Raw genomic sequence first — 46,202 nt, 5'->3', positions numbered from 1 at the left:
TGCGCGAGTGGTAGGGTTGGCATCTTTAATATCACGACCGCTGTGCTGACTGAAACCCCTGCGTTGAGCAATTCCGTGAGTTTCAAATGTCAATACAGCGCCAGACACTTCTATGCGGATTGAATAGACAGGAACGTGCGTAGAAGACAGTATCTCGGCACAGTTAGTGCTATTATCGGGAGTGTATCAATTGCGGGCTGTACAGGACGTCTCCCGTTCGGAACTGAGAGCGAGAGCCCGGAGTATCCGGGTGGAACGCTGATTATCAAGAACACGGGCAGGACGACAGTGAACGTTTCAGTGACTGTCAGCCCGGATAAGCACGATCCCTCGCTTGATGCCCCCGTTTCCAGCGGAGAGACGCTCGTCCGGCGTGAATTCGTCATCGCTGAGGCGGGCGATATCGTTACCGTAACGGCCCTCCTTGGGAGCGAAGGAGACCCAATTGACTTCCAGTTTCTTCCTGCTGGCGGGGAAGGCGGGGACGCCCCACCAGAAGTCGCTCGCCTCACATTCGAGAGTGCTGTCGAAGCAAATGCGACATGGAGCGCAATAGCCGGAAAATGAGCTCCTGTAGCACCAACCGATTTCAGTATTGGTCGAGATGGCTCTGTTGAAATCCTCTTCTTTAGAGAATTGTTTACGTGAATCCACTGAACACTACACGTGCGAACTGAGTGCTGAAGAAACTAAACAGATATAAATAATACTCGTACTGGTATGCAAGACTCAGAGGGTGGAATGCAGCAGCCGAACACTGTTCGTTTCAGACACTCAACGACGAAGCAACCGTTATCTATGCGTGCGTATCGATCGCTGAGGGTTCCGCCAGTTCTGATAGTTGTTCAAGTAGTCGTGCAAGCCCAAAGCGCGCATTCAGCAGCAAATCGATTACAGGACCAGGTTACTCGTCATGGTCGTCATCGATCTGTTCAAGAAACCGACGTACCTCGTCGAATTTCATTCCTTGCCGTACCTTGTCTTCGAACCTGTCGAACTCGATGAACCCCTGATCCGATAATTCGGGAAGTAGGACGTGATGGAGTTCGTAACAAATCGTGAGGTACTCCCCGGAGTTGAGAGTCTCTCCCTTACGAAGAATCGAGTCAGCAGACATCGAACTCTCGTCGAGGAGCGCACGTAGTACTCGCCGCTGTTGCGCTGAGAGTACCCGTTTGATGCGATCTTGGTTACAGCGTTCGTCACTCACAGGTCAAGTAGTTGCTACCGATTCGGCCACACTCGAATCGAAGTCGATCACTCCGAATGCTCGTTCTTTTCCACTTCGGTGACGATCACGTCCCAGTCAGGATGTTCGACCCCATTCCGACATTCGAATCCTCCTTCTACATCGATTCCACTCTCGTAGGCCCTGCGAAGGAGGTCTTTCAGCTCCGCGTTTAATTCTTCCTTCGACGCAAGCGAGGTCTCCTCAGGCGTCATCTTCCCGCCCCCCTTTCGTGTTTCTCCACTGTGAGCTCGTTTTCTGGTGTGATAGTGATCACACCGTAGCTGTGTACGGTTATTGCGTGCCCCTCGTGCGTGAATGCAGCGTGGGTATCCCCGTTTGTCCCGTTGCGAACGCGGACGAGCGCATCTAATTCGTCGGCGTCAACAGGGGAATGGAGCGGGTCGAGTTCTACAGGATCAGTATCCATTACGTCCGCCAGCGTTGCGACAACAGCCATGCTCGCTGGTGTCTTCTCCTGATCGAACCGGGTGCGAACAGTCCCAGATTCCTGAGCGTACTCAACCGCTTCTACTCCAACCCCAGATATCGTTGTACCCATCTAGCCTGATTCTAGCCGTCTGAGTCGGTTCAACAGGGATACTGATAATACAGCAGATTTAAAAGGCAGACTACCCGAACGGTCACGACGAACTGACGAGTGTTGCTCCAATGAGGCGTCGATGTCCCCGACGGAGTCGTGACGATAGTGACTGCTGGGTGATACCGAGCTCGTCGGCAATCTCTTCGAGCGACGCCTCGCGTGGGGAGTCGAAGTAGCCCAGTTCGTAGGCTAGTACCAGCGCCTCGCGTTGGGTCTCGGTCAACTCGTAGCCCTCGCCCTGGATCGGAAGCATTGCGTGGACGGCGGTGATTGTTATCAGAATGTCGTTTTCCTGGCAGTATTCTCGAAACTCGGCGATTGTCTCCTGACTCTCACCGCGTACCTCGAACCGCCATTCCTCTTTCGTTCCAATCCCGGAAAGCACGACGACGTTGGCCTTGGCAAGCGCACTCAGGATGCCGAAGTACTCTGACTCCCACTCGGCACGCATGAGATACTCGTCTTCGACGCTATCGACCACTCGAATGTTGCTCACGCCAGAATGTGCCTCGAACGCAGCTTCGATATCCTTCGTTTCTACATCGCGCACCCAGAAGTACGGGATAATCAGCGTCTCGTGTGGAATCAATCGCTCCAGTTCAACGGTCACACCCGGCAGGTTCTCGAACACACTTCCCAGCGGAAACTCCGCTACCGGACTCGTAAACTCCATCACAGTTGCCATGCGAAAGCCTTCGTCTGGCAGACGAATAACCGGCATGGGTGGTGTACCATGGCTTCGAGACGAGTCAACGCACCGTTGCTGGCTGAGATGGTGTGCGCTGCGAGCGGGGTATACCTCTGGCACCCGGATGGCCATGGTGCACCATGTCCTCTCCTTTTGTGCAACCGGACAATCTAGTCTTACAAGCGAGTATGAGTGTGATAACGGAGGTTCGCATCCCATCCGATGATTTTGAACTCGGGCAAATCCTCGGTCTAGAGCAAGCCTCGGCCATCGAACTGGAAACGCTCGTCCCGAGCGGGGACGTGACCGTGCCGCTCTTTTGGGTCTACGAACCGGTCGAAAACGGCTTTCTCGAGGCCGTCGAACACTATCCAACTGTCAACAGCGTCACAGAGGTGGACGTGTTCGACGACAGGACGCTAATCAGGCTCGACTGGGATGCGAGCCAGGACCACCTGTTTCAGTGCATCTTGGAACACGACGGGCAGATACTGGGTGCGACTGGATCGTCGGAAGGGTGGAATTTCGAGATGCGGTTCTCAGACCGCGAGGCATTGAGTCAGTGCCAGGACTGCTGTGAGGCCGCGCACATCTCTCTGGAGCTAACCCGCATATATAATCCGACGGACCCGGAGGCCGGTCCGTGGTACGGCCTGAGTGAGCCCCAACGAGAAGCGTTGACGCTTGCCATTCGAAGGAGATACTACGACATTCCACGAGGGTGTACGACCGCAGAGTTAGCTGACGAGCTCGAGATTTCCGATCAAGCAGTGACGGAGCGACTGCGTCGTGCCATTGGGACGTTCGGGAGGTACGCACTTCTCACGCCCGAGTCAGCAGCGGAAATGGACTGACTGTTTCCATTATGCACCATGGGACAGAGCCAGGCAGATGGGACTACGCTATGTGAGTATGGATGAGAGTCGAGAGCTGGGGACACGTAATATACAGTCAATTGATGAGGGTACCAGTTCTTCGGAGCGTGAGAGATCGATCTCCCCCGATACGATTCTGTCGGCAGTAGCGAACGAACACCGACGCGCCGCCCTCAACGCGTTGGACAACGCTTCTGAGAAGACACTGGAATACGATGTGCTCGTAGATCGCGTTGCAGACCAGGTTCGGGACGAAGATGAGAACCTGGAGTCAGACGAACACCAACAACGCGTCCGAATCGCACTTCACCATACTCATCTTCCAAAACTGGAGGAGGCTCGGATAATCGACTTCGAGGCTGAAACGGGGCACGTCCGGTTTGTTGGCGGTGAACTGGAACAAGATCTCCTGACGTTGGTCGAGCCGTACGAGGCCTACGAGTGACAGAATATCGGATCGACTTCTCCTCCGTTCGACCTAAATCAGCCGTATTGTACGAATATGTATTGTTCGTCGTCTTCATTCTCTGTACTGACCGATTTGACTGACCCGAATTGAAATTTGGTCCGATACTGTATTGGCGCATTGTATCTTGCACGGCACTTCTGACGAACATCTGGCAAGAGGCACACTTACCGATCATTACTTGCCCTTTAATGGTCGTTAGATTGCTTGGTCAAGATTGTGGACGATACACGCAAGAGTGAGTTCACGGAACTGCTTCCACCAACGTCGTGAACGGACGAACGCGCCGTACTTCCGCTTGAGCGTTGAGTTGACTGTCTCTGATTGACTCCGTTGGCCGTAGAGATCGGCGTCTAAGCGTGCATTCCATGCCTTGTGAAGCGATGTGAACTCACGATGCTTAATTAGTGGACGAATCTCGTTTTGACGGGCAAGCTGTCTGATTTTCTGGTCGTCGTAGCCTTTGTCCCCGAGCAGGATGTCGATAGTCTTGGGGTTGCGTTTGATCAACGACGGAGCGATCTGGCTATCGTGTTTTCGTGTCGTCGTCACGTGTAAATCAAGGACTGCATTCACTTTGGAATCGACTAGCAGTGTTACTTTGAGTTGCTGAATCGTGAGTTTGGCTCGTTTCGTGTAGTGTTTTGAGGCGTGACTGCGGTCGAATCCCAAAGCATCAATCCCCGCAACGCCGTTAGTCGGGAGCAGTGAAACAGAGAGACTGAGCAGCACTCGCCAGACAGCCATATCGAGTCTATCGAACGCTTTGCACAGTGTTGATGGGGCAGGCAGTTCAGTGAGATTAATGATGCTCCGAATACGGGGCATTTCGATGAGTTCGTCGAGGAATGCTCGATACGTTGTATCCTTTCGAACTTTGAGACAGAGGAGAACGAGGTGCTGATGGAGTGTATAGCGTTGTTTCGAGAACTTCGAGGAGTATCGAGCGACGGCACGTTGTGCTAATTGAAATGCTTCCTCGACAAATCGGAGCAACCGAGACTTTTGGAGGGTCTGCATCTACTCAAACTACCGACTGAACCTGTAACTCACTAAGGATTTCAACAGAGCCGGTGAATTATGCGTTAGAATGAGTATGCGCAATTATCATACATCTCGTCTCTTTTGAAACAGTATGAACCGAACAGAACTGTTCCTCGCTTTAATCGTTTTCCTGTTAGCCGCACAGGTATACGAGACGGGAGATGGGCATACGCCTGAATTCATCGTAATCCCCGTTCTGATGATTCTTTTCTTATTTCCGTTTTACGTCGTTGGTACCGCTATCATCGAACACGTTGCTGAGTAATGAATTACTTGTACTGAACGATTTACCCCTGTGACGACTTGGGGGTAGGCGAACTGTTCTATGACACCCTTCTATAATTCCAATACCTCTCTAAATTCGATTAAACTTCAATAATATCGAATCGGCGCTTATCTTCATATATCAAACAGAGGCAGAACGTAGAGGCGAGTAACAGCTGATAGCAAGCGGAATGGTGTTTCGGCTAAGAAAAATGTACAACCGCTAACTGGGTGCGTGGAAAACGCGGTTCAAATCTCCGAAAATACTCGTTTCTATTCAGCTATTGAATGAATGAAAGTTGGGCGCCCAAGGGAGTTCAGCCCACGTACCGCGACGGCAAGGAACCGCTCGCGGTGGGAGTGGGCCAACTCGGATTTGAACCGAGGACCTCCCGGTTATCAGCCGAGCGCTCATACCTAGCTGAGCTATTGGCCCGTTCGTTGGGCGCGTTTCACCGTAGCCCCGTGGGTCGTTTAAACGTTTCTTTTCGGGCGTCCTTTATGAGGCCGTGGCACGATTATCGGCCGAAGGAATCGTCGCCGCCGTCGGAAGACGTTCCGTCGAAATCGCCGCTCTCGGCGCTTTCATCCGTGGAGACGTCCTCGAACTCGTAGTCGTCGGCGCCCACGTCGACCGTCTCCGTACCGTCGCCTGGGCGACCGGGGTCGGAACCGGGACCCGAAGCACCGCCGAACCCGCCCCGAAAACCACCGTTTTCGCCGTCGCCGCTCGGAAAGCCGCCGATGTAGACGTTCCCGGTCGCGAAGCCGCCTGTTTCGCTATCGAGATACGGCGTCACGACGTAGCGTTTGACTGCGACCCGGATCGGGTAGCGCGTCGGCGGAAGCACCAACAGGAGACCGATCAGATCGGTGATGAGCCCGGGCGTGAGCATCAACGCGCCGGCGACCAGGAGGAACGCGCCGTCGAGCAGCGCGTTCGTCGGCGGCTCCCCCCGGGCGAGTTGGCGCTGAATCTTTCGGACCGTGTGTCGACCCTCCGCGCGAACCAAGAGCAGCCCCAAAAGCGCCGTCAGAACGACGATCGCGACCGTCGCCGCGGGACCGAGGGTGATCGGGCCGATCCCCGTCGCGAGGACGACCAACAACAGGACGTCCACGAGCGGGACGAGCAGGAGGAGTCCGATGAACCGCAGGTACATACATCGGGCTACCGGCCGCCCCGGGAAAACGTTTCCGAGACCGGTGGACACTCCGGCACGAACGCGCGGAAACGATATCGCCTTACCCCCGCCGCCGCTTTGCCTACCCGATGAAAGCCGCGCTTGTGATCCTCGACGGCTGGGGCCTCGGCGATGGCGGCGAGAGCGACGCCGTCTCGGCGGCCGAGACGCCGGTGTTCGATCGCTTCCGCGAATCGGGTGCGTTCGGAACGCTCGAAACGCACGGCAGACGCGTCGGGCTTCCCGACGGACAGATGGGTAACAGCGAGGTCGGCCACCTCAACATCGGCGCGGGACGCGTCGTCAAGCAGGACTCGACGCGGGTGACGGACGACATCGCCGACGGCGTCTTCGCGGACAACGAGTCGATCGATGGAGCATTCTGGTACGCGGACGCTCACGACGGCCGAGTTCACCTCATGGGGCTCGTGAGCGACGGCGGGGTCCACTCCTATCAGGCACACCTTCACGCCTTGATCGAACTCGCCGCGGATCGGGGCATCGATGCGGTGACGCACGCCTTCACCGATGGCCGCGATACGGCACCGAAAAGCGGAGCAACGTTCCTCTCCGAGCTCGAAGCGACGGTCGCCGAACACGGAGCCGGAAACCCCGCGACGGTCTGTGGGCGGTACTACGCGATGGATCGCGATCAAAACTGGAATCGGACGAAGCGCGCGTACGACGCGATCGTCGACCGGGAGGCACCGTACCGAGCCGGATCCGCGGTCGAGGCAATCGAGGCGGCCTACGAACGGGGAGAAACCGATGAGTACGTCGAACCGACCGTGATCGGAGCCGACGACCGGGCGCTTTCGGACGGCGATGCGGTCGTGTTCTTCAATTTCCGAGCGGATCGAGCCCGACAACTCACGCGTTTGCTCGCTGATATCGATCCCGAGTGGCCCTTCGAGACTGATCCACCGGCGATCGAACTCGTCACTATGACCGAATACGACGAGACGTTCGACCTTCCGGTCGCGTATCCGCCGATCGAACCCGAGCGAACGCTCGGCGAAGCGATCGCCGAGGCCGGATTGACGCAGCTGCGAGCCGCCGAATCGGAGAAGTACGCCCACGTGACGTACTTTTTGAACGGCGGCCGAGAGACAGTCTTCGAGGGCGAGCGTCGCGAGATCGTCGACAGTCCCGACGTGCCGACCTACGACCGGAAACCGGAGATGTCCGCCGCCGAACTGACGGACGTCGTGATCGACGCGATCGAACGCGAAGGCCCGGACGTGCTCGTGTTGAACTACGCCAATCCCGATATGGTCGGTCACACTGGGGATTTCGACGCCGCCGTCGCGGCCGTCGAGGCGGTCGACACACAGCTCGGTCGGCTCGGTCACGCCGTTCGCGAGGCGAGCGGACACCTCTTCGTCACTGCCGATCACGGCAACGCCGACGACATGGGAACGCCCGATCACCCCCACACCGCACACACGACGAATCCGGTCCCGTTCATTTACCTCGCGAACGATGGCACGGACGGCGGTCCAACGGTCAGACCGGGCGGGACGCTCGCCGACATCGCTCCGACGCTCCTGTCGGTTATCGGCGTCGAAATACCCGACGCGATGACAGGAGAACCCCTCCTGCGATGAGCGAACAGATCGTCGTTCCGTCGGACCGCGACGTGCGAGGGACGCTCGATTCACCCGAAAGCGATCGATGCGTCGTCGCCTGTCCGCCACATCCACAGATGGGCGGCAGTCGAACCGATCCGCGACTGCGAGCAGTTAGCGACGCGCTCGATTGTGCCTGTCTACGATTCGACTACGGACCGTGGGACGAGGGGCGAGGCGAACTAGAGGACGTTCGAGACGCGTACGCGTGGGCGACGGACAACTACGACCGGGTACGTCTGTTCGGCTACAGCTTCGGCGGCTGCCTCGCGTTGGTCGCCGCCGCCCGCGAATCGGCCGCCGGAACGCCACCCGAACGGGTCGTTGCGCTGTCGCCAGCCGCACGACTCACCGAGGAGATCGACGCGGTCGCCGCGATCGAAGAGATCGACTGCCCCGTCGGCATCGTCTACGGCGAGCGCGATACGACCGTCGACGCCGAGGCGGTCACAGAGCGGGTTCGAGAGCGCGGCGGCCGCGTCGAAGTGGTGAGCGCGGACCACCACTTCGTTGGGCAGGAAAAAAAGGTCGGCGAACTGGTCGCAGAACTGCTGAGTATATAGAGAGGGGCCGGGTTCAAAAACGGGGTAATAAACGACGGGGTGGGTTATTAAAAACACCTATGAATAAACCAGGTGCGATATAGCTATGAGACAGCGAACTGTTGCCGGCGTCGATTGGGCGGGAGGGATGTGGTTAGCGGTCATATTTGAGCAAGGTTCGTACTCGAACTGTGTTCTCGAAGGCGACTTCCGAGCGTTTTGGGACGAGCATCGATCGCTCGAGGACGTGTTTATCGATGTACCGATCGGCCTTCCGGATGACGGTGAAACGGTAGTGCAGCGCGAGACGGTCGATTCGCTAGCCCGTTCGATGACTGGTCGACCGTCCAGCGTCTTCCCGGTTCCGTCGCGAAACGTCGCCGCTGACGTATATTCACACGGAGCTCACTACGACGAGGTTGCGAGGCGAAACGAAACAGACATCGGGAAGGGATTGTCGACCCAGTCGTATCATATCGCAGAAGGGATCGGGGAAGTCGATTCAGTGCTACGTGGAGATGAACGGGCCAAAGAAGTGGTAATTGAATCACACCCCGAAGTGTGTTTCCGCGGCCTTTTGGGTCGCCGACTTCGACATTCGAAAAAGACGGCTGCTGGCGTCGGCGAGCGTCTGGAAGCACTCGAGACGGTGGTGGATGAACCGGGAACGTTACTCCGAGACATTACAACTGATTTAGCGGATACGCCGGGCGCGGACGGCGTCGAAATCGACGACGTCCTCGATGCGCTCGTGCTCGGGGTCGTTGCGCGGGAGGCGGCTGGGGATCCCCGGACCCTCCCGGAAGACCCCGAAACGGATCGTGAGGATTTACCGATGCAGATGGCCTACTGGGCTCGCGAGCCGATTCGCAAGGGGATCGATGAGTGAGCCGAAATACGAGCCTCCGTCGAAGGGCGTCCGAAGGTCGCTCGAAGGCGGTTCGCTCGGGAGCGTGCGGCGCGCTCTCTTGGCGGGGGAAAGACGCCCAATGACGGCTCGAACCACTCCGAGTGCGGCCGAAGAACGTACGCGCTATCTTTCAGCGACGTTCCTCAGAGCAAAGCTCTGACCCGGTTACCCGAAAGGGTACGCGCTTTTCGGGACGACGAGAGACGTGGGCGTCTCTCGAATCACGCATCAGAATCCGTTGGATTCTGGGCGGGTTTTGGTCGCGGGGGCGATCGCGCTCAGACGGCCCGCGATCGCTAGTGCGTACAAAAAGGTCGTTCGAAATTGTTTTGTCCGACGCTTGCGCACCGTCGGTATGCCGACGGAACTTACTGACTACGATCCCACTCTCGGGAGAAAATTCATTTTCGTCACCGGCGGTGTGATGTCCGGATTGGGCAAAGGCATCACCGCGGCGAGCACCGGACGCCTGCTCGCCAACGCCGGATTCGACGTGACGGCCGTGAAGATCGATCCGTACCTCAACGTGGATGCGGGAACGATGAACCCCTACCAACACGGCGAGGTGTACGTCCTGAAAGACGGCGGGGAGGTCGACCTCGACCTCGGAAACTACGAGCGATTCCTCGACATCGACATGACGTTCGATCACAACGTCACGACGGGTAAGACATACCGCCACGTGATCGAAAAGGAACGCGCCGGCGACTATCTCGGCAAGACCGTTCAGATCATCCCCCACATCACGGACGATATAAAACGTCGGATCCGAGAGGCCGCGGCGGGACACGACGTCTGTATAATCGAAGTCGGCGGTACCGTCGGCGATATCGAGGGGATGCCCTACCTCGAAGCGCTCAGACAGTTCGCCCACGAGGAGGACGACGAGGACATCCTGTTCACGCACGTCACGCTCGTTCCGTACTCGAAAAACGGCGAGCAGAAGACGAAACCGACCCAACACTCCGTCAAGGAACTCCGCTCGATCGGACTCCAGCCCGACGTCCTCGTCGGCCGCTGTGACGACCGACTCGAGTTGAAAACGAAGGAGAAGATCGCACTCTTTTGTGACGTGCCGGTCGACGCCGTCTTCTCGAACCCCGACGTCGAGGACATCTATCACGTCCCGCTGATGGTCGAAGACGAGGGACTCGACGAGTACGTCATGTCGAGACTCGGCCTCGAGGACGAGGCGATTCCGAAGGCGGATCGACAAAACGAGTGGCGCGAGATCGTCACCCGGGAGGCGACCGGCCAGATCGATATCGCACTCGTCGGCAAGTACGCCCTCGAGGACGCCTACCTCTCCATTCACGAGTCGTTGAAACACGCCGGCTTCGAGGCGAACACCGAGGTCAACGTGCTGTGGGTCGACGCCGACGAGATGGACGACGCCCACGCGGATCGGCTCGAACGCGCAGACGGGATCATCGTTCCCGGCGGGTTCGGAGCCCGCGGGATGGGCGGCAAGATCAAGGCAGTCCGATACGCTCGCGAGAACGATGTACCGTTCCTCGGTCTCTGTCTCGGCTTCCAGATGGCCGTCGTCGAGTTCGCGCGGAACGTCTGTGGGTACGAAGACGCCCACTCCGCAGAGATGGACGATACGACTGCTCACCCCGTGATCGACATCCTGCCCGAACAGTACGAAGTCGAAGATATGGGCGGAACGATGCGACTCGGTGCCCACGAGACGGACATCGAACCGGGAACGTTGGCTCACGAGGTGTACGATTCGACCTCGTGTACCGAACGCCACCGCCACCGCTACGAGGTCAATCCGGAGTACATCGAGGAGCTCGAAGCCGCCGGACTGGTCTTTTCGGGCCGGGCGGAGAATCGAATGGAGATCCTCGAGTTACCGGACAACGAGTTCTTTTTCGGAACGCAGTTCCACCCCGAGTTTCGTTCGCGGCCCGGGCGGGCCTCGCCGCCGTTCGTCAGTCTCGTCGAGACGATCCTCGAATCCGAGGAGACGGAGCACGAGGAGGTGACGGTCTGATGGTCGACACCGAGTCGTTCATCGAGCAGAAGGTCACCGAGATCAGCGAGGCGATCGGCGATTCGAACGCGATCATCGCCCTCTCGGGCGGCGTCGATTCCTCGACGGCCGCGGCGCTCGCCTACGAGGCCGTCGGCGATCAACTGACGCCGGTCTACGTCGACACGGGTCTGATGCGTAAGGGCGAAACCGAGGAGATCCGCGAGACGTTCTCCTACATGGAGAACCTCCGGGTCGTCGACGCGCGCGAACGGTTCCTCGACGCCCTCTCGGGCGTCGTCGACCCCGAGAAGAAACGGCACGTGATCGGCGAGGGGTTCATCCGCGAGTTCGAGACGGTCGCCCGCGAAGTCGATGCCGACTACTTGGTGCAGGGGACGATCTATCCCGATCGGATCGAGAGCGAAGGGACGATCAAATCGCACCACAACGTCGGTGGTTTGCCCGACGTCATCGATTTCGAGGGGATCGTCGAGCCGATGCGTGACCTGTACAAAGACGAGGTCAGAGAGGTCGCGCGCGCGCTCGACCTCGAGGAGATCGTCTCGGAGCGAATGCCGTTCCCCGGCCCCGGACTCGCCGTCCGCGTTCTCGGCGAAGTGACGGAAGGAAAACTCGAGGTGGCCCGAGAGGCGAACCACGTCGTCGAGGAGGAACTAGCGGAACACGAGCCGTGGCAGGCGCTCGCGGCCGTTCTCGGCAAGGCGACCGGGGTGAAGGGCGACAACCGCGTGCACGGCTGGGTCGTCGCGGTTCGATCCGTCGAATCGCGCGACGGAATGACCGCCCGGGCACAGGAGGTCGACTGGGCGACACTGCAGCGAATCCAATCGCGAATAACCGGCGAAAACGAGAACGTCTCCCGCGTCGTCTACGACGTGACGCACAAACCTCCGGCAACGATCGAGTATGAGTAAAGTCATCGTGGCAGGCGGCGACCCGGACGGGATCGGTGCCGCCCTCGAGACCCAGGGTGCGACGGTCAGCTACGCCGAGGGAACGGCGGACCGGCCCTCGCTCGAAGCCGCCGGTGTCGAGGACGCCGACATTCTCGTGGTGACCGACGCCGGATTGGCGACGTCGGTGACCGTCGCCCTCGAGTGTAACCCTGCGCTTCGGATCGTCATCTACGCCCACGACTCTGTACCCGAGTTTATCAGGGGACAAGCCGGCCATATCGTCGACCCTGCGTTGCTCGACCCGGAGACGATCGCGGACGAACTGCTTCGGTGAAATCAGCGGCTACGGTCGCGGTGCGGCGTTTTGGAGCGCCGTTTCGGCGACGTTCCCCCCGTAGTCGGCGCTTCTGGACAGCGAGTCGACGATCAATCCGAGCAGTTGCGCCTGTTGGGGTTCGAGCTCCCGGATGGTATCGTCGACGGCCCGCGCGAGTTCGTCGATGCGAGTCACACGCTGTCGGGCGTCGTTCGCGAGTTTCGTCGCGCGTTCTGATTCGTCCTCCAAGAGCGCCTCGATGGCCATCTCTACGATCTCGGTCGCCTCTGCGTGGAGTTCAGTAATCGCCTCGGCGGCGGCGTCCGGCGGAGAACCGAGCGTCCCGGCGTGCGTGGCAATCTTGGTGGCGTGATCGCCGATCCGTTCGAGTTGGCGAGCGCTCGAGTGGTAGTCGAAGCAGGTCTCTCGGTCGAGTCCAATGCTGGCCACCGCCGAGGGATCGCGCAGTACGGATCGGAACACCCGTGAGACCATAGACCAGAGTCGGTCGACGTCGTCGTCGCGCTGGACGACATCGGCCGCGAGTTCGTCGTCGTCCTCGACGAGTGCCGTTACGGCGTCTGCGAGCATCGTCGTCGAAACGAGTTGCATTCGCGTGATCGCGTTGTGCATCGACAGCTCCGAGGAGTCGAGAAGGTCCTGCAACCGAACGCGACTCGACGTTTCGCCGATGACTTCGAGGCCGACGAGTCCCTGGGTGGCCTCGCGGATCGTCCGGCGTTGTGCGGCGGTCACCTGAGTGGTTTCGAGCGTGATGATGTCGAAGCCACTGACGTACATCGTGACGACCGCACGCATCAGTTCGTCACCCTCCAAACCGGTGATATCGAGTGTCCCTTCTGTTTTCTCTTCATTCCGCTGGGGCGTCAAAAGAAGCGTATCGTCTTCCGGGTGGAACTCGACCACGCTTCCGCCGCGAACCCCGTTCTCCGTCGCCCATCCCTTCGGCAATGAAACGGTATACGTAGATCCGCCCGTCACCTGGACTTTCCTCGTCTCCATACGTCCCGGACAGAGCTATATCATAAACATCTGTCGAAATATATAGCCGTTTAATCGGCAACAAGACCGTTTTTGAGGTATTTCAAGCTCGTTTCACATATAACGCCAGTTCGTAAAAGAGGATTCACCGAGTTAATACATAGGAATATATATTACACATAGTGGAGTACTTATCGCTCCGTGCATCCGGTAAGAACACTGATGGGACGGCATCGGAATCTCCGCTCGGGAACGAATCGTTCAGTACGGCCCAGAAAGCAGTGCCCGACCGTCCGGAAAATATCAGTTAACTGTCACACTCTCGCCATCAACGATATCAGATATAAGGCCACACAACAATGAGCTCCGACGAAACCGCTGATCCGACTGCCGAAACCGAATCGCTCGCAAGGTCCGCTGCCGCGGGGCTACAGGAGGGGACTCGGAAGCGAGGAACGGGAAAAACCGTCCTCAACGTACGGGATATAAACGTCTGGTACGGGGAAACGAAGGCCCTCTCGGATATCACGATGGAGATCCCTGAGCGGGAAGTGACGGCGCTGATCGGCCCCTCTGGATGCGGAAAATCGACGTTTCTGCGGTGTATCAACCGGATGAACGACCTGATCGACTCCTGTCGCGTCGAGGGAGAAATCAGGATGTACGGGAAAAACGTGTACGACGAAGACGTCGATCCGGTCGCATTACGGCGGAAGGTCGGGATGGTGTTTCAAAAACCCAACCCGTTTCCCAAGAGCATCTACGATAACGTCGCTTACGGGCTGAAGATTCAAGGATACGACGGAGACATCGACGCACGCGTCGAAGAATCGCTCCGTGGGGCAGCGCTGTGGGACGAAGTAAAAGATCAGCTCGATTCCTCCGGACTCGATCTCTCCGGCGGGCAACAACAGCGACTCTGTATCGCCCGCGCGATCGCCCCCGACCCCGACCTCGTTCTCATGGACGAACCGGCCTCTGCGCTCGATCCCGTGGCGACTTCGAAAATCGAGGACCTCATCGACGACCTCGCCGAGGAGTACACCGTCGTCATAGTCACTCACAACATGCAACAGGCCGCCCGCATCTCGGATAAAACCGCAGTCTTTCTCACCGGCGGCGAACTCGTCGAGTTCGGCGAGACGGGTTCGATATTCGAGAACCCCGACAGCGACCGCGTCGAGGCCTATATCACGGGCAAGTTCGGATAGGTTCGAGACCGGTGTTCGGAATCGAGAGCCGATAGCGCGTGGATGACGATCGTCAGACGTTCCCGAAAAGTCATACAGGTGAAGCTATAACCGGAAACAATGGCACGCAAAGGGTTTCAACAGCAGTTGACGGAACTACGCGAGAACGTACTCTACATGAGCGAGATCGTGCTCGAACGGATGCGGATGGGGCTTCGAGCACTGGCCGAAAAGAACCAATCCCTCGCGAGGGAGGTCATCGAGGGCGATCACGAGATCAACGAGATCTACCTCGAATTAGAGCAAGACTGCATCGACCTGTTCGCGCTCCAACAGCCCGTCGCCGGCGATCTCCGGTTCATCGCCGCGTCGTTTAAGATCATCACCGACCTCGAACGGGTCGCGGACCTGGCGACGAACCTCGGCGATTACACGCTCCAAGCCTCCCGGGACATGTACCCCGACGTCGACATCCAAGGGATCGGTTCGGAGGTCGTCGAGATGGTCGAGGAAGCGATGGACGCCTACGCGGAGGAGGACTCCGACGCCTGCTTCGATATCAACGAGCGCGACGACGAGGTGGACGCCCTCTGTGAACGCGCATCGAGTATCGTCGTCCGTGACCTCATCGAGACCGAGATGGATAGCGATTCGTCCGACAGCGAGATCGAGATCTTCATGGCCGAGGTATCACGACTGCTTCTCACCATTCGGGATCTCGAACGCGTCGGCGACCACGCCGTCAACATCGCGGCCCGGACGCTCTACATGGTCGAAAACAGCGACGAGTTGATCTACTGATCGCCACCGGACCTCATCGTTCGCGCGCGAACGCTCGAACCGGGGAACCGTCCCCATCCGGCAGCGAGAGCGGAACCGCGAACAGTCGACAGCGGTCCAGCCCAGCCAGGTTGGTCAGATTTTCCACGATCAACAGTCCGTTGCCCAGCAGTGCTCGGTGGGCTGGTACACCGCCACCGTCGTGTGAGCCACTCCGCGTCGGATCGGGATTCAACGTATCGAGACCGACGGACCAGCCGGCATCGACGCAGCGTTCGACGCACGCCCCGCTCAGATACGGATGGTCGACGTATCGTGGACTCCCCCAGTGTTCGTCCCACCCCGTTCGGAAGACGATCATGTCGCGATCGCCGTGGCCATTCGGTAGTACGGACGGACCGATCGCCTCGCGTACACCGAACGCGGTACAATCGACGACGGTCGCATCGAAGACGAACCGGTCGAGATCGAACGCGTCGAGCGAGTCGTCGAATCCGACGTGACTCGGCGCGTCGACGTGCGTTCCGGTGTGAGATCCACAGTGGATCTCCGAGACGCGATAGCCGTCCGCTTCGACGGTCGCAGCCGGTTCGACCGAGACGTCGGGGTCGCTGGGGAAGGTCGTCATTCCGGTCTCGATCGGTTGGGAGAGATCGCGGTACATCTCATGAGGAGAACCGTCGGCGTCTGCCTTACAGGTAGCCTTCGTTCAACAGCAGTTCGCCGTTCAACACGCTCGCGCCGGCCGCACCGCGCATCGTGTTGTGGGCCAGGCAGTTGTACTGGACCCCGTTCGTGGTCGTCTCGATACCGCCGGCCGAGACGGTCATTCCGCCGCCGAGGTTCCGATCGAGCCGGGGCTGGGGACGATCGAACTCCTCGAACACCTCGATCAGCTGTGCCGGCGAGGAGTACAGATCGATACTCGGGTACGAGCGGAACGCCTCGGCGACGGCTTCGGGGTCGGGGTCGTCCGCGAGATCGGCCCAGACGTTTTCGAGGTGACCATCGAGCGTCGGGACGCGGTTACACGACGCGGAGACGTCCGCGCCGTGGAGTTCGATCCCAGCGCCATCGAAGGAGCCGAGGAGCTTGCGCGATTCGGTCTCCATTTTGTCGGCCTCCCCGCCGATGTGGGGAATGACGTTGTCGATGATCTCCATCGACGTGACGCCGGAGTAGCCGGCGCCGGAGACGGCCTGCAGCGTCGAGACGTGGACCCGTTCGAGGCCGAACTCGTCGAGCGCCGCGAGCGTCGGAACCATCGTGATCGTCGAGCAGTTGGGGTTCTTGATCAACGCGCCGTCCCAGCCGCGATTGTCCCGTTGGACCTCGATGAGGTCGAGATGGTCGGCGTTGACCTCGGGGATAGTGAGCGGGATATCCTCGTCCATGCGTCCGTTCGATGAGTTCGAGGAGACGATGTACCCCTCCTCGACGAAGGCGGGTTCAACCGCCGAACCAACGCCAGACGGGAGCGACGAAAAGAGCAACTCGACGTCGTCGGGGACCTCTTCGGGGTCAGTGCCGACGACCGTGGTATCCGCGACATCATCCGGGATGGGTGAGTCGACGCGCCACTTCGCCGCGTCGCGGTAGGTTCGGCCGGCGCTGGACGACGAGGCGGTGAGGGCGACGATCTCGAACTCCGGGTGCGGTGCGAGCAGCTGGATGAGTCTTTGTCCGACGGCGCCGGTCGCGCCGAGGACACCTACGCGGGTGGACATTGCCAGTGGTATGACGAGCCATAGGAAAACGGTTGTGAAAAGCGGCCGCCTCCCGTGGATCAAAAATGAACGACCGTCGAGAATACTGGCCTACGCCGTCTGCGGAACGCGCTGTTTGTGGGTGACGTAGCCCGCGATCCGGTTGCGGACGCCCTTCGATTCGATGTTGGTCAGTTCATCGACGAGGGCTTTGTTGTGCTCGAAGTCGTCACCGAACGCCTTCGGATAGCGTTCCATGAGCAGTGCCGCAGTCTTTTTCACGTAGGCGGGTTTGATGGCCATTTATACTGTGTGATACTGCTGTGGTACCTAAAAAAGATTCGAAAGGGTGCCGCACTGCTGAAGATCCGACGAGATGCGCCCGTGAACGGGACAGCTCAATCCGCCGGGTCGTCGGTCGATGCCGCGTTCGAATCGATCGTAACCGCTCGATCCGCCTGCAGTTTGCCGAAGAGAACGGCGACGACGTAGAGGCCGACAGCGACGAGTACGATCGTCCCGCCGGCGGTCGCTTCGTAGTGAAACGAGAGGGTGATTCCGATCAACACGGCGAGTTCGGCGAGGATCACCGACGCGAGCAGCGCCTCGCGAAAACTCCGGGCGAGCTGTGTCGCGCCCGCGACCGGCACCACGAGCATCGCTGCGACGAGGATAACGCCCATGATCTGCATCGCACCGACGACGACCATCGCGGTGAGCATTGCCACGATGCGGTTGTACCAAGCGACGTTAATTCCGGCGACCCGTGCTGCGGTTTCGTCAAAGGTCACGTAGAGCAGCTGTTTGTACGTGACTCCGACGACGACCGTGATGACGGTGAAGAGCCCGAGGAGCAAGATCGTGTTCTGCTTCGAGACCGTCGAGAGGTTCCCGAAGAGGTACTGGTTGACGCCGACGGCGAGGCCGCCCGAATTGAGACTGATCAACACCGCGCCGAGAGCGAACCCGGTCGACAACACGATCGCCATCGAAACGTCGTTGTACGCGTCGGTCACCTCCGAGATCAACTCGATCGCGAGCGCGGCGATCATCGCGACGACGACTGCCGTGAGATACGGCGAGACGCCCGTTCCGAGGACGGCGTTGACGAACAACCCGACGGCGACGCCGGCGAAGGCCGTGTGGGCGAGCGCGTCGCCGATCAGCGCGAGCTGTCGGTGGACGAGGAAGGTACCGATCAGCGGGGCCATCACCGCGATGAGGATTCCGACGAGAAAGGCCCGGTGCATGAATCCGTATTCGAGCATCGAGATACCGAACTGATCCGCGAGGAACAGCATGAGCCCGCCCCACAGGCTGAGTATCCACAGTACTAGCCCGTAGATGACGTCGAACGCGCCGAGTGCGGCGACCGCGGTCACGCGATCGTCACCTCTTCACCCCGGCGGATGTTCGTCCCGTAGGCCCGATCGAGCGCGTCGCTTTCGGCAAACTCGCCCGGCGGGCCGTCGAAGTACAACTCGCGGTTGAGACAGACCACGCGGTCGGCGTGTTCGAGGACGGCCCCTATGTCGTGTTCGACGAGCAGGATGGTCATGCCGTCGTCGTTGAGCGCGTCCAACAGATCGAAGAACGCATCGACCGATTCGGCGTCGACGCCGACGGTCGGCTCGTCGAGGACGAGGAGATCCGCTTCGCCGGCGAGCGCGCGAGCGATATACGCGCGCTGTCGTTGCCCCCCGGAGAGCTTCGTGATGCGTCTGTCCGCGAGGTGTTCGATGTCGACCGTCCGCAGTGCGTCCCGTGCGAGTTCTCTGTCCTCGGTCGTGATGCGGCCGAAGCCGGCGTGCGGAAACCGCCCCATGAGGACGACTTCGGCGACCGTGATCGGCATCCGCTTGGTGTTCTCCGTAACGTCCTGTGCGACGTAGCCGACGCGGGCGCGATCGACGAACGCACTCGCCGGCCGCCCGAACAGCCGAACGTATCCCCGATCCGGTTCGTGGAGGCCCAGTATGAGCCGCAAGAGCGTGCTCTTTCCGGAGCCGTTTGGGCCGATGAGTCCGACGTATTCGCCGGAGTCGAGCGTGAGGGAGATACCCTGAACGACTGGACTCGCCGTGTAGCCGAACGAGACGTTTTCGAGGTCTATGAGCGTCATGTGTGGTATGGGTGTCGAATCGTGTGCCGCGTGGTCACTCGAAGTTCCGCCACTCCGCGTCGAAGTCGGGGTCCGGTTCGGCGGCGTCGAGGACGATCTCGAACGTCGGCATGTTGATCTCGCGGGCGATCTCGAAATACCCCCAGCCGTGGTCGGCCCACGCTTCCGTGATTCCGGCGTAGGGCGTCACCGGGTAGTACGCCTCGACGTCCGTCTCATCGCGAAGCTGCTGGGCGGGTCGGCGTGGTTCGAACACTGCCGCACCGATGTTCCGGATATCGTGTCCGGCGATCGTATCCTGTGCGCGTCGCATGTCGGCCGGACGGACGTCATCGTTGGCTGCGAGGTTCGTCACGAGCGGCTGAATCGTCGCCCCGTATCGCTGTCCGATGTACTCGAAGGCGTTGTGTGCGGCCAAGAAGACGACATCGCGTTCGGCGGCTTCGAAGATCGCCTCCCACTCGGTGTCGAGGTCGTCCAACTCCGAGTTGACCGAATCGGCGTTCGTTGCGAACGCCGATTCGTGCTCCGGAGCGATCTCCGAGAGGCCGTCGACGATGTTGTCGACCGATCGCTTCGCCAGACCTGGATCGAGCCAAAAGTGGGGATCCTTCCCTGACTCGACCGCCTCCTCGTCTCCGACGGTGTCGACGAGGTCGAGCAGTTCGATCCCCTCGCGGGCGTTGATCATGTGGGTGTTCGCCCCGTCGTCGCGGACCGTCTGAATCGCCCGATCGGCCCACGGCTGGAACTCGGGCCCAACGTTGATGAACGCGTCCGCATCGACGATGTCTCGGGTGATCGAGGGGTCGGGGTCCCAGCCGTGTCCGTGGAGGCCGGTCGGAACGAGGTTTTCGACCGTGACCGGCGTCTCGTCGGCCACCTTCCGCGCGAAATCGTAGAACGTAAAGAAAGACGCGACGGCGACGCGTCCGTCGGAGTCGTTGCTCCCGGTGTCGCCCGAACCGCTGCCGATACACCCGGCCAGTCCGACAGAGAGCCCTCCGGCGCTGGCGAGGGTGAATTCCCGGCGAGAGAGACATCGCGAACCGGGGGTGTTTGCTCCCATTACCGTAGCATTTGATATGGCTATACATTAAGTTTTGGTATCTTATTTTAAAATTAGACTGGTCTAACTTTTGTGGAGCGGTGCCCGTGATACCGACACAGTCGGACACGCAAACCGAGTTCCGAGTCTACTCCACGCCGAGGTCCGCGAGCGCTCGTAGTCGGTCGAACGCCTTCTTTTCGCGGGGACCGCCACAGCGGTCGACGACACCCGCGAAATAGTCGATCCGATCGGACAGCGCCGCCGAATCGTACCCCGACACGTCCAGTCTTGACACGGCGACCGTCGCCTCGACGACTGCGTAGTACCCCCGGTTCGTCGTCGGAACGGTCTCGTGTTCGACCGCCGCGTCGATCGGGTCGATCGCCCACTCGACCCACTCCGTTTCCCCCTCCGTCCCACGATCGACCGTGTGGACCTCGACGCTCGCCCAAGCGTCGGCGCTCGTCAAGATCGGATCGTCCTCCTCGCGGATCGAACAGGCCGCATCGACGAAATCGACGGGGTCGCTCGAAAACTGGACGTAGCCGCCGTCGCGTTCCTCGAAGTTCCGTCGGGTCCGGGTTCGTCCCCACGTCCGAGCCGTCACGGGGTCGCCGGCGAAGAGCCCGAGCGCGGCGACGTTCCAGCGCCCGTTCGGCCCGAGCGTCGCCACGATAGACTCCGTCACACCGCGGAGTTCGACCGGCCACTCGACACCGGTCATCTCACACCACCAATCCACGTTCGAGAGAGATAAAGAGCGCAGCGGCGATTATGTCCGCCGTCGTTCCCGGGTTGATATCGCGAGCGACGAACTCCTCGGCGAGCGCTTCCGGGTCTTCGGTCCCGGCAAGAACGTCCCGTGCGCGAGCGGTCGCCTCGGCTGCCGCTTTTCGGCCGTTTCGCGTGATGATGAACGTATCCGGCTCCGCGGCGAGCAACCGGAGAAACACCCTCGACGTACGCCGATAGATCGGGCCGTCGTCGTCGAGCAGCCATCCCGCCGCCTCGAAGCTCCGCTCGAACCTGGACGTCCACTCGGCTGCGACGCCGTCCCGATCGGCTGACCTATCCATCACGTCGTAGAGCGTTAGCTCCCGTTGCAAAAGCGTTTCGACGGCCGCCCGGCCGCGCCGCACGTCCAACGCGGCGAGATCATCGGGGGGATCGTCCACGGCGACGTCGACGTGGTCGAACGCCCGATAGAACCCGCAGGCGTCCTCTACGGTCGTCTGTTCCACTGTTTTCGCGACGCCCTCGGGGGTGAGCCGCTCGGTTGCGGCCGCCCGAACCAACGGAACCACGCACAAGAGCGCGCCGAACTGCGTGTTTCCACCGGATTGATCGGCCATTCCGTCGACTGCCCGCTCGAAGGCATCTCCGATCGGTGCGCCGTCGGCGGCCGCGCACAATCCGTCGAACGCCCCGACCGAACCGGCCATGAAGTGTTCGAATCTAAGGTCATCGTAGTCGCGGTACCGATCGACGTTTCCGGGTTTCGGCGTCCCGGTCACTTCGAGCAGCAGCGCCAACTGTGCGTTTTCGGCCGGGTTACGCATCCGGCGTCACTCCGGGGTCGGCCGGGTCGGAGATCCCGTCGTCGAACCAGCCGTCGACGGCGTCGCGGACGCGCTTCAGGATGGCGGGATCGTCCGAGGGGCGCCCCACCGAAACCGCATCCGCGCCGTGTTCGAGGTACCGGTGAGCGCTTCGTCGGTCCCGGACGCCGTTGTTGGCGATGACGAACGCCTCGGGCGCGGCCGAGACCACCTCGGCGATGACAGGTTCGCTGTCCATGGCGTCGACGTGGAGTGCGTCCGCGCCCGAGTCGACAAGCGTCCGGGACAGACGGGGCAGATCGACGCCCGGGACCTCGGCACGTACCTTGACGCTGACCGCCGGGCCCGCCTCCGCCGCCGCGGCGACCTGCTCGCAGAGGCGCTCGGTGTCCCGAAGCAACGTTTCGCCCGCGCCCGCGTCGCACATCTCCGACTGCCGGCAGTGGGCGTTCACCTCGAGGATCGCGCCGTGGTCCGCACAGACGGTCGCGGCCTCGGCGATCGCCGTCGGATCGACGCTCCGGACGTTGAACGCCGGTCGGAGATCGGCGGCGTCCAACGACGAGAGCTGTCGATCGAGAAAACGGATCGGCGATTCGGGGAGGAACTCGGTCCGCTCGCGATCGACGAGCGATCGGGCGGCGGCGCGCGCCTGACCGCCGAGTGCCAGCCCGCCGAGAAACGCACAGCCGACGTACGGTTCCGCCGTCAGCGCCCACTCGGCGTCGGACTCACCCGACAGCGAGGCAGCGGCGACGCGCGGTTCGAACATCAGGGAACCTCCACGCCGATCGCCTCGAAGGCCTCGCGGACGGCCCGACAGACGCGTAGCCCGTCCTCGGGATCGCCGAGTCGGGTATCGGTTCGGACGATCGGCCGGTCGAGAGCTGTCCCGTCGTCTTCGTCGAGGACGAACACGTCGGCGAATGGGTACGCGTCCGCGACGCCGGCCGTCGAGGGGTCGTGGCCCGTGGCGGCCATCAATTCGCCGGCCGGGCCAGAGAAGACCCGATCCCCCACGAACGGCGAAACCGCGACGACGGGCGTCGATTCGAGCGCCGACCGAAAGGCGTCCATGGCGAGCATCGGCCCGAGACTCGTCACCGGGTTGGAGGGGCCGATCACGACGGGCGAATCGAGGGCGTCGAGGACGGCGTCGGTCGGCTCGGCGTGCTCGACACCCCGGAACTCGACGCGCTCGACGTCGGGGTCGGCCCGCCGGTGCACCCAGAACTCCTGAAAGTGCATCGCGCCCTCGTCGGTGTGGACGATCGTGGCGACGGGACCGTCGCTCATCGGGAGGACGGGACGGTCGACACCCAGCGCGTCTGCGAGCGTTGCGGTCACCGTCGTGAGGCCTCTTCGCTCGTCCAAGAGCCCGGTGCGGGTGACGTGGATCGCCCGATCGCGGTCGCCCAACTGCATGAACTCGGCGACGCCCGAAAAGCGCCGGAAGCGTGCGATGTCTCGTCCGCTCGTCTGCGCCTCCTCGGGCAGATAGCGCGGTCCAGCCGGTACCCCCGCCGCGTCGGCCAGCCGCTGTATCTCGTCGTGCGTCACGGTGGTGTCCTCGTCGATCCCCCACCACGTCTCGTGATCGAGGAGACCGCCCTCCGAAAAGAGTACCGTATCGATATCGGGACAGACGAGGACGCCGCTCATCTCGATGTCGTCGCCCGTGTTGCAGACGACCGGAGTCTCCTCGGGGGGGAAGATCGTCTCCGACCCCCGGAGGAGTTTGGGCGTCCCCGTACCGCCGGCGAGGAAGGTTACCATACCACCGCTATCGGACCGACGGATTTGAATCTGACCGTCGGTTCGTGGATTCGATCGATCGACACGCACGGGTTCGGCGCGACGGTTTTTAACGGATGACGACGAAGCCCGATCCGGATGGTCACGATCAAGGACAGCGTACACGACCACATACGAGTCGAGGGAGTCGCGGCGGATCTCCTCGATACCCCCGCGGTCCAGCGGCTCAGGCGGCTCCGACAGCTCGGAACCGTAGGGTTAGTCTATCCGAGTGCGAACCACACCCGATTCGAACACTCACTCGGGGTCTATCACCTTGCGAACTCGGCGCTCGACGAGCTCGGGATCGGGGGGGCGCAGGCCGAACGGCTCCGGGCCGCGGCGATCCTTCACGACGTCGGCCACACGCCGTTCAGCCACAACATCGAGTCGATCATCGCACGATGGACGGGACGCATGCACGACGAGGTGGACGATCTCCTCGAGGAGGGGGAGATCGCACGCGTGCTGGCGCTGCACGATATCGATCCCGAGTTGGTCGCGGACCTCATCGCCGGAGACGGCGAGTTCGGCCAGCTCGTGTCGGGTGAGTTGGACGTCGACCGGATGGATTATCTCGTCCGGGACGCTCACCACACGGGCGTCCCGTACGGCACGATAGACACCGGGCGCCTGATTCGGGAGCTTCGGTTCGTCGACGGCGAACTCGTGCTCGGCGAGGGGAACGTCCAGACGGCCGAATCGCTGCTCGTGGCTCGGGCACTGATGAACCCGGTCGTGTACAACCACCACGTCGCCCGGATCTCGAAGGCGATGCTGCGTCGTGCGACCGAACGGCTGTTGGAGGTCGGTGAGGCGACCGCCGAAACGCTCCGGCGGATGGACGACGCGGCGTTGCTCGTCGCGCTCCGCTCGTGCCCGGAGACGGCGGCGTTCGCGAACCGGCTCGACACCCGATCGCTGTACAAACGAGCGATATGGGCGGAGCTTCGGGACGTACCAGAGGCGATCGTCGATGCGGACCACGAGGCGCGTGGCGAGTACGAGCGGGAGGTCGCGACGCGGGCCGGCGTCGACCCCGACGCCGTCATTATCGACGCCCCCAGTCGGCCTCGGATGCGTGAGTCGACGAGTCGGGTCGTCGTCAACGGCGAAGTCCGGACACTCGGCACACAATCGACGCTCGTGGACGCGCTCCGGCGAGTACAACACGAGCAGTGGCGACTCGGCGTGTACGCACCCGAAGACGCGACGGACGCGGTCGGGCGGGCGGCCGAAAAGACACTCGGGTTAGATCTGGACGCGTTCGTCGTCGACGTACGTAAGGGGATCAACACGACGCTCGACGAGTTTTGAGCCGAACGAACGCTCGAGCCGAAGCTACAACCGATTTAACCGGGCCGATCTATGGGCTCGTATGGAGCTTTTGGGGACGATACTCGCCGGGCCCGACTACGAGCCGGTCGAGGGCCGGGTCATCGTCGAGGGAGGCGAGATCACGGCGATCGAAGAAGCGAAGACCCCATCGTCGGCCATCATCTGTCCGGCGTTCGTCAACGCGCACACGCACATCGGCGATTCGATCGCCAAAGAGGCAGGCCGCGGTCTTTCGTTGGACGAACTCGTCGCGCCGCCTGACGGCCTGAAACACCGGTTGCTCGCCGAGGCCTCGCGCGAGGAACTCGTCGAAGCGATGCGCCGATCGCTGCAGGCCATGATCGCGGGCGGGACCGGTGCATGCATCGAGTTCAGAGAGGGGGGCGTCGAAGGAGTCGAGGCGCTCTCGGCGGCAGCCGAGTCGCTCGATATCGACCCGATCGTGATGGGCAGAGATGAGATCGACGTGCTCGACGTCGCGGACGGGTACGGTGCGAGCGGCGCTCGCGACGGTGAGTTCTCCGCCGAGCGAACCGCCACCAGAGAACGGGGGAAGCTGTTCGGCATCCACGCCGGCGAGCGCGACCCCCACGACATCAACCCGGCGCTCGATCTCGATCCGGACTTTCTCGTCCACATGGTCCACGCCGAACAGTTACACTTGGAACGAATCGAGGACAGCGGAACCCCGGTCGTCGTCTGTCCCCGCTCGAATCTGGTGACTGGCGTTGGCGTGGCACCGATCGCGAACCTCATCGAACGAACCACGGTCGGCCTCGGGACGGACAACGTGATGTTGAACAGCCCGTCGATGTTCCGCGAGATGGAGTTCGTCTCGAAACTGTGCGACGTCTCCGCACCGGAGGTGTTGCGGATGGCGACCGCCGCCGGCGCCGAAATCGCGGGGTTGAACTGCGGGGTCGTAGAGCCAGGCCGGGACGCACGGCTGCTCGTCCTCGACGGGGATTCGGACAACCTCTGCGGCGTTCGAGATCCCGTCAGAGCCGTGGTTCGACGCGCCGGCGTCGACGACGTTACGAACGTCGTATTAAGCTGATCCTCCGGGAAGGCGCGTCTTGCGGGTCGAAACCGGTTTGTACGCGTAGCTCATAGTTTCATGTGGTGTGTTACCTATGTTCGATACGATACTCGTCCCGACGGATGGATCGGAGGGGATGGCCCGAGTGATCGAGACGGCCTCGGAGCTCGCTGACGTACACGATTCGACCGTGCACTTCGTGTACGCCGTCCACACGGCGTCGTTCGCGAGCCTACCGATGGAATCCTCGTGGGAGGGCGTCGGCGTGATGCTCCGCGAGGAGGGAGATAAGGCGCTCGAAGCGGCGAAACGACAGTGCACGGCCGATCGAATCGAAACCGCGATCGTCGACGGGCCACCGAGTCGCGAGATCTTAGCCTACGCCGAGGAGACCGGCTGTGACCTCATAGTCATGGGGACCCACGGTCGCGGCGGGCTCAACCGCCTGTTGCTCGGAAGCGTGGCCGAGCGCGTGGTCCGTTCGGCGACGATCCCGGTCATGACCGTCCGAGTCGGTGAGACGGAGGGGCGTCCGTCGGGGGTCGTCGACGAACAGCCGATCACCGCCGATCCATCGGTCACCGAGGCGCTCGAATAAGCCGAGGCAGGAAAAATACCCTCAGGTCGGACGGAGGTGCTCACAGTCGCCCGCCGAAACGCGCTCGTCTCCGTCGTCGGTCGCCACGACGAGCGTGCCCGGAAACTCGATGTCGACCGCCTCGCCGACGACGTCCCCGTTCGACGTCTGAACGCGGACGCGCTGGCCGAGCGTGGTCGCCGCGTTACACCAGGCCGGCAACACTGATTCGGGATCGGATCGCAGTTCCTCGAATCGTTCTATCAGCGTACGCGTCAACTCGGACCTGTCGACGTCGCCGACCAGTTCGCGGATCGTCGTCGCCGTCTCCGGCACGGCGTCCGCGTCGATGTTCGCGTTGATTCCGATCCCGACGACGATCCAGGAGACCCGGTCTGCTTCCCCTTCCATCTCGGTGAGTATCCCGACGAGCTTTCTCCCGTCGACGAGGACGTCGTTGGGCCATTTGATCCCAGCATCGACGCCGACATCGCGGAGCGCTTCGGTCGTCGCGACGGCCGCTGCGAGCGTGTAGATCGGCGCCTGTGCCGGCGGAATATCCGGCCGACACACCAGACTGATCCAGATTCCCCCGGACGGCGACGAGAACTCGCGGTCGAGCCGTCCCCGACCGCCGGTCTGTTCGTCCGCGAGCACGGCGACGTTCGACTCGCCCGCCGCGGCCAACTCTCTCGCTCGGTCGTTCGTACTCCCGATCGAATCGTGATATTCGATCTCGAACGGAGCCGAAAGACCGTACTCGACGCCCGCACCGCCGAACTCCGGCGTTCCCAACAGGACGTATCCGTTATCACGGCTGTCGATCTCGAACCCCTGCTCTCGAAGCGCTTCGATGTGTTTCCAGACCGCCGCCCGCGAAACGTCGAGTTCGTCGGCCAGCGCCGGGCCCGAGACCGGTGCGTCGGAAAGTGACTCCAGGATCCGTCGTCGAGTCTCCTGCATACGTGATCGTCCACGCGGCGCGCACGGATAACGATCCCGAGAAGCGCGCGTGAGCCGTGTGGCTCGTTCGGAACGATTACTCGAGTACGACGAGCGGATCGCCCTGATCGACCGAGTCACCCTCCGAAACCGCGACTTCGGTGACCGTTCCGCCGACCTCCGTGACGACGTCGTTCTCCATCTTCATCGCCTCGAGCACGCAGATCACGTCGCCGGCGGCCACCTCGTCATCCTCCTCGACGTCCACCGACAGGATTGTTCCCTGCATCTCCGCGCGGACGACCTCGCCGTCGGCCGAGATCTCCGGACCGCTATCGTCGCCGCCGCGGCCGCGTGTCGGCTTCTGAGCGGTCGGGGTGGAGGTCGGGTTACCGCCCGCCACCGCCGCGAACGCGCCGCTTTCCTCCAGGTTGACCTCGAAGCGCTTGCCGTTGACCTCGACGGTGAACTCGCGTTCGACCGTCTCATCGTCCGAGTCGCTCGATTCGATATCTCCGCCCCACTTCGCTTGGGCCGCCTCGATCCGTTCGGGGTCGAGCTCGTTGTCCAGATACTTCGTCGTGTGCGTCCCGGTCGCGAACGTCTCGTCCTCAAGCATCAGCCGGTGGAACGGGATGATCGTCGGGATCCCCCCGATGTCGTACTCCGCAAGTGCCCGGTCCGAGCGCGCGAAACACTCCTCGCGATCGCCGGCGTGGACGATGAGCTTCGCGATCATCGAGTCGTAATCCGTCACGAGATCGTCGCCCTGACGGAGCGCGTCGTCGAGACGAACGCCGATCCCGCCGGGCGGATCGTATGTCTCGAGTGTGCCGCCCGTCGCCGGCGCGAACTCCTCGGCCGCGTTCTCGGCGTTGATCCGGAACTCGATCGCGTGCCCGTCCAGTTCGACGTCCTCTTGCTCGAAGTGGATCTCCTCGCCCGCGGCGACCCGCAGTTGCCACTTGACGATGTCGATGCCGGTCAGCTCCTCTGTGACGCAGTGTTCGACCTGAATCCGGGTGTTGACCTCGAGGAAATAGAAATTCGCATCCGGACCGAGCAGTTCGCCGTCCGCACGATCCTCCTCTTCGACGAGGAACTCGAACGTCCCGGCGTTGTAGTAGTCGGCGGCGTCCGCGCCTCGGCGGGCCGCCTCGCCGATCTTCTCGCGGAGCTCGTCCGAAAGGGCGGGAGAAGGGCCCTCCTCGATGACTTTCTGGTGGCGACGCTGGAGCGAACAGTCACGCTCGCCCAGGTGCCGGACGTTGCCGTGTTCGTCGGCTAGGATCTGTACCTCGATGTGGCGCGGGCGTTCCAGATAGCGCTCGAGATACACCGAGTCGTTGTCGAAGTACGCCTCGCCTTCACGCTTTGCGGCGTCGAGTTGGTCCGCTGCCTCCTCGGGGTCGTGGACGATTTTCATCCCGCGGCCGCCGCCGCCCCCCTCGGCTTTGATCGCGATCGGGTAGCCGTACTCGTCACCGAATTCGTGGACCTCGTCGACCGACGTGACCGGATCCGTCGTCCCCGGAACGATCGGTACGTCGGCCGCGTGCATCACTTTGCGGGCCTTCGTCTTCTCCCCGGCCTGCTCCATCGACGCCGAGGAGGGGCCGACCCACGTCACGCCGTCGGTCGCCTCGACGGTCGCGGCGAACTCCGCGTTCTCGGCGAGGAAGCCGTATCCCGGATGGATGGCGTCCGCGCCCGCCCTCTCGGCAGCCTCGATGACGGCGTCGTGATCGAGATACGACTCCGCCGCACGTGCGGGGCCGATGTTGTACGCCTCGTCGGCGTAGCGAACGTGACCGCTGTGTTTGTCCGCATCGCTGTACACGGCGACGGTATCGACGCCGAGATCGGCACAGGCGCGCATCACGCGCACCGCGATCTCGCCACGGTTTGCGACGAGCACCTTATCGAACATGTTGTCGAATCGGTGTTACGGCGAGTACCTTATTCTATCGATCGATACCGAATCGGTGATCGGGAGAGAAAATTAAAACCGGTCGGTACGCCCCGCCGCGGCCCACTCGTCACGAGGGGCGTCGATAGGTACCCGAACGCGGCGACTCTGGAGCGCTTCGATTCGACCGGCGAATCGCCAGTCGTCCCGCGAAAAGTCGGTCGAACCTTGGCTCGCCGCCGCCTCGGCTTCCGCCGCGAGCGTTCGGAAGACGGCGGTGATGGCGGCCGCCTCGGCCTCGTCCGCGTCGTCCGGGATGTCGAGCTGCATCGTCACAGCGGGATGTTCCCGTGCTTCTTGTCGGGCTGGTCCTTCCGCTTCGATTCGAGCATCTCGAGGTCGTGGATCAACCGTGGGCGCGTGTCCTGCGGTTCGAGCACGTCGTCGACGAAGCCACGCTCGGCCGCCGTGTACGGGTTTGCGAACGTATCGCGGTATTCGTCGATGAGCTGTTCGCGGCGGGCCTCCACGTCTTCCGCATCCGCGAGGTCCTCGCGGTAGAGGACGTTGACCGCGCCCTTCGGTCCCATGACCGCGATCTCGGCGGTCGGCCACGCGTAGTTGACGTCCGCTTCGAGGTGTTTCGATGCCATCACGTCGTACGCGCCGCCGTAGGCCTTCCGGGTGATGACCGTCAGCAGGGGGACCGTGGCCTCGCTGTACGCGTAGAGGAGCTTTGCACCGTGTTTGATGATCCCGTTGTGTTCTTGATCGGTTCCGGGCATGAAGCCGGGCACGTCGACGAACGTGACGATCGGGATGTTGAACGCGTCGCAAAAGCGGACGAATCGGCCGCCCTTGAGCGAGGCATCGATATCGAGCGTGCCGGCGTTGACGCGCGGCTGATTCGCGACGATACCGACGGATCGACCGTCGAGGCGACCGAATCCGGTCACGAGGTTTCGGGCGTAGGCTTCGGCGACCTCGAAGAACGAGTCCTCGTCGACGATCCGGTCGATGACGTCGACGATGTCGTAGGGCTTTCGCGGCTGGTCGGGAACGATCTCCTTGAGTTCGTCGTCGCGGCGGTCGGGGTCGTCCCACGGCTCGACGCGCGGCGGATCCTCGACGTTGTTCGAGGGGAGATACGAGAGCAGGTAGCGGATATCGTCGAGCGCCTCTTTTTCGTCAGCAGCCGAAAAGTGTGCGACGCCGGAATCGGCGGTGTGGGTGCTCGCGCCGCCCAACTCTTCGAAGCCGACTTCCTCGCCCGTGACCGTCTCGATCACGTCGGGGCCAGTGATGAACATGTGGCTCGTCTCCTGCACCATGTAGATGAAGTCGGTGATCGCGGGCGAGTAGACCGCCCCGCCGGCGCAGGGTCCCATGATCGCGGAGATCTGCGGGACGACGCCCGAGGCTTTCTGGTTTCGGTGGAAGATGTCGGCGTAACCTGCGAGCGAGTCGATCCCTTCCTGTATCCGCGCGCCCGCGGAGTCGTTGAGCCCGATGATCGGTGCGCCGGTCTCGACGGCTCGGTCCATCACTTTACAGACCTTCTCGGCGAAGGCCTCGCCGAGCGAACCGCCGAAGATCGTGAAATCGTGCGCGAAAACGAAGACGGTTCGGCCGTCGACTTCGCCGTAGCCGGTGACGACGCCGTCACCGTAGGGCTTCTCGGCGTCCATGTCGAAGTTGGTACTGCGATGCGTCTTCAGCTGGTCGAACTCCTCGAAGGTGCCGTCGTCGACGAAATAGTCGATCCGCTCTCTGGCGGTGAGCTTCCCCTTCTCGTGTTGTTTTTCGATGCGTTCTTCGCCGCCACCGAGCTCGGCTTCACGCTTTTTTTTACGGACTTCGTCGATGCTTTCGTCCATGGTCATGAGTTGGTCTTGCTCGGCAAACGACCAGCAGCGAAAAAGGCGTTCCGCTATCGGTCGACGTGTGCTAGAGGCGAGACGAGAAGGGATCGTTCGACCGTCGTGATAACGTCCACATCGTGGCATCGGTTTAGATATTCGAACGGCACTGCACCGTACGTCGGTCTCAGCGACGAGACGATACGCACTTACCGAGTCCGTCCGATACGGTGCGTGTATGCGTCTCATCGCGCACCGGGGATTCTGCTCGACCTATCCGGAAAACACACTCCAAGCGGTCGAAGCTGCGGCATCGATCGCCGACGAAATCGAGATCGACGTTCGCCGGTGTGGGAGCGGCGAACTGGTCGTCATCCACGATGAAACGGTCGACCGGGTGACCGATGGCAACGGGCCGGTGGCCGAACACACGCGGGCGGATCTCGAAGCGTTGGACGTCCTCGGAACGGGACAAGGGGTACCGACGTTGGAGGACGCTTTGGGCGCCGTTCCGGAGTACGTCGGCGTCAACGTCGAACTCAAAGAGCGGGGGACCGAAGCGGACGCGCTCGAACTGATCGACGCACACCACCCACAGGCGATCGTCTCGTCGTTTTCGCGTCAGGTGCTCGCGGACTGCCGGGAGATCGATCCCACGGTCCCGCGGGCGTATCTCACGGAGGAGTCCGGTGCCGCAGAGATCGAAATCGCGATCCATCTCGATTGCGAGTACTTTCACCCGGCGATGGACATTTGTACCGATCGGATCGTCGCGGATGCACACCGGGCAGGCATGAGCGTCACGGCGTGGTCGGTCGACTCGTCGGACGAAGCCGAGACGCTGGCACGAACCGGTGTCGACGGCGTGATCGCCGATCGACCGGACGTGCTCACTGAGTCGATGGTCTGAGATCGATCGGCGGCCAGTGGATTCTACCGGGACATCGGGAGCGATCCGATTCGGTAATACTAACTCCGGGTCGTTCGACCGTTTGGCCGAACTAGCGATGAAACTTCACGAGTACCAAGCGAAGGGCGTATTCGCCGACGCCGGAATCCCCGTTCCGGACTCGAAGCTTGCGTCGACCGTTGACGACGCGGTCGAGGCGGCCGGCGAGATCGGTTATCCGGTCGCCATTAAGGCACAGGTACAGGTCGGCGGCCGCGGCAAGGCCGGCGGAATCAAACTCGTCGACGAGGAGGAAGAGGCTCGCGAGGCGGCCGACGAGATCCTCGGGATGGACCTCAAAGGTCTTCACGTCGACCGCGTACTCGTCGAAGCCGCGGTCGATTTCACCGACGAACTCTACGTCGGCGTGACGATGGACCGGACCGAGGGCAAGCCGGTCGCGATGGTTTCGACCCGCGGCGGCGTCAACATCGAGGAAGTCGCCGAAGAGGACCCCGACGCGATCGTGCGAGAACACATCGACCCCGCGTTCGGCATGCACCCCTATCAGGCCCGAAAGGCCGTCTTCGACGCCGGCGTCGACCGGGCGGTCGCAAACGATGTCGCGTCGATTCTCACACAGCTCTACCAGCTGTGGGACGACAAGGACGCAACCGATATCGAAGTGAACCCGCTCATGGTCACGGCCGACGACGAGGTCATCGCGGCGGACGCGGTGATGAACATCGACGAGGACGCGCTGTTTCGACACCCCGACCTGGCGGAGATGGAGGAGGAGGCCGCGGGCGACGAACTCGAAGCCAAAGCCAACGAGTACGGCTTTGATTACGTCCGGCTATCCGGCAACGTCGGTATTATCGGCAACGGTGCAGGTCTCGTGATGACGACACTGGATCTGGTCGACTACTACGGCGGCGAACCCGCGAACTTCCTCGACATCGGCGGCGGTGCGAAGGCAGAGCGCGTCACGAACGCCCTCGACATGGTCTTTTCCGACGAAAACGTCGACAGCGTGGTCTTCAACATTTTCGGCGGGATCACCCGAGGCGACGAGGTCGCTAAGGGAATCAACGAGGCGCTCGAGCAGTTCGACGAGATCCCGAAAAACGTCGTCGTCCGACTTGCCGGGACGAACGCCGAAGAGGGTATGGAGATTCTGAACACGGACCTGGTAACGGTCGAGGGAACGCTCGAGGACGCCGTCCAGCGCGCCGTCAACTACGCGGAGGAAGAACAATGAGCATTCTCGTCGACAACGATACGCGCGTCGTGGTACAGGGTATCACTGGCGGTGAGGGGAAGTTCCACACCGGCCAGATGCTCGAATACGGAACGAACGTCGTCGCGGGCGCGGTCCCCGGACGCGGCGGTCAGGAGGTCGAAAGCGTCCCGGTCTACGACACCGTCCAGAAGGCCGCACGCGAGGAGGACGCCAACGCGTCCGTCATCTTCGTCCCGCCGGCCTTCGCCGCCGACGCGATCTTCGAGGCGCTCGACTCGCCGGTCGACCTCGTCGTCGCCATCACCGAAGGCGTCCCGCAGCAGGACATGGCCAAGGTGTACCGAAAACTCGGCGAAACCGACACCCACCTGATCGGGCCGAACTGCCCCGGTCTCATTACCCCCGGCGAGGCCAAGCTCGGCATCCTGCCGGGCAACATCTTCGCCGACGGCAACGTCGGACTCGTCTCCCGGTCGGGGACGCTCACCTACCAGGTCGTCGACAACCTCACCCAGCGCGGCATCGGCCAGACGACCGCGGTCGGGATCGGCGGCGACCCGATCATCGGGACGGACTTCATCGATGCGCTCGAACTGTTCGAGAACGACCCCGAAACCGAAGCCGTCGTGATGTGCGGTGAGATCGGTGGCGAGGACGAAGAGGAGGCCGCAGCGTTCATCGGCGAGCACATGGACACCCCAGTCGCCGGCTTCATCGCCGGTCGCACGGCCCCGCCGGGCAAGCGGATGGGCCACGCGGGGGCCATCGTCTCCGGGTCGGGTACCGGTACCGCCCAATCGAAGATCGACGCTCTGAACGACGCGAGCGTTCCGGTCGGTGACACTCCCAACGAGGTTGCGGATCACATCGAAGAGTTCTTGTAACCGTCCGCAGCGGACGTTTCGTGGCGACCGGCTCTCGGTTTCCGATCGCGATCGGGCGCTGACGCTCCGGGCACGGCGTTTATTCGTTCGGTCCACGTAGCGGAGGTATGCTCTCTCACGTGCTGGTCCCGATGGACGACTCGGAGCTGTCGGAGCGGGCGCTCAGATTCGCGCTCGATGCTCACCCGTCGGCGGAGGTGACCGTCCTCAACGTCGTCGGTGGACCCTCCTCGATGATGGGGCAGGCGGCCAACGTCGTGTTGGCGGATGACCCCGACGCGGAGGCTAAGGATCACGCCGAGGCGTTACTGGAGCGTGCCTGTGATATCGCCGCCGACTACGAGCGAGAGATCGAAACGGACGTACAGATCGGTCATCCGGCTCGTACGATTATAGATGCGGCCGCGGGATACGATGCGGTCGTTATCGGGAGTCATGGCGGGACGCTCGCCAAGCGATTGATCGTCGGAAACGTCGCCGAAATGATCGTTCGACGATCACCGGTTCCCGTCACCGTCGTGCGATGAGTACCGGTAGATGGCCGATCGGCAAAACAGCAACCGCCCGACCAACGGTCGCGCTACGATGACCCGTCGGCGTCGTCCTCAGTGACGGCCTTTTTAACCGTTTCTTCGACCTTCTCACCCACCGTCTCCTCGACCGTTTCTTCGACCTTCTCACCCACCGTCTCCTCGACCGTTTCTTCGACCTTCTCACCCACCGTCTCCTCAACCGTTTCTTCGACCTTCTCACCCACCGTCTCCTCGACCTCCTTGCTCACCGTATCCCCGACGGTCTTTTCAATCTCCTTGCTCACCGTATCCCCGACGGTCTTTTCAATCTCCTTGCTCACCGTATCCCCGACGGTCTTTTCGACCTCCTTACTCACCGTATCCCCGACGGTCTTTTCGACCTCCTTACCGACGGTGTCGCTGACCGTCTTTTCGACCTCCTTGCTCACCGTATCGCCGACCGTCTTTTCCACCTCCTTACCCACCGTATCGCCGACCGTCTTTTCGACCTCCTTACCGACGGTGTCCTCGACCGTCCGCTCGACCTGATCTGCGACCTCTCTCGTCATCCAGTCCGGGTCGAATCGGGCCATCTTCCACACGATGTGAATAACGTACGAGATGATCACTCCCAGCCCGAACGCGATACCGATACCCGTCCCAACGACGACGATCAGTGCGATCGCAGCGAGAATCGCGACACCGTAAGCGAGATCGACGACGAAGTCGACGCGTCTCGGGTTCATCGAGTATCGACCTCGGGCACTGGCGTTGATATCATACCTTACCGATCGTCCCCGGGACGGGAAAAGGCGTCCATTCGCGCCGGGGATCGACGGAGATGGGGTCGTTTAATAACGTCCGATGAGTTCTACCAGTGTGTTCGAACTCCTCTTGCTCTCCGTTGGTATCGTCGTCGCCCTCTTCGTGGGGTTCAACATCGGTGGTGCGACCACGGGACCGGCGTTCGGCCCGGCCGTCGGCGCAAATGCGATCTCGAAGGTCGGCGCGGCAGCGCTGATGTCGGTGTTCTTTTTCATCGGTGGTTGGACGATCGGCCGACAGGTCGTCGACACGCTGGGGAACGAACTGATCACCGACCCCAGCGTGTTCACCATCGAGTCCAGCATCGTGGTGTTGTTTTTCATCGGCGGAGCGCTCTTCGTCGGCAACTACTACGGCGTTCCGGCATCCACTTCGATGACTGCCGTCGGCGCGATCGCTGGACTCGGCGTCGCCACGGATGCGTTGAACTGGGCCGTGATGGGTGAGATCGCAGTCTGGTGGATCGTCGCTCCGATCGTGGGATTTTGGGTCTCCGGGATGGTCGGGCGGTACTTCTACACGCGAATCAACCGCTGGGTGGCGATCACATCGACGCCCGGCCCGTTGGTCGAGATCGATCGAACCGGAGTCATACCCCGACCGATCCCGGGACCGAACACCACCCGTCGAGAGCTCACTGGCGCGATAGTTGTCGTCGGGATCGGCTGTCTGATGGCCTTCTCGTCGGGGACGTCCAACATCGCGAACGCCATCGCGCCGCTCGTCGGGGCCGGCGTGGATATCGACTTGATGATCCTCCTCGGCTGCGGTGCCGTCGCGCTCGGCGCGTTCACCATCGCCCGGCGGACGCTCGACACGCTCGGCAACGACATCACGGAACTGCCGCTGACCGCGGCCATCGTCGTCGCGGTCATCTCCTCGACGATCGTGATCGGCCTCTCGGTTATCGGTATTCCGGCTTCCTTCGTGATCATCGCGACGACCTCCATTATCGGCCTCGGGTGGGGGCGAGCGACCCGAACGAGCACGATCCCCGAGGTCGTACGCGGCGAACAGGAGACGAACGTCTCCGTCGGCGCGCTGACGGCGGAACGCCCCGGCGAGGAGGCCCCGCCGATCGGCGAGGAAGATCCGGCAGATATCCCGAGCGCGACCGACCTGTTCGACCCCACGACGACCGGCCGGGTGATTATCATGCAGAACGTCGTCCCGATCCTCTCGACGGTCGGTGCCTACGCGACGTTCACCGTGCTGTTTCGGGTCGTCTGGTAGCCCGTGCGCGACACGGTCCAGCGAAACCGCTAGAACTGATAGCGGCGCGCGTTGTCGTCGTTAGTCGAAAAGAAATCGCCGCCGCCGGCCATCTCGTCGTACGTCATCCCAGAAAGGTACTCGTCGTACGTCACGTCGTAGCCGCTTCGAAGGTGAAAGTCGAGATTGCCGGTCTCGACGGCGGTCTGAAACAACATGTGGACCGCCCGACGGACGAGTTCGTCCGCGCCGTCGGGGTCGTAGACGCTCTGGAGCATCGCGAGTTCGTTTCGCGTCTCCGTGTCCAGTTCCACCGACAGCTCCTCGTCGAGATCGGTGTACGCTGCCTTTATTTCGTCGGAGAGATCCTCGAGTCCCATACCCGGCGTGAGGTTGGCGCGGGCATGTGGGTTTCGTTCCGGTCGAGCGCGAGCGCGGAAATGAACGCTTAACCGTCGGAATCGACAACCTATGCGTGATGAGGGCAGTCGAGCCGAGAGGATCGATTGAGGTGACCGGGGGATGACCGAGTGGTTCGACGTGCTGGTCATCGCGTTCGTCGCCCAGTTGGCGGTGCTGCCCGGCGAGAAGGTGCAGTTCATCATCGCCGGACTCTCGACGCGATACCATCCTTTCGTCGTCGTCTCGGCGGCAGCGAGCGCCTTCGCGGGCTGGACCGCCCTCGAAGTCTGGTTCGGAGGGGTGCTACAACGCACGCTCTCACCCGTCGTCCTCGACGGGATCACCGCAGGATTGTTCTTTCTCTTCGGCGTCCTGTTGTGGCGGTCGATGCCGGGGCGAAACGACCACGAACCCACGGCCGATGGCGGACTACCGGGCGTGGACGGCGAGATATCGATCCTCGGTCGGGAGGTTCCCGACCGGTTCGGAACGTTTCTACCGATCTTCGCGATGATGGCCGCGGGCGAGTTCGGCGACAAGACCCAACTCGTCACGATCGGCCTCGCGGCGCAGTACTCGGCCGGATCGGCCATCTGGCTCGGCGAGATGCTCGCGATCGTGCCGGTGAGCCTCGTTAACGCGTTCTTCTTCCACCGATTCTCCGGTCGCTTCGACGTGCGAAAGGCACACGCCGCCGGCGCGGTCATGTTCCTGTTTTTCGGCGCGGATACGGTGTTGGCCATGACGACCGACGTGTCGGTGTGGGACTACGCCGTGTCGGCGGTCTCGGGGCTGCTCGCGACCGTGAGATAAATCAAGCCGACGATGGGGACCGAAATCACCACACACAAGCCACGGTAGTTCCTACGACGGGGCGATGGCCGATTCCGCGGACTGGACCCGTCCGGACGACCTCGAAGCCGTGCAAGGGGCGCTCATAGACTGGTACGAGGCCGACCACCGGTTGTACCCGTGGCGCGAGACGGACGATCCCTATCGGATCCTCGTTTCGGAGGTGATGAGCCAGCAGACCCAACTCGATCGCGTCATCGAGCCGTGGCGGGAATTCGTCGACGAGTGGCCGAGCGTCGAGGCGCTGGCCGACGCCGACAGAGCCGATGTCGTCGGCTTCTGGACCGACCACTCGCTCGGCTACAACAACCGGGCGAAGTATCTCCACGAAGCAGCACGACAGGTGAGAGAGGAATACGACGGGGCGTTTCCAGAGACGCCGTCGGAGCTACAGGAACTGATGGGCGTCGGCCCCTACACCGCCAACGCGGTGGCCTCCTTCGCGTTCAACGACGGTGGGGCGGTCGTCGATACGAACGTCAAGCGCGTTCTGTACCGCGCGTTCGACGTTCCTGATTCCGATGCTGTCTTCGAGGAGGCCGCGGAGACACTCATGCCGGAAGGACGGTCACGCGTGTGGAACAACGGGATTATGGAACTCGGCGGCGTCGCCTGTGGCAAGAACCCACGGTGTGACGAGACGGGTTGTCCGTGGCGCGAATGGTGTCACGCCTACCAGACCGGTGACTTCACCGCGCCCGACGTGCCCACCCAGCCCAGCTTCGAAGGAAGCCGTCGGCAGTTCCGCGGGCGGATCGTGCGAACGCTCGGTCAGTACGACGAGATCGGGATCGACGAGTTGGGCCACCGCGTCCGCGTCGACTACGCGCCGGACGGCGAGTACGGCCGCGAGTGGCTCCAAGGTTTACTTTCAGATTTGGCCGACGATGAGTTGATCGACGTCGTCGAGGCTGGCGAGGAGACTGTTGCTCGGCTGCAGAAATGACACCGCCACGGCTCCGGGCGAGACGTCAGAGCCGTCCCGTGAGAGGAGTACACCGATGCGGATGACGCTCACGGTATTTGGAGAGTAACTACAGCGGTGACGAACCGGCACTCCCCGTTGGAGGGCAGTCCCGTCATTTACTGCGGGGGGATATCGCCAGTTGATCGGGGTTTCAACCGCCTTTTTGCATTCATAACCGAAGAGAGGGGTATGGAAACCAGCGACTCTCCGAAGGGGATCGCTCGCTACAAATTCAGGGTCAGATTCCGACTCGATCCCTCGCTACCGGAAGTGTCGGTCGAGCCCGCGGAGTTCGAGGCGACGCTGTACCGGGCTGCAGATCGGCCACTCGAGGATGGCTGGCTGTTTTTCCGCGATCATCTCTGGCGCGGTGATCTGGGGGACGAGACGTACTTCCGGGAAGTCGCGGAGGACGCTCTAGGTGTCCATGTGGTGTCGATTTCATTTAGTGAACTCCAGACTGACCAGGCGTATCTCGACGCGCTTCGGGACGCGATCGGCGACCGACTCAACGAGTTCAGGGCGGACACGGTCAACGAGGCGCTAACGAAGTACCTCGGGAGTTCGATACGTGTTATGACCCGCGACGACCGCCCTGACGGGTAGATCTCCACACACGGCGGCGCGGTAGATCAGCGGGATCGGTCACCCCCAGGGAGGTGTCCTGCCTGAGCGCCCGTTCGGTGCATACATGTTGCGCATTCAGCCGCGATCAGAACAATTCACACGGTCGGCGGGTCGACATCCTCGTCGGCCGCATCCCGCCACGAGCGCGTCGGTGTCCAATCGAGGACGCGTGAGGCCTTCGCAGTGCTGTACACGGACGCGTCTCCGTCGACCTGACAGTCCTCCGGTAGACTCCCGTAGTGCTCTTCGATGAGGTCGACGAGTGGGTCGCCGAGGGCGTTATCAGCGGCCGCGCAGTTGAACGCCTCGTGACCGCCGATGTCGGCGACGAGCGCGGCCTCGACCATATCGACGACGTCGCGAACGTCGACGTAGGACCAAAAGTTACCGGCGCCGGCCGAGCGATCCGAGGCGTAGGTCTCGTCCCTGCAGAGGTACTCGCCCGGTTCCTGGATCCACGTCGGTCGGATCGACGCCACGGGAACGCCGTCGCGCCGGGCGATCGCCGCACCGATCTCCTCAGTGACGACCTTCGAGAGGCCGTACGGATCCTCGGGGCGGCACGCGTGCGTTTCCGTGACCGGAATCGAGTCCGGTATCGGGGTTTCCTCGGCGAAGAAAAAGCCGTACGCGCCGTCCGAGGAGGCCTGTACGATTCGCGCGTCGACGCGGCCCGCGGCCGTGAGAACTGAGTGTGCCGCGATCGTGTTGTTTCGATAGAGATCGACGCCGGCGTGGGTACCCGCGACCGGGATCGCCGCCCAGTGCACGACCGCATCGGGGTCGATGTCGGTCACGACGTCGAGGACGCTGCCGGAATCGGTGAGATCGAGCGCGCAGTACTCGACGTCCGGATGATCTCCCTCGTCGGGGAGCTCCCGGTCGAGGCAGATAACTCGGTGGTCGTCGGCGAGTCGGTCGACGATCCAACGGCCCGTCGCTCCGCGGCCACCGGTGACGATGATATCCATATCTCTGCATCGTTCGCACCGACAAAAAGGCGGGCGGATCGTGATCGACGAGCGCCAGACGACCGAATGCGCAGTATTTAATCCGACTTGCTGAAAGCTACGCGTATGGCACCAACAGACGTTGACGACCCGCTGTCTTGGGCGCGAGACTACACCCCCATCCTTGCCGCCTATCAACAGGAGTACGGCGGGACGAAACCGCTCGACGGCTACACGATCGCGTTCGCATCACACCTCGAAGCCAAATCCGGTGTCGCCATCGAGACGCTCAACGAAGCGGGTGCCGACGTGCTGTTCGCCCCGAGCGAACCCCAAAGTACACACGGGGCGGTCGTCGACGCGCTCAACGCGAGAGAGGGAATCACCGCCTTCGCGTGGGAGGGCATGACCGACGACGAGTTCGACAACGCTCAGCACGAACTGCTGGAAGAAGAACCCGATTTCATCCTCGACGACGGCTGCGAACTCATTGCCAAGGTTCACGCCGAGCACCCCGACGTGGCCGCGAACGTCATCGGCGGCGGCGAACAGACGACCGCTGGGATCACCCGACTCGAAGCGATGGAAGCCGAAGACGTGCTCCAGTTCCCGGTGTACGGAGTCAACGACACGCCGATGAAACACTTCTTCGACAACGTCCACGGGACCGGCGAGTCCTCGCTTTCGAACATCGCGATCACCTCGAACACCATCATCGCCGGTAAGGACATCGTCGTCTGCGGGTACGGCTACTGCGGCCGCGGAATCGCGAACAAGGCCCGCGAACTCGGTGGGAAGACGATCGTCACCGAAGTCGATCCGCGAAAAGCGCTGCAGGCCCACATGAACGGCCACCGCGTGATGGACATGAACGAAGCGGCCGGGGTCGGCGATCTGTTCATCTCGGCGACGGGTAACCGGGACGTCATCCGCGCCGAGCACTTCGAGGAGATGGACGACGGCGTCATCCTCGCCAACTCCGGGCACTTCGATGTCGAACTCGACTTGGAGGGTCTGGAGGAACTCGCCGAGCGGACGACGACGCCCAAAGAGGGCGTGACACGATACCACATGCCCGACGGCCGGCGGCTGAACCTGCTGGCGAAGGGCCGACTGGTCAATCTGACGGGGCCGTACAGCCAGGGCCACCCGGCCGAAGTGATGGACACCACGTTCGCGATGATGTTCGTGGCGGCCTACGACATGCTCGTCGACGAGCCGGGATTGGCCCCCGGTCTCTACAACATTCCGGACCGACTCGATCGCGAGGTCGCCAGCATGAAACTCGAGACGCTCGGCCTCCCGATCGAGGAGATGATCGAGAGTCAACGGGCGTACGGCGAGGAGTGGGAGCACCCCGACAGCAGTTTCTAGCGGTTCCTCCGCTTTTGACGCCGCTAAGTGACAAATTATATCAGCGTCCGATGGGTGCCATTCGGCATGGTTTCACGGCGTCACGTGCTCAAAACGAGCGCGATCGGACTGACGGCCAGCGTGGCCGGTTGTACAGGCAACGGCGATGGAAACGGGAACGGCAACGGTGACGGCAACGGAAACGGAAACGGCAACGGAAACGGAAACGGAAACGGAAACGGAAACGGAAACGGTAATGCAAACGGTAACGGCGACGGGAACGGAAACGGCTCGTCGGGATCCGAGAGCGACGTCAACGTCGGGATGATCTACGCCCTCGGCGGGACCGGCGACCAGTCGTTCAGCGACGCGGCGAATCGCGGCATCAACGATGCGGTCGACCAGTTCGGGATCAGTTTCCAGGACGCGGGGCCCCAAGACAGCGGCGACTTCGGATCCTACCAGCAGCAGTTCGCTCGATCGAGCGATCCGAACTACGATCTGATCATCTGTCTCGGCTTCGAGCACGTCTCGGATCTTCAACAGAACGCTGACGAGTATCCCGACCAGAAGTGGGCGCTGCTCGACGATTCGGTCGACAAGCCGAACGTCGAAAGCTGGGTGTACGCCGAAGAGCAGGGCGCGTACATGGCGGGTGAGGCCGCAGCGAAGCTCTCACGGCAGGATTTCTCCGCTGGCGGCGCGTCGACCGATCCGGACGACAAGACGCTCGGCTTCGTCGGCGGCGTCGAGGTGCCCGTCGTGCAGGCGTTCGAAGCGGGCTTCCGAGCCGGCGCACAGAGCGTCGACGACGATTTCGAGGTCCTCAGCAGCTACGTCGGCGGGTTCGCCAATCCCGGCGAGGCCGAGGAAGCGGCGATTTCGATGATCGACAACGGTGCCGACATACTTCTCCACGGCGCCGGTGCGGGCGGATCCGGCGTATTCCAGGCCTGCCAGGATAACGAGTGCTTCGCTTTCGGGGCCGACAGCCGGCAGTCCGAGACGGCCTCGGAGTTCGCGGACATCATTCTCGGGAGCATTATCAAGGGCGTCGATACGAGTGTCATTCGCGCCGTCGAACGCGTCGTGGAAGGGGAGTTCGAGGGCGGACAGACGCTCGAGCTCGGTGCCGGCGAAGGCGGATTCGACCTCCCCTGGGGCGTCGAGATCGGCGACGAAATCCCACAGGAGATCAAAGACGAAGCCGAGGCCACGAAGGAAGCGATCGCCAACGGGGAGGTCGATGTCCCGGTAGAGCCGTAAGCGAGACGACGACCACTTGCTACGCAGTTCGAGCGACAGACGGGCGACTGAGGCCGACACACAACGCTCCGCATGACCAAGGCAGTTCAGTTAGAAAACATAACCAAGCGGTTTCCGGGAGGCGTTCTCGCCAACGACGAGGTCGATCTCGCGGTCGAGGAGGGAACGGTCCACGCACTACTCGGCGAGAACGGTGCGGGAAAGACGACGCTTATGAACGTTCTCTACGGGCTCTACGAGCCGACCGACGGAACGGTTCACGTCGGCGGCGAACGGGTGGCGTTCGACTCACCACAGGACGCCATCGAGCGCGGGGTCGGGATGATCCACCAGCACTTCACTCTCGTGGGGCCGATGACGGTCCTCGAAAACGTCGCGCTGGGGTGGGAACCGATCAAATACCGGGGGATAGCGATCGACGACGATCGAATCGAGCGGGATATTCGAGCGTTGAACAACCGCTACGGGTTCGACCTCGGAGACGTGATACACGCGCCGGTCGAAAGGTTGAGTGTCGGCGTGCAACAGCGCGTCGAAGTCATCAAAACGCTGTACAGAGGCGCCGACGTGTTCATTTTCGATGAACCTACGGCGGTGTTGACGCCACAGGAGGCGACCGAACTGTTCCAGATCTTCGAGGAACTGACCGCACAGAACAAGACGATAATTTTCATCACCCACAAACTGGACGAAGCGCTGACCGCGGCAGACAACGTCACCGTCCTCCGGGAGGGTCGAAACGTCGAGACGGTGAATGCCGCCGAGACGACCCAAGAGCTCCTTGCCCAGAAGATGGTCGGCAGAGACGTCCTCTTGAACGTCGAGCAGCGCCCCACGTCGAAGGGAACCGAGCGACTCACCGTATCGGACCTCTCCGTGGAGGACGATCGTGGGATCGAGAAAGTCAGAAACCTCGAATTTTCGGTGCAGTCAGGGGAGATATTCGGTATCGCCGGCGTGGACGGCAACGGTCAGACGGAACTCGTCGAGGCGATAACGGGGCTTCAGGCAGTCGCCGACGGGACGATCGAGTTCGACGGCGTAAACGTCACGGGCGATTCCCGTCGAGCGCGCATGGAACGGGGATTATCGTACATCCCGGGCGAGCGCCAAGAGCGGGCGTTGGTTCTCGATTTCGATCTCGTGAAGAACGCCGTGCTCGGAAACCAGCACCGATCGAAGTTCAGCGACGGGCGATTGATCGACTGGGACGCGGCCAGAGCACACACCGAGGAGATCATCCGAACCTACGACGTTCGCCCGCCCGATCCGTCGGCGGTCGCACGCTCGCTTTCGGGGGGGAACCAACAGAAGTTCGTCGTCGGACGGGAGTTCTCCCGCGACCCCGACATCGTGGTCGCAGCCCACCCCACACGCGGCGTCGACATCGGAAGCATGGAGTTCATTCACGAACAGCTACTCGAGATGCGGGAGCGCGGCGTCGCGATCCTGCTCGTCTCTGCATCGCTCGACGAGGTAACCGGCCTGTCGGATCGGATCGGTGTCATCCACGACGGCTCGTTCGTCGACGTGGTCACGCCGGACTCGGTCACCGAAGAGCAACTCGGGTTGTTGATGGCCGGAGAGCGCCCCGAGGGAACGGTGAGCACCTCGTGACGTCCGTCCGCGACCGTATCGAACGCCTCTTGGGCGCGTTGCTCGGCCTCTCGGCGAGCGGTCGAATTCTGTTGAGCCTCGCCGCGGTCGCCGCCGCGATCGCCGTCGGGATGGGGATCATTCTGGCCGCGGGATCCGTGGCCGCCTGTTCGACGCCGAAGCTCGCCCTGTTCGGCGTCGAGTTCTGCTACGATCCGATCGAGGTGTACGCCGTGCTGCTCGGCGGTGCGTTCGGGAACCCCTATAACGTCGCTGCCACACTCCAGCGAACGACCCTGCTTTTGTGTACCGGGCTGAGTTTCGCCATCGCGTACAAGGCCGGACTGTTCAACATCGGCGCACAGGGGCAGTTCGTCCTCGGGTCGTTGGCGACTGCCGTCGTCGTCCTCGCGCTCGCTCCGTTCGCACCGGCGGGCAGAGCAGGGGGTGCGGTGCTCGTCCCTGCGGGAATACTGGCCGGCTGTCTCGTGGGCGGCCTGTACGGGTTCTTCCCGGGGTTTTTGAAAGTCCAGTACGACACCAACGAGGTCATCACGACGTTACTTTTGAACTTCATCGCGACGGCGGTCGCGTTCGTCGTCGTGGATCGGTACTTCAACGACGAGACGGTACAGGGAACCGCGACCGAGTCGATCCCGGACGCGGCGACGCTCGGTCCCCGTATCTTCCCGCAGGGGAGTGACTTTTCGCTGCCGGTGCTCGTGCTCGTACTCGGGGTCGTCGGTGTGTTCTTTTGGTTGCTCACGCGCACGACGATCGGATACGACATCCAAACGGCCGGGACTCAGCCGAAGGCTGCCGCCTTCGGCGGCGTAGACGAGCGATTCACGACGCTGTACTCGATGACGCTCGCTGGAGTGGTCGCCGGGCTCGGCGGGGCGCTGTTCGTCCTGATGGTCCTCGGACGGTGGCAAACCGGCGCGCCTTCCGTTGGGTTCGACGGCATCGCCGTCTCGATACTGGCCGGGAACAACCCGATCGGACTGATTCCGTCGGGGCTGTTGTTCGGGGCGCTCGATAGCGGCAGTCAGGCGATCGAGTTCCAACTCGCCGTCCCGGGCGAGCTAATCGACGTGCTACAGGGG

Annotated in this window: 50 protein-coding genes and 1 tRNA gene (1 of these 51 only partly in view); 26 read left to right on the top strand and 25 right to left on the bottom strand. The window is 62.1% G+C overall.

Annotation, left to right across the window (positions count from 1 at the left end):
- Positions 1-135: 135 nt before the first annotated feature.
- Entirely contained in the window at positions 136-567 is a 432-nt protein-coding gene (locus R6U53_RS12955) for a hypothetical protein (protein ID WP_410322787.1), read from the top strand.
- A gap of 337 nt (positions 568-904) precedes the next feature.
- Here R6U53_RS12955 and R6U53_RS12950 read toward each other — a convergent pair whose 3' ends face one another.
- From R6U53_RS12950 to R6U53_RS12935, 4 genes are all read right to left on the bottom strand, one after another.
- Positions 905-1,117 (bottom strand): hypothetical protein, encoded by a 213-nt coding sequence (locus R6U53_RS12950; RefSeq protein WP_410322786.1) that lies wholly within the window; start codon positions 1,115-1,117, stop codon positions 905-907.
- 140 nt (positions 1,118-1,257) lie between these two features.
- Positions 1,258-1,443 carry a hypothetical protein gene (locus tag R6U53_RS12945; RefSeq protein ID WP_410322785.1) on the bottom strand — a complete coding sequence of 62 codons (186 nt, stop codon included), beginning with the start codon at positions 1,441-1,443 and terminating at the stop codon, positions 1,258-1,260.
- On the bottom strand, positions 1,440-1,790 hold the full coding sequence (locus tag R6U53_RS12940) for a HalOD1 output domain-containing protein (protein WP_410322784.1): 351 nt from the start codon (positions 1,788-1,790) through the stop codon (positions 1,440-1,442). The genes R6U53_RS12945 and R6U53_RS12940 overlap by 4 nt, the downstream gene beginning before the upstream one ends.
- A gap of 82 nt (positions 1,791-1,872) precedes the next feature.
- On the bottom strand, positions 1,873-2,517 hold the full coding sequence (locus R6U53_RS12935) for a helix-turn-helix domain-containing protein (RefSeq protein WP_410322783.1): 645 nt from the start codon (positions 2,515-2,517) through the stop codon (positions 1,873-1,875).
- A 191-nt stretch (positions 2,518-2,708) separates the two neighbouring features.
- On the opposite strand from R6U53_RS12935, the gene R6U53_RS12930 reads away from it, so the two are divergent.
- Positions 2,709-3,374 (top strand): helix-turn-helix domain-containing protein, encoded by a 666-nt coding sequence (locus R6U53_RS12930; RefSeq protein WP_410322782.1) that lies wholly within the window; start codon positions 2,709-2,711, stop codon positions 3,372-3,374.
- Positions 3,375-3,432: 58 nt separating this feature from the next.
- The gene (locus R6U53_RS12925) at positions 3,433-3,840 is read left to right on the top strand and encodes a hypothetical protein (RefSeq protein ID WP_410322781.1); all 408 of its coding nucleotides are present in this window, start codon (positions 3,433-3,435) and stop codon (positions 3,838-3,840) included.
- A gap of 219 nt (positions 3,841-4,059) precedes the next feature.
- Here R6U53_RS12925 and R6U53_RS12920 read toward each other — a convergent pair whose 3' ends face one another.
- From R6U53_RS12920 to R6U53_RS12910, 3 genes are all read right to left on the bottom strand, one after another.
- Positions 4,060-4,881, bottom strand: coding sequence for an IS5 family transposase (locus R6U53_RS12920; RefSeq protein ID WP_410322780.1), 822 nt, complete (start codon positions 4,879-4,881; stop codon positions 4,060-4,062).
- Positions 4,882-5,530: 649 nt separating this feature from the next.
- A tRNA-Ile gene (locus R6U53_RS12915) sits at positions 5,531-5,605 on the bottom strand.
- Between the two features lie 82 nt (positions 5,606-5,687).
- On the bottom strand, positions 5,688-6,332 hold the full coding sequence (locus tag R6U53_RS12910; RefSeq protein ID WP_410322779.1) for an FxsA family protein: 645 nt from the start codon (positions 6,330-6,332) through the stop codon (positions 5,688-5,690).
- 110 nt (positions 6,333-6,442) lie between these two features.
- On the opposite strand from R6U53_RS12910, the gene gpmI reads away from it, so the two are divergent.
- The 6 genes from gpmI to R6U53_RS12880 all read left to right on the top strand — a co-directional run bounded on the left by gpmI (position 6,443) and on the right by R6U53_RS12880 (position 12,668).
- Complete coding sequence (gene gpmI, locus R6U53_RS12905; RefSeq protein ID WP_410322778.1) at positions 6,443-7,960, top strand: 2,3-bisphosphoglycerate-independent phosphoglycerate mutase; 1,518 nt, start codon at positions 6,443-6,445, stop codon at positions 7,958-7,960.
- Positions 7,957-8,544, top strand: a complete 588-nt coding sequence (locus R6U53_RS12900; RefSeq protein ID WP_410322777.1) for an alpha/beta hydrolase — start codon at positions 7,957-7,959, stop codon at positions 8,542-8,544. The genes gpmI and R6U53_RS12900 overlap by 4 nt, the downstream gene beginning before the upstream one ends.
- Before the next feature lie 85 nt (positions 8,545-8,629).
- Complete coding sequence (locus R6U53_RS12895; RefSeq protein ID WP_410322776.1) at positions 8,630-9,412, top strand: DUF429 domain-containing protein; 783 nt, start codon at positions 8,630-8,632, stop codon at positions 9,410-9,412.
- Positions 9,413-9,788: 376 nt separating this feature from the next.
- The gene (locus R6U53_RS12890) at positions 9,789-11,435 is read left to right on the top strand and encodes a CTP synthase (RefSeq protein WP_410322775.1); all 1,647 of its coding nucleotides are present in this window, start codon (positions 9,789-9,791) and stop codon (positions 11,433-11,435) included.
- Positions 11,435-12,352: a glutamine-hydrolyzing GMP synthase gene (guaA, locus tag R6U53_RS12885; RefSeq protein ID WP_410322774.1), complete on the top strand. Its 918-nt coding sequence runs from the start codon at positions 11,435-11,437 to the stop codon at positions 12,350-12,352. Before R6U53_RS12890 ends, guaA begins: the two co-directional genes overlap by 1 nt.
- Entirely contained in the window at positions 12,345-12,668 is a 324-nt protein-coding gene (locus R6U53_RS12880) for a CTP synthetase (RefSeq protein ID WP_410322773.1), read from the top strand. Before guaA ends, R6U53_RS12880 begins: the two co-directional genes overlap by 8 nt.
- Positions 12,669-12,677: 9 nt before the next feature.
- Here the strand turns inward: R6U53_RS12880 and R6U53_RS12875 are convergent, their stop codons facing one another.
- Positions 12,678-13,673: a PhoU domain-containing protein gene (locus R6U53_RS12875; protein ID WP_410322772.1), complete on the bottom strand. Its 996-nt coding sequence runs from the start codon at positions 13,671-13,673 to the stop codon at positions 12,678-12,680.
- 338 nt (positions 13,674-14,011) lie between these two features.
- Here R6U53_RS12875 and pstB point away from each other — a divergent pair, with 338 nt between their 5' ends.
- Both pstB and phoU read left to right on the top strand, forming a co-directional pair.
- Positions 14,012-14,863, top strand: a complete 852-nt coding sequence (pstB, locus tag R6U53_RS12870) for a phosphate ABC transporter ATP-binding protein PstB (protein WP_410322771.1) — start codon at positions 14,012-14,014, stop codon at positions 14,861-14,863.
- Positions 14,864-14,962: 99 nt separating this feature from the next.
- Positions 14,963-15,643 (top strand): phosphate signaling complex protein PhoU, encoded by a 681-nt coding sequence (phoU, locus tag R6U53_RS12865; protein ID WP_410322770.1) that lies wholly within the window; start codon positions 14,963-14,965, stop codon positions 15,641-15,643.
- A gap of 13 nt (positions 15,644-15,656) precedes the next feature.
- Here phoU and R6U53_RS12860 read toward each other — a convergent pair whose 3' ends face one another.
- From R6U53_RS12860 to cofD, 10 genes are all read right to left on the bottom strand, one after another.
- Positions 15,657-16,286: a cyclase family protein gene (locus R6U53_RS12860; protein ID WP_410322769.1), complete on the bottom strand. Its 630-nt coding sequence runs from the start codon at positions 16,284-16,286 to the stop codon at positions 15,657-15,659.
- Positions 16,287-16,314: 28 nt separating this feature from the next.
- Positions 16,315-17,349 (bottom strand): aspartate-semialdehyde dehydrogenase, encoded by a 1,035-nt coding sequence (gene asd / locus R6U53_RS12855; RefSeq protein ID WP_410322768.1) that lies wholly within the window; start codon positions 17,347-17,349, stop codon positions 16,315-16,317.
- Positions 17,350-17,439: 90 nt separating this feature from the next.
- A complete protein-coding gene (locus R6U53_RS12850) occupies positions 17,440-17,631 on the bottom strand; it encodes a 30S ribosomal protein S17e (RefSeq protein ID WP_410322767.1) in 192 nt (63 codons plus the stop codon).
- Between the two features lie 95 nt (positions 17,632-17,726).
- A complete protein-coding gene (locus tag R6U53_RS12845) occupies positions 17,727-18,629 on the bottom strand; it encodes a metal ABC transporter permease (RefSeq protein WP_410322789.1) in 903 nt (300 codons plus the stop codon).
- Between the two features lie 77 nt (positions 18,630-18,706).
- Positions 18,707-19,450: a metal ABC transporter ATP-binding protein gene (locus R6U53_RS12840; protein ID WP_410322766.1), complete on the bottom strand. Its 744-nt coding sequence runs from the start codon at positions 19,448-19,450 to the stop codon at positions 18,707-18,709.
- Positions 19,451-19,484: 34 nt separating this feature from the next.
- Positions 19,485-20,519, bottom strand: a complete 1,035-nt coding sequence (locus tag R6U53_RS12835) for a metal ABC transporter substrate-binding protein (RefSeq protein WP_410322765.1) — start codon at positions 20,517-20,519, stop codon at positions 19,485-19,487.
- A gap of 127 nt (positions 20,520-20,646) precedes the next feature.
- A complete protein-coding gene (locus R6U53_RS12830; protein WP_410322764.1) occupies positions 20,647-21,225 on the bottom strand; it encodes a DUF447 domain-containing protein in 579 nt (192 codons plus the stop codon).
- Between the two features lies 1 nt (position 21,226).
- Positions 21,227-22,060: a triphosphoribosyl-dephospho-CoA synthase gene (locus R6U53_RS12825; protein ID WP_410322763.1), complete on the bottom strand. Its 834-nt coding sequence runs from the start codon at positions 22,058-22,060 to the stop codon at positions 21,227-21,229.
- On the bottom strand, positions 22,053-22,832 hold the full coding sequence (locus tag R6U53_RS12820) for a tRNA-dihydrouridine synthase (RefSeq protein ID WP_410322762.1): 780 nt from the start codon (positions 22,830-22,832) through the stop codon (positions 22,053-22,055). Before R6U53_RS12820 ends, R6U53_RS12825 begins: the two co-directional genes overlap by 8 nt.
- Entirely contained in the window at positions 22,832-23,836 is a 1,005-nt protein-coding gene (gene cofD, locus R6U53_RS12815; RefSeq protein WP_410322761.1) for a 2-phospho-L-lactate transferase, read from the bottom strand. Before cofD ends, R6U53_RS12820 begins: the two co-directional genes overlap by 1 nt.
- Before the next feature lie 117 nt (positions 23,837-23,953).
- Here cofD and R6U53_RS12810 point away from each other — a divergent pair, with 117 nt between their 5' ends.
- From R6U53_RS12810 to R6U53_RS12800, 3 genes are all read left to right on the top strand, one after another.
- A complete protein-coding gene (locus R6U53_RS12810; RefSeq protein ID WP_410322760.1) occupies positions 23,954-25,171 on the top strand; it encodes an HD domain-containing protein in 1,218 nt (405 codons plus the stop codon).
- A gap of 61 nt (positions 25,172-25,232) precedes the next feature.
- Positions 25,233-26,249: an amidohydrolase family protein gene (locus R6U53_RS12805; RefSeq protein ID WP_410322759.1), complete on the top strand. Its 1,017-nt coding sequence runs from the start codon at positions 25,233-25,235 to the stop codon at positions 26,247-26,249.
- Between the two features lie 76 nt (positions 26,250-26,325).
- A complete protein-coding gene (locus tag R6U53_RS12800) occupies positions 26,326-26,829 on the top strand; it encodes a universal stress protein (protein WP_410322758.1) in 504 nt (167 codons plus the stop codon).
- A 21-nt stretch (positions 26,830-26,850) separates the two neighbouring features.
- Here R6U53_RS12800 and R6U53_RS12795 read toward each other — a convergent pair whose 3' ends face one another.
- From R6U53_RS12795 to R6U53_RS12780, 4 genes are all read right to left on the bottom strand, one after another.
- Positions 26,851-27,771: a biotin--[acetyl-CoA-carboxylase] ligase gene (locus R6U53_RS12795; protein WP_410322757.1), complete on the bottom strand. Its 921-nt coding sequence runs from the start codon at positions 27,769-27,771 to the stop codon at positions 26,851-26,853.
- Between the two features lie 76 nt (positions 27,772-27,847).
- The gene (locus R6U53_RS12790; RefSeq protein WP_410322756.1) at positions 27,848-29,680 is read right to left on the bottom strand and encodes an acetyl-CoA carboxylase biotin carboxylase subunit; all 1,833 of its coding nucleotides are present in this window, start codon (positions 29,678-29,680) and stop codon (positions 27,848-27,850) included.
- 72 nt (positions 29,681-29,752) lie between these two features.
- Entirely contained in the window at positions 29,753-29,989 is a 237-nt protein-coding gene (locus tag R6U53_RS12785) for an acc operon protein (RefSeq protein WP_410322755.1), read from the bottom strand.
- A gap of 2 nt (positions 29,990-29,991) precedes the next feature.
- Positions 29,992-31,542 carry an acyl-CoA carboxylase subunit beta gene (locus tag R6U53_RS12780; RefSeq protein WP_410322754.1) on the bottom strand — a complete coding sequence of 517 codons (1,551 nt, stop codon included), beginning with the start codon at positions 31,540-31,542 and terminating at the stop codon, positions 29,992-29,994.
- Between the two features lie 214 nt (positions 31,543-31,756).
- Here R6U53_RS12780 and R6U53_RS12775 point away from each other — a divergent pair, with 214 nt between their 5' ends.
- From R6U53_RS12775 to R6U53_RS12760, 4 genes are all read left to right on the top strand, one after another.
- On the top strand, positions 31,757-32,428 hold the full coding sequence (locus R6U53_RS12775) for a glycerophosphodiester phosphodiesterase (protein WP_410322753.1): 672 nt from the start codon (positions 31,757-31,759) through the stop codon (positions 32,426-32,428).
- Between the two features lie 97 nt (positions 32,429-32,525).
- Positions 32,526-33,668 carry an ADP-forming succinate--CoA ligase subunit beta gene (gene sucC, locus R6U53_RS12770; protein ID WP_410322752.1) on the top strand — a complete coding sequence of 381 codons (1,143 nt, stop codon included), beginning with the start codon at positions 32,526-32,528 and terminating at the stop codon, positions 33,666-33,668.
- A complete protein-coding gene (gene sucD / locus R6U53_RS12765; protein WP_410322751.1) occupies positions 33,665-34,534 on the top strand; it encodes a succinate--CoA ligase subunit alpha in 870 nt (289 codons plus the stop codon). The genes sucC and sucD overlap by 4 nt, the downstream gene beginning before the upstream one ends.
- 107 nt (positions 34,535-34,641) lie before the next feature.
- On the top strand, positions 34,642-35,061 hold the full coding sequence (locus tag R6U53_RS12760) for a universal stress protein (RefSeq protein WP_410322750.1): 420 nt from the start codon (positions 34,642-34,644) through the stop codon (positions 35,059-35,061).
- Positions 35,062-35,114: 53 nt separating this feature from the next.
- Here the strand turns inward: R6U53_RS12760 and R6U53_RS12755 are convergent, their stop codons facing one another.
- The gene (locus R6U53_RS12755; protein WP_410322749.1) at positions 35,115-35,792 is read right to left on the bottom strand and encodes a hypothetical protein; all 678 of its coding nucleotides are present in this window, start codon (positions 35,790-35,792) and stop codon (positions 35,115-35,117) included.
- Positions 35,793-35,925: 133 nt separating this feature from the next.
- On the opposite strand from R6U53_RS12755, the gene R6U53_RS12750 reads away from it, so the two are divergent.
- Entirely contained in the window at positions 35,926-37,104 is a 1,179-nt protein-coding gene (locus R6U53_RS12750; protein ID WP_410322748.1) for an inorganic phosphate transporter, read from the top strand.
- A gap of 29 nt (positions 37,105-37,133) precedes the next feature.
- Here the strand turns inward: R6U53_RS12750 and R6U53_RS12745 are convergent, their stop codons facing one another.
- Complete coding sequence (locus tag R6U53_RS12745) at positions 37,134-37,463, bottom strand: hypothetical protein (protein ID WP_410322747.1); 330 nt, start codon at positions 37,461-37,463, stop codon at positions 37,134-37,136.
- Between the two features lie 142 nt (positions 37,464-37,605).
- Here R6U53_RS12745 and R6U53_RS12740 point away from each other — a divergent pair, with 142 nt between their 5' ends.
- The 3 genes from R6U53_RS12740 (at position 37,606) to lwrS (ending at position 39,910) form a co-directional block, all read left to right on the top strand.
- A complete protein-coding gene (locus tag R6U53_RS12740) occupies positions 37,606-38,298 on the top strand; it encodes a TMEM165/GDT1 family protein (RefSeq protein ID WP_410322746.1) in 693 nt (230 codons plus the stop codon).
- A 64-nt stretch (positions 38,299-38,362) separates the two neighbouring features.
- On the top strand, positions 38,363-39,283 hold the full coding sequence (locus R6U53_RS12735) for an A/G-specific adenine glycosylase (RefSeq protein WP_410322745.1): 921 nt from the start codon (positions 38,363-38,365) through the stop codon (positions 39,281-39,283).
- 210 nt (positions 39,284-39,493) lie between these two features.
- Positions 39,494-39,910: an LWR-salt protein gene (gene lwrS / locus R6U53_RS12730; protein ID WP_410322744.1), complete on the top strand. Its 417-nt coding sequence runs from the start codon at positions 39,494-39,496 to the stop codon at positions 39,908-39,910.
- Between the two features lie 116 nt (positions 39,911-40,026).
- Here lwrS and R6U53_RS12725 read toward each other — a convergent pair whose 3' ends face one another.
- On the bottom strand, positions 40,027-40,902 hold the full coding sequence (locus tag R6U53_RS12725) for an NAD-dependent epimerase/dehydratase family protein (protein WP_410322743.1): 876 nt from the start codon (positions 40,900-40,902) through the stop codon (positions 40,027-40,029).
- A gap of 105 nt (positions 40,903-41,007) precedes the next feature.
- Between R6U53_RS12725 and R6U53_RS12720 the strand changes: the two genes are divergently transcribed.
- The 4 genes from R6U53_RS12720 to R6U53_RS12705 all read left to right on the top strand — a co-directional run.
- A complete protein-coding gene (locus tag R6U53_RS12720; RefSeq protein ID WP_410322742.1) occupies positions 41,008-42,255 on the top strand; it encodes an adenosylhomocysteinase in 1,248 nt (415 codons plus the stop codon).
- Between the two features lie 66 nt (positions 42,256-42,321).
- On the top strand, positions 42,322-43,500 hold the full coding sequence (locus tag R6U53_RS12715) for a BMP family protein (RefSeq protein ID WP_410322741.1): 1,179 nt from the start codon (positions 42,322-42,324) through the stop codon (positions 43,498-43,500).
- 72 nt (positions 43,501-43,572) lie between these two features.
- Positions 43,573-45,117 (top strand): ABC transporter ATP-binding protein, encoded by a 1,545-nt coding sequence (locus R6U53_RS12710; RefSeq protein WP_410322740.1) that lies wholly within the window; start codon positions 43,573-43,575, stop codon positions 45,115-45,117.
- Positions 45,114-46,202: the 5' portion of an ABC transporter permease gene (locus R6U53_RS12705; RefSeq protein ID WP_410322739.1), read on the top strand. It continues 105 nt past the right edge of the window; only the first 1,089 of its 1,194 coding nucleotides appear in the window; it begins with the start codon at positions 45,114-45,116; its stop codon lies beyond the right edge, outside the window. The genes R6U53_RS12710 and R6U53_RS12705 overlap by 4 nt, the downstream gene beginning before the upstream one ends.

The organism is Natronomonas sp. (assembly GCF_046483325.1).
Classification (GTDB): Archaea; Halobacteriota; Halobacteria; order Halobacteriales; family Haloarculaceae; genus Natronomonas.
This window is presented reverse-complemented; position numbering and strand designations above follow the sequence as displayed.

Excerpts from the sequence above, each read along its gene's own strand:
- R6U53_RS12835 (WP_410322765.1), bottom strand. The coding sequence starts at position 20,519 with ATGGGAGCAAACACCCCCGGTTCGCGATGTCTCTCTCGCCGGGAATTC.
- lwrS (WP_410322744.1), top strand. The coding sequence starts at position 39,494 with ATGGAAACCAGCGACTCTCCGAAGGGGATCGCTCGCTACAAATTCAGG.
- R6U53_RS12740 (WP_410322746.1), top strand. The coding sequence starts at position 37,606 with ATGACCGAGTGGTTCGACGTGCTGGTCATCGCGTTCGTCGCCCAGTTG.
- R6U53_RS12895 (WP_410322776.1), top strand. The coding sequence starts at position 8,630 with ATGAGACAGCGAACTGTTGCCGGCGTCGATTGGGCGGGAGGGATGTGG.
- sucC (WP_410322752.1), top strand. The coding sequence starts at position 32,526 with ATGAAACTTCACGAGTACCAAGCGAAGGGCGTATTCGCCGACGCCGGA.
- R6U53_RS12745 (WP_410322747.1), bottom strand. The coding sequence starts at position 37,463 with ATGGGACTCGAGGATCTCTCCGACGAAATAAAGGCAGCGTACACCGAT.
- R6U53_RS12890 (WP_410322775.1), top strand. The coding sequence starts at position 9,789 with ATGCCGACGGAACTTACTGACTACGATCCCACTCTCGGGAGAAAATTC.
- R6U53_RS12775 (WP_410322753.1), top strand. The coding sequence starts at position 31,757 with ATGCGTCTCATCGCGCACCGGGGATTCTGCTCGACCTATCCGGAAAAC.
- R6U53_RS12935 (WP_410322783.1), bottom strand. The coding sequence starts at position 2,517 with ATGGCAACTGTGATGGAGTTTACGAGTCCGGTAGCGGAGTTTCCGCTG.
- R6U53_RS12845 (WP_410322789.1), bottom strand. The coding sequence starts at position 18,629 with ATGCTGTTCCTCGCGGATCAGTTCGGTATCTCGATGCTCGAATACGGA.
- R6U53_RS12710 (WP_410322740.1), top strand. The coding sequence starts at position 43,573 with ATGACCAAGGCAGTTCAGTTAGAAAACATAACCAAGCGGTTTCCGGGA.
- phoU (WP_410322770.1), top strand. The coding sequence starts at position 14,963 with ATGGCACGCAAAGGGTTTCAACAGCAGTTGACGGAACTACGCGAGAAC.
- R6U53_RS12910 (WP_410322779.1), bottom strand. The coding sequence starts at position 6,332 with ATGTACCTGCGGTTCATCGGACTCCTCCTGCTCGTCCCGCTCGTGGAC.
- R6U53_RS12755 (WP_410322749.1), bottom strand. The coding sequence starts at position 35,792 with ATGAACCCGAGACGCGTCGACTTCGTCGTCGATCTCGCTTACGGTGTC.
- R6U53_RS12825 (WP_410322763.1), bottom strand. The coding sequence starts at position 22,060 with ATGCGTAACCCGGCCGAAAACGCACAGTTGGCGCTGCTGCTCGAAGTG.
- R6U53_RS12880 (WP_410322773.1), top strand. The coding sequence starts at position 12,345 with ATGAGTAAAGTCATCGTGGCAGGCGGCGACCCGGACGGGATCGGTGCC.
- asd (WP_410322768.1), bottom strand. The coding sequence starts at position 17,349 with ATGTCCACCCGCGTAGGTGTCCTCGGCGCGACCGGCGCCGTCGGACAA.
- R6U53_RS12840 (WP_410322766.1), bottom strand. The coding sequence starts at position 19,450 with ATGACGCTCATAGACCTCGAAAACGTCTCGTTCGGCTACACGGCGAGT.
- R6U53_RS12945 (WP_410322785.1), bottom strand. The coding sequence starts at position 1,443 with ATGACGCCTGAGGAGACCTCGCTTGCGTCGAAGGAAGAATTAAACGCG.
- R6U53_RS12850 (WP_410322767.1), bottom strand. The coding sequence starts at position 17,631 with ATGGCCATCAAACCCGCCTACGTGAAAAAGACTGCGGCACTGCTCATG.
- R6U53_RS12800 (WP_410322758.1), top strand. The coding sequence starts at position 26,326 with ATGTTCGATACGATACTCGTCCCGACGGATGGATCGGAGGGGATGGCC.
- R6U53_RS12805 (WP_410322759.1), top strand. The coding sequence starts at position 25,233 with ATGGAGCTTTTGGGGACGATACTCGCCGGGCCCGACTACGAGCCGGTC.
- R6U53_RS12875 (WP_410322772.1), bottom strand. The coding sequence starts at position 13,673 with ATGGAGACGAGGAAAGTCCAGGTGACGGGCGGATCTACGTATACCGTT.
- R6U53_RS12795 (WP_410322757.1), bottom strand. The coding sequence starts at position 27,771 with ATGCAGGAGACTCGACGACGGATCCTGGAGTCACTTTCCGACGCACCG.
- R6U53_RS12930 (WP_410322782.1), top strand. The coding sequence starts at position 2,709 with ATGAGTGTGATAACGGAGGTTCGCATCCCATCCGATGATTTTGAACTC.
- R6U53_RS12820 (WP_410322762.1), bottom strand. The coding sequence starts at position 22,832 with ATGTTCGAACCGCGCGTCGCCGCTGCCTCGCTGTCGGGTGAGTCCGAC.
- pstB (WP_410322771.1), top strand. The coding sequence starts at position 14,012 with ATGAGCTCCGACGAAACCGCTGATCCGACTGCCGAAACCGAATCGCTC.
- sucD (WP_410322751.1), top strand. The coding sequence starts at position 33,665 with ATGAGCATTCTCGTCGACAACGATACGCGCGTCGTGGTACAGGGTATC.
- R6U53_RS12780 (WP_410322754.1), bottom strand. The coding sequence starts at position 31,542 with ATGACCATGGACGAAAGCATCGACGAAGTCCGTAAAAAAAAGCGTGAA.
- R6U53_RS12810 (WP_410322760.1), top strand. The coding sequence starts at position 23,954 with ATGGTCACGATCAAGGACAGCGTACACGACCACATACGAGTCGAGGGA.
- R6U53_RS12830 (WP_410322764.1), bottom strand. The coding sequence starts at position 21,225 with ATGACCGGTGTCGAGTGGCCGGTCGAACTCCGCGGTGTGACGGAGTCT.
- R6U53_RS12920 (WP_410322780.1), bottom strand. The coding sequence starts at position 4,881 with ATGCAGACCCTCCAAAAGTCTCGGTTGCTCCGATTTGTCGAGGAAGCA.
- R6U53_RS12790 (WP_410322756.1), bottom strand. The coding sequence starts at position 29,680 with ATGTTCGATAAGGTGCTCGTCGCAAACCGTGGCGAGATCGCGGTGCGC.
- R6U53_RS12785 (WP_410322755.1), bottom strand. The coding sequence starts at position 29,989 with ATGCAGCTCGACATCCCGGACGACGCGGACGAGGCCGAGGCGGCCGCC.
- R6U53_RS12860 (WP_410322769.1), bottom strand. The coding sequence starts at position 16,286 with ATGTACCGCGATCTCTCCCAACCGATCGAGACCGGAATGACGACCTTC.
- guaA (WP_410322774.1), top strand. The coding sequence starts at position 11,435 with ATGGTCGACACCGAGTCGTTCATCGAGCAGAAGGTCACCGAGATCAGC.
- R6U53_RS12950 (WP_410322786.1), bottom strand. The coding sequence starts at position 1,117 with ATGTCTGCTGACTCGATTCTTCGTAAGGGAGAGACTCTCAACTCCGGG.
- R6U53_RS12760 (WP_410322750.1), top strand. The coding sequence starts at position 34,642 with ATGCTCTCTCACGTGCTGGTCCCGATGGACGACTCGGAGCTGTCGGAG.
- R6U53_RS12925 (WP_410322781.1), top strand. The coding sequence starts at position 3,433 with ATGGATGAGAGTCGAGAGCTGGGGACACGTAATATACAGTCAATTGAT.
- R6U53_RS12720 (WP_410322742.1), top strand. The coding sequence starts at position 41,008 with ATGGCACCAACAGACGTTGACGACCCGCTGTCTTGGGCGCGAGACTAC.
- R6U53_RS12715 (WP_410322741.1), top strand. The coding sequence starts at position 42,322 with ATGGTTTCACGGCGTCACGTGCTCAAAACGAGCGCGATCGGACTGACG.
- R6U53_RS12900 (WP_410322777.1), top strand. The coding sequence starts at position 7,957 with ATGAGCGAACAGATCGTCGTTCCGTCGGACCGCGACGTGCGAGGGACG.
- R6U53_RS12735 (WP_410322745.1), top strand. The coding sequence starts at position 38,363 with ATGGCCGATTCCGCGGACTGGACCCGTCCGGACGACCTCGAAGCCGTG.
- R6U53_RS12940 (WP_410322784.1), bottom strand. The coding sequence starts at position 1,790 with ATGGGTACAACGATATCTGGGGTTGGAGTAGAAGCGGTTGAGTACGCT.
- gpmI (WP_410322778.1), top strand. The coding sequence starts at position 6,443 with ATGAAAGCCGCGCTTGTGATCCTCGACGGCTGGGGCCTCGGCGATGGC.
- cofD (WP_410322761.1), bottom strand. The coding sequence starts at position 23,836 with ATGGTAACCTTCCTCGCCGGCGGTACGGGGACGCCCAAACTCCTCCGG.
- R6U53_RS12725 (WP_410322743.1), bottom strand. The coding sequence starts at position 40,902 with ATGGATATCATCGTCACCGGTGGCCGCGGAGCGACGGGCCGTTGGATC.